The following is a 54964-nucleotide window of genomic DNA, read 5'->3' as shown; positions in this document are numbered from 1 at the left end:
ATCGAACGCCTGCTGCCACGCGGCATAGGGCATCGGTCCGAGATGTTCGCCACACGGCGGTCCGAAGCGCCGCACGGCCTCCACCGCGTTCGGCCCGTTTTCCGGCGGCCCCGAATAGCAGATCGCGAAGACGATGACGGGCTTGCCGTGAACCTCGGGCGGCAGGAAAGGCAGCGGCGGCGCGAGACGCGACACGCTCCATACGGTCAGGTCTTCGGGCATCGCTTCGGCCGCTTCGCGGTAGTGTGTCAGCGCTTCTTTCGCGGCGTCGAACGGCAGCACGACCAGTCCGCCGTAGATCTCGGGACCGACGGGGTGTAGCGCGAACTCGAACATCGTCACCACGCCGAAGTTGCCGCCGCCACCGCGCAGCGCCCAGAAGAGGTCGGCGTTTTCTTCGGCGCTCGCGCGCAGCAGGTTGCCGTCGGCGGTCACGACGTCGGCGGCGACGAGGTTGTCGACCGACATGCCGAAGCGCCGGCTCAGCCAGCCGAAGCCGCCGCCCAGCGTGAGACCCGCGACGCCCGTCGTCGAATTGATGCCAAGCGGCGTAGCGAGGCCGAACGCCTGCGCTTCGTGGTCGAAATCGTGCAGCGTGGCGCCGGGCTCCACATACGCGCGGCGTGTGGCGGGCTCGACTCTGACCGACTTCATCAGCGAGAGATCGATCACGATGCCGCCGTCGCATAGCGCGCTGCCTGCGATATTGTGGCCGCCGCCGCGCACGGCGAGCGGTAGGCCGTTTTCACGCGCGAGCGCCACGGTCTGGCGCACGTCGGCGCAACCCCGGCAGCGCACGATGAGCGCGGGGCGGCGCTCGATCATCGCGTTCCAGATTTGCCGGGCTTCTTCGTAGGCCGCGTCGCCGGGTTGCAGGGCTTCGCCGCGCAGCGCGCTTTTCAATGTGGCGATGGATTCGCTCGACAGGCTGGACATGGCACACCTCTCAATTCAACGGATCGGACAAACGCGCGCCAATAGCCGGACGTGCGTTTTCATGGACTGAACGGAACTGCAGGCGACCGCTTCAATTGTCGAATCAATGCGGCTGACGCACGCGCGTGACGCGGCGTGCGTCCGGTCGGGAAAGCGGGAAGGAAGGGCTTTCGCAAAGGGCGGCGGGGGCCGCCTCTGGCCGGACCGCGAGGGGCCGGGGGCGAGCGCTTTGTGACGATCTGGATTGCACCCAGGCAGCCACCGAGCCTCGTCGATTCATTAGATAACCTAAATTATGCAGCTTGATAAAAAACGTGCAATTAATTCAGATTATTGTCGCGTCTGGATTCGCTTTAATAGTTTAGCAAGCACAATGCATGGATTCTATAATTTTCACGCGCGCGGCCTGCATGCGTGCCTGTTTTTTACCCGCCCAGCGAGAGGTTCCACCATGACGCGAAAGTACATTGACTGCAGGGAGTTTCCCAGTGAGATGAACTGCACGGTTGCTATCTCGGCGGATTCGGATTCGGAGCTTCTGGAAGCTGCCGTGCAACACGCGGTGAGCGTGCATCGTCACGCCGATTCGCCCGAACTGCGCGCGCAACTCAGCCAGCTCTTTCATGAGGGCTCGCCGCCCGAAATATCGCCACGTTCATGACGAGAAACCGGCCCGGCATGCAATGTGCCGGCCGGTGCGCCTGCCCCCCGAGGCGCACGAGAAAACGCAGCGCCGCAACGTGGCTCGAACAGCGCACCGCCGCGCTGCTCACGGCGCAGGCGCGCGCCGCAAGACGGGGCAAAAGGCGTGAACGCCCTCGCTAAGCAGTGATTCCTTCGACATCCTGAACCGCAGCATTGCACCGCGCGTCACTCGTCGCGCACGCGCACCGGCAGCTCGGTTTTGTACTCCACGCGGCGCAGCGCCACGGAAGTGTGAATGTCACGCACGCCCTCGATCTTGGTGAGGCGCGTCATGACGAAACGCTCGATGCCCGCAATGTCGCTCGCCACCACGCGCAGCATGTAGTCGAACGCGCCCGTCATCAAATAACACTCCATCACCTCGTCGTAGTTCGAGATCGCGCGCTCGAACGCGGCTAGCCGTGTCTCGTTCTTCTTCTCGATTGCCACCGACACATAGGCGTTGACGGGAAAGCCCGCTTTCTCCTGATCGAGCAGCGTGACGTACTGCGTGATGACGCCGCGCTCTTCGAGCATACGGATGCGCCGGTAGAACGGTGAGAGCGAAAGCCCGAGCGATTCCGCGAGGTCGGCGGACTTCACGTGCGCGTCGCGCTGCAGGGCGTGCAGGATGGCCACATCCACGCGGTCGAATTTCATTGGCCAGCTTTCCCTGAAAAAGTTGAATTTGGGGCGAGTGTTGCTAATTGATGAACAAAACGTGGCTCAGTTTGGCACGAATCGCCGCTATTGGCTACCTAGAATCCGCTAATACCCACAAGTCGAACAGCGGAGACACCATGAACATGCGAGCCGTCGAGACCGATCGCCAGATCGATACGGACTATCGACTCGAAGACCGCTACCTGCGCGAGGACGGCGCGGTCTTTCTCACCGGCACCCAGGCGCTCGTGCGCATCCTGATCGAACAGGCGCGCGCGGACCGCCTTGCCGGGCTGAAAACCGCGGGTCTCGTCTCTGGCTACCGCGGCTCGCCGCTCGGCGGATTCGATCAGGAACTGTGGCGCCAGAAGGCACTGCTCGCGGACTTCGACGTGCGCTTCGAGCCGGGCCTGAACGAAGACCTCGGCGCGACCATGCTGTGGGGCGCGCAGCAACTCGACGCGTTTCCCGGCAAACGTGTGGAAGGCGTGTACTCGATGTGGTACGGCAAGGGGCCGGGCGTGGACCGCACCGGCGACGTGTTCCGCAACGCCAACATGCTCGGCACCGCGCGGCACGGCGGCGTGCTGGCGGTGGCCGGCGACGACCACGCGGCGCAGTCGTCGATGTTTCCGCACCAGACGGACCACGTCTTCGAAGGCGCGATGATGCCGATTCTCTTTCCGGCGTCGGTAGAGGAATACATCGAGTACGGGCTCACCGGCTATGCGCTGTCGCGTTTCAGCGGACTGTGGGTCGGTTTCAAGGCGATTACGGAGACGGTGGAAAGCGGCCGCTCGATGCGCGTGGGCCGCGGCGTGCCGTTGCGCTTGCCGGCGGACATCGCGGTGCCGCCGCAGCGCGGCTTCAACTACGACCCGCAATTGCGCTGGCCGGCGGAGCGCGCCGAACTGGAGCGCCGCGTGCTCGAAGAGCGCCTGCCCGCCGCGCTCGCCTTCATGCGGGCGAATCCGCTCGACCGCGCGTTGCTGCGCCCCGCGCAGGCGCGCGTGGGCATCGTGACGGTGGGCAAGGCGCATGCGGACGTGCTGGCCGCGTTCGAGGCGCTGGGGCTCACGGCCGAGCGCCTCGAACAACTCGGTATCGGGCTTTATAAGGTCGGCATGATCTGGCCGCTCGAAACGGAAGGGCTCAAGGCATTTGCGCGCGGCATGCAGGCGCTTTTCGTCGTAGAGGAAAAGCGCTCGTTCGTGGAGCGGCAGATCAAGGAAGCACTCTTCAACGTGCGGGCCGACGAGCGGCCGTCCGTGCACGGCAAGACGCTCGGCGAGCGCGAGCCGCTGCTGCCCGCCGCGATGGAGTTCGCACCCGAGCAGCTCGCGCACGCACTGCAGCGGTTTTTCCTGCACGTCGAGATCGATCTGCCGTTGGTCGCTACCGGCGCGACCCATGCGCGTTCGGGTGCGCAGCGCGTGGTCGCGCTCGCGCAAGCGCCGCAAGGCGAACCGCTCACCCGCAAGCCGTTCTTCTGCGCGGGCTGCCCGCACAATACGTCGACGCGTCTGCCCGACGGCTCGCATGCCGCGGCCGGTATCGGCTGCCACATCATGGCGCTCGGCGAGGCGGGCAACACGGCGACGTTTTGCCAGATGGGCGGCGAAGGCGTGCAGTGGGTCGGGATGTCGACCTTCACGGACATGCCGCATCTGTTCGTGAATCTCGGCGACGGCACCTATCAGCACTCGGGCAGCCTGGCGATCCGCCAGGCCGTGGCGGCGCGCGCGAACGTCACTTACAAGATCCTCTTCAACGATGCGGTGGCGATGACCGGCGGCCAGCCCGCCGAGGGCGGCCTCACCGTGCATCGCGTGGTGGCGCAGGTCCGGGCCGAAGGCGTGAACGAAGTCGTCGTGGTGACCGACCGGCCCGAGCAGTACGCGGGCTCGCAGGCGTTGCCTGCGGGCGTGACGCTCTTGCACCGCGACGCGCTCGATACGCTGCAACGCCGCCTGCGCGAGCAGAAGGGCGTTTCGGTGCTCGTCTACGACCAGACCTGCGCCGCCGAAAAGCGCCGCCGCCGCAAGCGCGGCAAGCTGATCGATCCGCCCACGCGTGTGGTGATCAATCCGGCCGTTTGCGAAGGCTGCGGCGACTGTTCCGTGCAGTCGAACTGCATCGCGATCGAGCCGCTCGAAACGGAGCTGGGCCGCAAGCGGGCCATCAATCAATCGAGCTGCAACAAGGACACCTCGTGCGTGAAGGGCTTTTGCCCGAGCTTCGTGACGGTGGAGGGCATGGAGCCGAAGCGCCCGGACGCCGCGCGCATTCAGCGCATCGAAGCGGAACTGCGCGCCACGCTCGCACCGCCCGCGCACGTACCGCAGGCGCTGGAGCAACACCTGCGCATGGTTGTGACGGGCGTGGGCGGCACGGGCGTCGTGACGATCGGTGCGATCCTCGCCATGGCCGCGCACCTCGAAGGGCGCGGCGCCTCGACGCTCGACTTCACGGGCCTCGCGCAAAAGAACGGCGCGGTGTTGAGCCACGTGCAGATCGCGCAGAGCCGCGGGCTCATCACCACCTCGCGTATCGGCGCGCATGCGGCCAACGTGCTGCTGGGCTGCGACGCCGTGGTGGCGGCATCGTCGGGCGCGCTCTCGCGCCTGCCGGGCAGCGGCGCGCGCGCGATCGTGAACGAGCGCATCAACGCGACCGCCGACTTCGTGCGCGACGGCGATCTGCCCGTGAGCAAAGCCGTGCATCAGGCGGCGATCGAGAGCGCGATGGGCGCGGACGGCACGGTGTTCTGGGACTGCACGGCGGCGGCAGAAGCGATTTTCGGCGACGCCATCGCTTCGAACATGATGATGGTGGGCTACGCGTATCAGTCGGGGCTCGTGCCGCTTAGCGAAGCATCGATCCTGCAGGCAATCGGGCTCAATGGCGCGGCCGTGAAGATGAATGAACGCGCGTTCCTTTGGGGTCGTTTGATCGCACAGGACGCTCGCGCGCTCGAACGCGTGACGGGAGCGGACATAGCGGTCGCTGACACGCCGTTCGATCTCGCTCGCTTCGTGGCCGAGCGCGAGCACGATCTCACGCTGTACCAGAACGCCGCCTATGCGAAGCGCTATCGCGCGCTGGTCGATGCCGTCGCGCAGGCAGAGCGCGCGATCGAAGGGGCGAGCGGTGCGCTTGCGCAAGCGGCGGCACGCCAATACTTCAAGGTGCTCGCCTACAAGGACGAGTACGAGGTTGCGCGCCTGCACACCGATGGCGGCTTCGGCGCGTACCTGTCCGCGTTGTTCGATGGCACGGCGGCCAGAAAGACGTTCCACATGGCGCCGCCGCTCCTCACGCGCCGCGATGCGCAAACCGGGCGCCGCAACAAGATCGCGCTGCGCGGCGTGTGGGCCGAGCCGCTGCTGCGCGTACTCAAGCACGGCAAGGCGCTGCGCGGCACGGCGCTCGATCCGTTCGCACGGCAGCGCGACCGCGTGATCGAGCGCGCGATGATCGGCGAATTCGAGGAAGACGTGCGCCTCGTGCTCGGCAAACTGACGCGGCAGACGCTGGCGGCAGCCGTCGGCCTGCTTGGCGTGCCGGGTGCGGTGCGAGGCTTCGGTATCGTCAAGGAGCGCAATTACGAGCGTTCGCGCGGCGTGCGCGAAAAGTATCGCGCGGAACTGGCTGGCGAGACGGTTTGAAAGATCGGATAACGAATCGATAACCAACGGAGAAGACTCAAATGGTTGTGCAGGACAAGACGTTTTTCATCACGGGCGGCGGTTCTGGACTCGGCGCGGCGGTGGGCCGACATCTGCTCGAACGCGGCGCGAATGTGGTGTTCGGCGATATCGACGTAGCCCGTGCGCGTGACGCGGCGGCGCTCGGCGGCGAGCATGCACTGGCCGTCGAGGTGGATGTGACGCTGGCGGCAAGCGTCGAGGCGGCGATCGCGCTTGCCACCCAGCGCTTCGGTGCGCTGCATGGCGTGGTCAACTGCGCGGGGATCGCGCCGGCGCAGCGCATCGTCGGAAAAGAAGGCGCGCATTCGCTCGATCTGTTCGCGAAGGTCGTGAGCGTCAACCTCATCGGCACCTTCAACGTGATGCGCCTCGCCGCCGTGGCGATGGCGAACAATACGCCGGATGCCGGCGGCGAGCGCGGCGTGATCGTCAATACGGCTTCGGTAGCCGCGTACGATGGCCAGATCGGGCAGTCGGCCTATGCGGCTTCGAAGGGTGGTGTCGTTTCACTTACGTTGCCGGCGGCGCGCGAACTGGCGCGCAACGGTATTCGCGTGGTGACCGTCGCCCCCGGCATCTTCGAAACGCCGATGCTGCTCGCCATGCCCGCCGAAGTGCAGCAGGCGCTGGGCGCGGGCGTGCCGTTTCCGCAGCGTCTTGGCCAGCCCGCGGAGTTCGCGGCGCTCGTCGAGCATATCGTCGGCAACCGCTATCTGAACGGCGAGGTGATCCGGCTCGATGGCGCGTTGCGGATGGCGCCGCGCTGATACCCGGTTTGTGTGGGGCCGGCCGCTGCGGGCACGTTTAAGACCACGTATCGTAGAATCGGAACCATCGACTCACGATATTCGAAAAGCACATGGCCAAGGACGTGACCTTGCGGCAGTTCCGCTACTTCGTGGCGGCGGCGCAGAACGGGCAGTTTTCGATGGCGGCGGCGTCCGAGCATGTCTCGCAGTCGGCGATCACCAACGCGGTGCTCGCGCTCGAGGAGGCGCTCGGCACGCGGCTCTTCGTGCGCTTGCCCCAGGGCGTGGAACTGACGCCAGACGGGCAGGACTTCCTCAATCACGCGCGCCACGTGCTGGAGTCGGTGCGCGACGCACTGCACAAGGCGCCGTTTCGCGCGCACAGCTTGCGCGGCACGGTGCGCATGGCCGCCTCCTATACGCTGCTCGGCTACTTCCTGCCAGAACTGCTCGCGCGGTTTCGGGCGACCTATCCCGAGATCGAGATCGATCTGCACGATCTGGACCGGCCGGCCATCGAGGAGGCGGTGCTCGCGGGCAAAGTCGACCTTGGCGTGGCGTTGCTCTCCAATGTGGAGCGGCGCGCGCGCTTCGGTCACCACTTGCTGATGCGTTCGCGCCGCCAGTTGTGGGCCGCGCCGACGCATCCGCTCGCGCAGATGGGCACCGTCACGCTGCGCGACATCGCGCGTTACCCCTATATCCAGCTCACGGTGGACGAGGGCGAGGCCTCGACGCTGCGCTACTGGAAAAAGCGCCGCGTTGCGCCGAATATCGCGTTTCGCACGAGTTCGATGGAGGCGCTGCGCGGGCTCGTGGCGCATGGCTTCGGCGTGACGATACTCTCGGACATGGTGTTCAGGCCGTGGTCGCTGGAGGGCAAGCGCATCGACGCTTGCGCCATCGAGGATGCCATTCCGCAGATGGAAGCGGGCATGTTGTGGCATCCTGGTGCCGTGCTCAGCGATCCGGCGCGAGCGATGCAGCAGTTTTTGATTCACGCTTGCGGGAATTGAAGGGGGCGGCCGCGCTCCTCCACTCACCGTACCTGGGTAAAAACAAGGAAGCGTCATGTCGGCTGTGTCGGCGTTCAAGCTCGTGCTCCTTTCGCTCATCGCCATCATCGCGCTCGAGTTGCTCGCCAAACGCCTGCGCCTGCCGCCCGCTGCCGCGCTGCTGGTCGGCGGCGCCGCCATGGCCTTCGCGCCCGGCCTGCCGCCGGTCGTGATAGACCCGGACCTCGTCCTCATCGTGTTTCTGCTGCCCTTGCTCATGGACGGCGCCTACTTCTTCGTCTGGTCCGACTTCAAGCGTCACCTCGCGCCCATCCTGCTCTTCGCCATCGGCGCGGTGGCATTCACGACGTGGGCCGTTGGCGTGGTCGCGCATTGGGCCGTTCCGTCACTGCCTTGGGCCGCATGTTTCGCACTGGGCGCGGTGGTCTCGCCGCCCGATGCGGTCGCCGCGAAAGCGGTGCTCGAGCGGCTCGCGCTGCCGCGCCGGCTGATGGTGCTGCTCGAAGGCGAGAGCCTGCTCAACGACGCCGCCGGTCTCGTGCTGTTTCGCTTCGCCGTCGCGGCGGCATTGACGGGCGTATTCAGCGAGCCGAATGCGGCGCTCAGTTTCGTCGGGCTCGCGCTGGGCGGCATTGTGGTCGGCGCTGTCGTCGGCTATGTCGTCGTGTGCCTGCTGCGTCAGCTCCAGGACGAGTATCTGATCATCACCGCCTCCGTGCTGGCAGGCTGGATCGCCTATATCGCGGGGGACATGCTGGGCGTTTCGAGTGTGATCGCCACGGTCACGTGCGGCATGCAGCTAGGCTGGCATCAGCACGAAATCTTTTCGGCCACGGTGCGCAGCCGCGGCACGGCGTTCTGGCAGGTCATGGTCTTCGTGCTCGAGGCGCTGGTATTCGTGCTGATCGGCCTCTCGCTGCGTGGGGTCATGCTGCGCCTCGGCGGGACGGGCAATGCTGTCGCGCTGCTCGGTCCCGCTGCAATGGCCGTTGTGCTCGCCGTTGTCGTCTCGCGCTGCGTGTGGACGTATGGCATCGAGATCGTCAGGACCGCGCTGCACCGGATGTTACCGACCCGCGTAAAAGCGGCGGACTTTCGAGGCGCAACGGTGGTGAGCTGGGCCGGCATGCGCGGCGTGGTCACGCTGGCCATTGCGCTTGCGCTGCCGGAAGCGATGCCGGGCCGCGATCTCATTCTCTTCGCCGCATTCGCCGTCATTCTGTTCACGGTGCTGTTGCAAGGCACGACCATCGGGCCGCTCATCAAGCTGATCAGGCCTGCGAACGATATGGAAGGGGAGGAACCCTACCTCAACGAGCCGCAGGCATGGGCGCGCCTCGAAGCCGCCCAGCTAGCGGCAATCACGCCGCTCGTCCATGGTCCGGACGGCAGCGTGATCCACCCGCGGCTGCTGGAGCAGTACACGTATCGTGCGAACCTCACGCGCAATTTTGCAAACGCCGAGAGCTATCCGCAGGAAATGCGCACCTCGCACTACGATGTCGTGCTGGCCGCCGTGGAGGCCGGACGCGCGGAGCTGTTGAAGCTGCACCGCGCCGGCCTGATCCACGACGAACTATTGCGCGTGCTCGAACGCGATCTCGATCTGGAGGAGCTTTCGGCGCGACACGGGAGGGGGTGATGCTTCCCCTCGCGTTCTTCAGGCGTGCACGACGAGTGGCGCAAACAGGTGCGAGAGGTCGCGCTGCTGGTCGAGACTCCAGAGAAAACCTAGCGCATCGTCGGCGCGCGCCTTGCCGATCACTGGCGCCGCGTTCTTGCGGAACTTCACCTCGAAGTCGCCGCGCTGCATCGGCCGCGTGGCGAAGCCCGGAATGTCGTCCACGCGTTTCGACACGGTTTGTCCGTCCGTGAGCGTGGCGCTTACGATGGTCGCGTAATATTTCGGATAGAGCCGGGTCAGTTCGGAATCCTCTACAACCTTGATCTTCTGCATGAAGGCGCGGATCTTCGGGTCATGGAGCGCTTCGGTGCGATAGCTCGCCAGGCTGATATCGCCGTCGAACATGGCGCGCGCGGTCACGTAGGGCAGGCTGTGATCGGCAGTCTCGCTCGTTTCGGGGGCCCATTTCTGCGGGTCCATGCCTGCCGAGAAGTAGCCTTCGTGCGAGGTGCGAATCTCCATGCTGACGATACGATCGAGGTCGCCCACCTGTTTCGCCACGTCGATGCCGGCAGCAATCGCCGTTTGCGTGAGCGCCTGCGCAGGGTAGAACTTCACGGCACAGTCGTTGATGCGAAACGGCCGGCCTTTGCCGCCGAAGCTCGCCGTGTCGATGCTGAATGGGCCGGATACCTGCTTGAACAGTCCTGCGTTGCCCTCGAAGATCGGCGCGGGGCCCGTGAGTCCGTCGCGCGCGAGGGCGGCCGAGAACACGGCGTTGCGTGCGGCGTCGGCATCGGCGAGACCCTTCCAGTTCGACATGGTCTGCACACGCGTCTGGTTCAGCGCGAGGTGGCCGTTGAGCGCGAGGTTGACCGCTTCGGCCAGTTGCCGCTCGTCGAGCTTCATGAGCTTGCCCGCCGCGAGCGCGGCCGCGGGCAGGCTGAAGATGGGGTGATCCCAGCCGCGCGAACTGATCGAAGCGGCGTCCATGAGGCGGCAATCGATCTCGTAGGCGAGAGCGATGGCGACGATCAGATCGCGGCCATTCGCACCTTCGGCCTCGGCCTGGGCGAGACATGCGGCGATGTTGTCGCTCGGGTGGCCGATTTCCTTGCCCGCATAGACGTCGTTGAGGTCGTAATAGCGGATGGCCGCACCGTTCGCGAAGGTCGCGAGGTCGGGCGACGTGCGCCGCTGCGTGCCGAGCACGGTTGCGCCCCGGCCGTCGCCGCTCGCGTAGTTGAGCGCAACCTGGCGCGCGATGCCCACGGGTTTCTCGCCGAGCGCGGCGATGCCGCAGCCCAGCGCGTCGGCGGAGTGGGTCTTGACCGCCTCGATCGTACCGGCATCGAGATCGTCGTAGTCAAGCGCGGCGGCGTAAGCCGCAAGCCGCTGCGCGATCGTGGCCGAAGCCGATGCGGAAGCGACCTTCTGAGCGCGCGCCGCGCCGATGCCGCCGAATGTGCCCGCGCCCGCGGCGAGCGCCGTGAGCGACGCCATGAATGCACGCCGTTGCATGCGGTGTCTCCTTGTTCTTTGTTCGTTTCAGGGAAGAATGCGCATCAAACGAGCAGCAGCAGCGCCGCGCCGAACACCACTGTGCCGAGCAGGAACGTCATGACCGTGAAGCCCAGCACGCGCTGCACGCCGATGCCCGCCATCGCGACCACGGGCGCGGCCCAGAAGGGCTGCATCATGTTCGAGACCTGCTCGCCCATGGCGACGGCCATGGTGGTTGCGGGCATCGAAGCATGCAGCGCGATCGCCGCGGGCACGACGAACGGGCCCTGCACGGCCCAGTGGCCGCCGCCGCTCGGAATGAAGAACGTGACGATGAGCGAGCACACATAGCTCCAGAACGGCAGCGTGTGCGTGTTCGAGATCGCGATGAAGAAGTGCGAGATCACGTTGGGCAGGCCCGTGGCGTCCATCATGCCCATCACGCCGCCGTAGAGCGGGTATTGCAGCATCATCGAGCCGGTTTGTTTGGCGGCGTTCTTGACCGCATCCGCGTAAGCGAGTGGATAGCCATGCAGGATCACGCCCGCGATGAACATCACGAAGATCACGGCGTTCACGCCGGAGAACGCTTCGATGTGCTCGATGTGCGCGAGCACGAGGAACGTCACGCCCACGAGGCCGATGAATGCGCTGCCGATCCACGAGTATTCGAGCCACTTCGCGAAGCTCAGCTTGCCTTCGGGGCGCTTGCGCGGTTCCGGGTCGGGGTTATTCTCGATGTCGAGCACGACGGCGTCTTCATCGCGCGGCTTGAGGAGCGCGAGCACGATGGGCGTGGCGACCAGCATCACGAGCACGGGCACGAGGTTGAACGCCGTGAACACGGTGTCGTTGAACGGCAGCACTTCGCCCGTGAGCTTTTGCACGACGTTCATCGCGCTGCCCGGCGTGGACTGCGCGAGCGCGATGGAGCTGGAAATGCCGCTCGCCCACACCACCCAGCCCGAAAAGCCCGCCGCGACGATCCACGCGAAGTCCACGCGCATGCGCTTGGCCACTTCGCGCGCGAGCAGCGCGCTCACCACGAGACCGAGGCCCCAGTTGAAGAACGAGGCCACGGCTACTAGCAGGAAGGTGAGCGCCGCTGCCTGCACCGGCGTGCGGGCGATGCCCACGAGCGCCTTGAACACGCGCTGCACGGGCGCGGCGTGAGCGAACGCGTGGCCGGTGACGAGGACGAGCGTGATCTGGAAGGCGAACGTGAGGATATTGAAGAAGCCCTTGTACCACCCGACCACGAGCGTGTTGAGCGTCGCATGCGGAGCGAACATCGCCGAGAGCGCGGCCACGACCGCGGTGATGAGAATCGCGAGCACGAACGGGTCGGGAATGGTGCGCTCGAACAGGCTGATCGTCGCGTCGGTAAAGCGTGTCTTGCGTACGGGTGCGGCGGTAGCGGTGGACTTCACGTATCGTCTCCTGGTGCTGAAAGGGGCCGCACGTACCTGGCGCGCGGCTGTTTGTATCGGGGGCGCAGTGGCGCTAGTTCATCGGGCGAAGCCGTAGAGTTCGGCGGGGTTGTCGACGAGAATCCGCTTGCGCGCCGCTTCGTCGCCGACCCACGCGCCGAGCAGATCGAAGATCGCGGCGGTGTCGGGCTTGTGCGTCTCCGTCACGTGCGGCCAGTCGCTGCCCCACACGGCGCGCTCCGGCAGCAGTGCAGCCCATGCGCGCGCGGTCTCGGCGAGGTCGGCGTAACCGCCGGCGAGGCCCACCTGCGAATCGAGGTAGGCGCCCGAGAGCTTGACCCATACGCGCCCCGAAGCGGCCAGGCGGCGCACCACGCCATACGCGGGATGCGAGGTGCCCGCGGGCAGGGGCAGGCGCGCGAGATGGTCGAACACCATCTTGCAGGGCAGGCGGGTGAGCAATGCTTCGTGCTCGACAATCTGGTCGGCGGTCCAGTGCAACTGCACATGCCAGCCGAGTTCGGCAATGCGCTGCGCAAGCGGCTCGACCATGTCGAAGGTCACGACCGCCTGATGCGGCGTGTACAACGTGAAGCGGATGCCGCGTATGCCGCCGCGGTCGAGCATGTCGAGTTCGGCGTCGCTCACCTCGGGGCGCAGGACCGCTACGCCGCGGGCATTGTCGATGCCCAGTTGGCGGATCGCGTCGAGCGTCACGCAGTTGTCGGTGCCGTAGGGGCGCGGCGTGACGATGACGGTGCGCTGCGTGCCGGTGCGTGCCTGTACGCGTCGATAGTCCTCGACCGTTGCGCGATCGACGATATGCGCACCGTTGCCGGGTGAGGCCGCAAAGCGGCGATCGTAGATGTGGATGTGCGAATCGCACGCGAAGGCGGGCGCCGCTATGCGCGCTCTGGGGGCGTCGATGGTATGGACATGCTGCTCACGCTCCATCGCGTTGTCTCCTTGTTTGCCGCGCGCACCCAAAGGCATGGATGCGCGCGGATGCAGCTTTGTGTGTTCAGAGCACGGCGTGCTCGTTTCTCAATCGTTCGATATCGGCATCGCTCCAGCCGGCCTCGCGCAGCACCACATCGGAGTGCTCGCCGAAGGCGGGCGCGGCGATCGGGTCCGGCGCAGGCGTCGCGCCGAAGCGAATCGGCTCGCGAAAGCCGCGATACGCGCCCACGCCGGGATAGTCGTAGCGCGTGACCATCTGCTCTGCGAGCACCTGGGGATCGTCGAACATGTCTTCGACGGTGCGCGCCGCCGCGCAGGGCACCGCCTCGCCAAAATGCGCTTCCCATTCGAGCGCGCTGCGCGCCTGCAACGCGGCGTGCAGTTGCGGCACGATCTCGTCGCGATGCTCGGCACGTTTGCGCACCGAATCGTAACGCTCGTTCTGCGCGAGTGCAGCGAGCCCGGTTTTTTCGCAGAGCGACTGCCAGAAATGCGGCGTGTTCGCGGAGATGTAGAGCCAGCCTTCGCGCGTCGGATGAATACCGGTGATGCCGCCCGAACGCATGTCGCGGCCAACGTCCTTCGGCTCGTCGTCGGCCCAGATCATGCGCGCGGACTGCATGGTGAGCGCGCTGCGCAGCAGCGAAACGCCCACGTACTGGCCCGCGCCGCTGCGCTCGCGCTCGAACAGCGCGGAGGATATGCCCGCTGCGACGAGCGCGGCGGCGTAGTAGTCGACCACCGAGCCGTAAAGAATCTCGGGCGGGCCATCGCTCTTGCCCTGCAGCGCGCACATGCCCGTCATGGTTTGCAGCACCTGGTCGTAGCCGGCCTTGTCCTTGTTCGGGCCCTGGTCGCCGTAGCCGGTGACTGCGCAGTAGATGAGCCGCGGGTTCACTTCGCGCAGCTGTTCCCAGGCAATACCGAGCCGTGCCGGCACGCCGGGTCGAAAGTTGTGCACGAGCACGTCAGCCTGTTCGACGAGGCGCAGCAGCACCTCCTGCGCGCGGGATTGCTTCAGGTCGAGCACGAGCCCGCGTTTGCCGCGATTGACGCCGAGAAAGGCGCGGCTCTCGGCCTGGAGCGTGGACGGATACTTGCGCAGGTTATCGCCCGTGGGCGGCTCGATCTTGATGACGTCCGCGCCCTGGTCTGCAAGCAGCGTGCAGCCATACGGGCCCGCGATATAGGCGCTCAGGTCGAGCACGCGCACGCCCGCGAGCGGGCCGCGCGGCGCTGCATTCGATTCGGCAGGCTGGCTCATTGGCGCACCTCGCTCGACGTTGCGGATGCAATGAGTCCAAGCCGTTCGGCGCTCTGCACGAGGGCACGGGCGCGCTCGACGAAAGGCGCGTCGATCATCTTGCCGTCCACGACATAAGCGCCCACGCCGTCGCGTTCGGCGTTGCGCGCCGCTTCCACCACGCGCAGCGCGTGGGCGATTTCTTCGTCGGAAGGGCGGAATACGTCGTTGGCGAGCGCGATCTGGCTCGGGTGGATGCAGCTCTTGCCGAGAAAGCCTAGCGAGCGGGCCAGTTCGGCTTCGGCGCGAAACCCTTCGGCATCCTTGATATTCGCGAAAGCCGAATCGTAGGCGAACACGCCTGCTTCGCCCGCGGCGAGTCGCAGACTGAACATGGCTTGCTGAATGGCCGCCGGGTCGCGCCGCGCGATGCCGAGCGGCTCGAACAGGTCGCCAAGACCCAGTTGAAGGCCCGCCACGCGTGCATGCGCGGAGGCGAGCGTCGCCGCTTCACGCAGCGCGCGCGGCGATTCGACGTTGAGCAACAGCTTCACGGGGCGGCTCACGCCATTGGCGCGCTCCGCGCGCTCGATCGCGGCAGCGGCGGCGCGCACGTCGTCGGTGGATTCGGGTTTCGGCAGATTCACGTAATCGAGGCCCGGTTGAACCACGGCGACGATATCGTCGGCGAACCACGGCGTGTCGAGCGCGTTCACGCGCACGATCAGCACCTTGCCGCGCTCGCGTACGGCGGGCGACACGAGTAGCGTGCGCAGCGCCTCACGCGCTTCGGGTTTACGCGCAGGGGCAACCGAGTCTTCCAGGTCGAACGACAACGCGTCCGCGGCGCTGCCGAGCGCCTTTTCGAACAGCTCCGGGCGCGATGCCGGCACGAACAACTTGCTTCTCATCTCCATGCGTTCCGTATAGATCACCACTGAAGGGCAGTCTACGATCGGCAACGATTTAGATAAACTATGCGAATCTATCTTTAAACCATAGAGAAGCTACGTTTATGGACACCGGTTTCCTGAGTAACCTGCTGCTGGTGGTGGAGAGCGGGTCGATGGCGGAGGCCGCGCGGCGCGTGGGCGTGACGCCCGCCGCGATCGCGCAGCAAATCCAGGCGCTGGAGCGCGAACTGGGCGTGGCGCTCGTCATGCGCGCGGGCCGCACGGTCATTCCCACGGAGGCGGGCCAGCGCGTGGTGGAGCGTGCCCGCTCGCTCGTGCGGGGTTTCGACGAGTTGAAAGCGCTGGCGCAGGAGCAGGAAATGGGCGGCGAACTGCGCGTGGGGACGATCACGTCGGCGTTGCTGAGCGTGCTGCCCGACGTGCTGGCGCGCTTCGCCGCGGCTTTCCCGCAGGTCAAGCTGCTGATACGCGCGGGCACGTCGATGGAACTCTTCGAAGCCTTGCAGCGCGGCGAGGTGGACGTGGCGATTTGCCTGCATCCCGCCTTCGCGCTGCCGAAGACGTATGACTGGCATCTGCTGCGCGAGGAGCCCATCGTCGTGCTCGCGCCGGCAAAGTTCGCGCGCGCCGATCCGCATGACCTGCTACGCCGCGAGCCGTTCATTCGCTACGATCGCGCGCTGGGCGGCGGCAAGCAGGCCGACCAATATTTGCGCCGTGCGAAGATCGCGCCGCGTGAACTGTTCGAACTGAACTCGCTGATGGCGATAGCGCTGATGGTGGATCGCGGTCTTGGCGTCTCGCTTGTGCCCGATATCGGCACGCCGCTTACGAAGGGCTTGCGGCTCGCGCGTCTGCCGTTGGCCGAGGCAACCGAGCCGCGCCGCTTCGGCATTCTGTGGTCGCGCGCTTCCGCACGCAGCCGCTTGATTCGCGGGATGATCGAATGTTCCGGCGAGGCGCTGCGCAGGTGAGGGCGCGCGGGCTCTATACGATAAGGATGGCGAAGCGTTGGCCATTCCATCGGCGAATCTTCGTAGTGAATCCGGGCTTCGTGAACGCCGAGATTCTTGAGCGCATCGTGCTGCATCCGCATGAAGGGAATGGGGCGGCAAATGTAGTAGTCGGCGTCGGGCTGCAGGATCGCCTGCTTGATCTGCCCGATGGCTCCCTCCTCCCTGGCGTCCGCTGCGATCAGCGCGCGCGAAGTGATCGAATGCGGGCGCGCCGTTGACAGATCCTGCTTGCGGCAAGCTCGAATTCAACGAGCTGCGGCGGCCGATTTATCCGTTGGATGCAATTTGACCGCCGCAATACGAATACTCAGTAGTCCCTGTTAAATCTCCTTGTTAGTAGCCCTGCACCCAATGCCCCGGAATCCACACCCACTGGTTGCCTTCCCAGCGGTAGTGTCCCTTGGACCAGGCATAGCCCTCGGCGGGTGCGGGCGGCGGCGTCTCGACGCGCGGCGACGGCTCCGGTGGGTGGGCCGGCTCCACGATACATGCGCAAAGCAGGGCGGCGCAGGCGACCAGGGTCACGGGGTGCAGTAGTCTTATCTTCATGGCGGGTGTCCTCCACTGACGGAAATTGTTTGGTTATCCGAACGGCTGGCTAGTCTCGTCGCGTAGCGGCATCCGGGTCCAAGTAAAGCGGTGCGCCGTCGTGTTTGTCTGTTCCAACCGTTCATGCCCTTATCAAACCCGTAGTCGCATTTTTTGTGCCCGAATCTCCGAATAACATCGACGCCGTGCGCTGTGGATCGAGCCCGAGGCTCTCCGCGGCCGCGCCCGCGATCAATGCATCGAGTGAGGCGGTGGGCTTGAGGTCGCGCGCCTCATAGAGATCCGCGCTGCGCAGCCCCGGCCAGTCGGCCTGTACGCGTCCGCCCGCCACGGCGCCGCCCACCAGCATCGCCACCGAAGCCTGACCGTGGTCGGTGCCGCCCGTGCCGTTCGCCGCGGCCGTGCGGCCGAACTCGGTCGCGACGAGCACCGTGGTCTTGTCCCACGCGGGGCCGAGTCCGTCGCGCAGCGAGGCGAGCATCGTGTCGAGCGCTTTTAGCTGATTCGCGAGCCGCGCGTTCTGCGCGCTGTGCGTGTCCCATCCGCCGGTTTCGATCATGGCGATGCGCGGGCCATCGGGGCGCGCGAGGAAGCTCGCCGCAAGCTTGCCGACGCTCGCGGGGTCCTGGCGGGCGCTTACGTCGCCCGCGAGCCCGCGTGCGTTCATCGCCGAAGTCCAGAGCGCGCGCAACTGCGGATCGCCGTCGTAAAGCGCGGAAACGCGCGTGAGCAGATCGTCGGATGCGCTGGGCAGCGCCGAGGGCGCGTACGAACTCACCTGCACCGTGCCGCGCAGCGCGAGCGGCACGGTAGGCGCGAACGCAATGGCATTTTCGCGCGAGGCAGGCAGCATGGCGGCGAGCCGGTTGAGCCAGCCGTCCTTGACCTGGTAGGGCGCGCGGCCGCCGGTTTCCAGCACGTTCTGTCCGTCGAAGTGGGAGCGGTCGCGATACGGCGAAGCGATCGCATGCACGAAGAGCGCCTGCTTCTCGCCATACATCTGCGCCATCTGCACGAGCGACGGATGCAGCGCGAACGTGCCGTCGAGTTTCGCGGCCTTGTCGATGTCGATGGCGAGCGGGCCGCGCAGCGTGGCGTAGGCCGGCTCCGCGTAGGGCACGACAATGTTCAGCCCATCGGCCGCGCCGCGCTGGATCACGAACACGAAGCGGCGCTCGGTTTCGACGCTGGCGAACACGATCTGCGGCGCGACGAGCATCGCGCCCGCGCCGGCGGCGGCGACGCGCAGGAAATGGCGGCGGGAAACCATGGCGGTTATCTCCTCAGGAAATCGGGCGAGACGAGCAGCAAGGCGATCGCAGTCGACGCGCTTTCGGCATGCGCGACCGCGGTGGCGGTGGGCGCGCTGAGCGTGGCGCCCATGAGCGTGTTGCCGAGCGTGCGCGGGTCGAGCCGGTCGCCCACGCGCGCCGAGAAGCGCTGCGCGACTTCCACGCGGCGCACGAGCGCATCGGGCGCGGCCCAGCTTGCCGCGATGTCGTCGTAGCCGGCGGGCGAGCCTGGCCGCCACACCGGCTGGCCGAGTTGCGTGAGCAGCGGCGCGGCGTTGATCTCGCCGGCGTCGCCGGGTTCGCGCCAGCCGAGACCGCGCATCGACGAAACGGTCCACTCCCACGGTGTCTTGAACTTCGCGTCGACGGGTGCCCACGCCTGCGGCGCTTCAACGAGCGCGCGATACACGGTGGGCAGATCGCCGCCGCTTTGCTCGAAGGCGAGTGCGAGACGCTCGGTAAGTGCGGGCGGCGGATTGTCGGCGACGAAGTGGCGGGCGAGCTGGAACGCAATATGGCGGCTCGTGGCGCTCGCGTGCGCGAGGTCGTTGAGGATGGCAAGCGCCTGCTGCTCGCCCGGTTGATCGTAGCGCTTGCCCATCACGGTGCGCGTGCCCGGCTCGTGCAGCGCGGGGCGAAACACGAAGCTGCCGGGCGCGGCATTGCCGGGCTGCGGCCCGCGTAAACCCGCCACGCTCCAGCCCGTCAGCGCACGTGCGAATTCGGTCACGTCGTCCTGCGTGTAGCCGGTGCGTACGCCGAGCGTGTGCAGCTCCATGATCTCGCGTGCGAGGTTCTCGTTGAGGCCGCGCTTGTGCGCGGGGTCGCGTTGATCGGCGCGCAGCGCGGCGCGGCTGTCGGGCCCAACGGAGCGCGTCTGATCGAGAAAGAGCTGCATGGCAGGGTGCTGCTCGACGGCGACCAGCATGTCCGCGAAATTGCCGAGCACGTGCGGCCGGATCGCTTCTATTTCGAATGCGCCCGCAATGCCTGCAATCAATGCCTTGTCCACCGATACGGCGAAGTGGTTCGACCAGAAGTGCACGAGCCGTTCGACGAACGGCGTGTCGCTCTGCAAGGCGCTCGTGAGGCGCGCGTTGACCGCGCTGCGGTAGATGCCCACACTCTCGCGGCGGATCGCCTGATTGACTGCGCGGCGTGCGGCTTGTTGCGCGTTCCCTTGTGCGTTCGTCTCCGAAGCCGCGCTTGCTGCGGCATTGCCCGCCATACCTTGCTGGCGTTCTTCCCCGAAGCGCGCAGCGAGCGCCAGCGCGCCGGGCTCGTTGCGCCATGCCGCGGGCAGCGGTTCGTATGCCTGGAACTGGCCGAGCAGCCAGCCTCGAGGGTTGGCGGGCGGCGTCTCGTCGGCGCGCGCGCCGAGGCCGAAGCGGTTCATGGCGATCGCGCCGGCGCGGGCATTCGAAAGGCTTTCCATGCGCGGTCCTTGTGCTCGATGGAGCGTTGCGTATTCCCGTTAAACGCTCATCGCACGCGGTATCCGTCGCTGGTCCGCCAAATACTTTACTGGGCGCCGCTCGCCTCGCTTACCGCCTTCTGCGGCTGCTTTTGCTGCTGCGCCGGTAGCCGCCACTGGCCGCGCTTTTCGAGCCCTTCGACGAACTTCACGCGTTCTTCGGGCGTGAGCGTCGCCGCGAAATCGACCACGCCGCGTTCGATTTGCGCGCGCAACGCGCTGTCGGCGGTGCGCGTGCGCGTGAGCGCGGCGTCGATGGCGTTGCGGTCGAGTTGCGGCGCGGCGAGCAGGTCGAGCACCTCGCGCCGACCGTCGCGTCCGTCGCGCGCGTACTGGCTGCCTTCGCGGCGCGAGGACTTGAGCGCCTGGGCGAACTGCTGCTGGCGTTCCGGCGAAAGCGCTTCGGCGGCGAAGCGCAACGCCACGCGCTGCGTCGCCTGCGCCTGCGGCTCACTGCGTACGGCGAACCAGCGCCACGCGCCGCCCGCAATTGCGCCGAGCAGAAAAACGTTCAGGACGACCGAGCCGACGAGCAGCGTTTTCCATGAGCAGCCGTTCATTCGTCACTCCCTTCGGCGCCAGGGTTGAGGTTCGATTCGCTCCAGTCCGAACTGGTCCCCCCGAAGCTCGTGCTGAGATACGTCTCGTGGGGGGCGGCGGGCGCCGTGCCGCCGAGCACGACGAACGATATCGTCAGCGCGCCTGCAAGCGCGCCCGCGAGGCCCACGCCCGCGAACGCCGCGCCGGACCACCAGAAGCTGCGGCGCTTCGCGGCGGCAACGGGCTTCACCGGTGCGCCCGCAACGATCTGCTCGAAGAGCGCGCGCCCCGGCGGCGCCACCATGTCGCGGGAGAGCCAGCTGTCGAGCGCCATGGCTTCGTCGAGCGCCGCGTTGGCTTCGGTGCGATGCGCGCGGGCCCATTCGAGCGCGTCTTCGCGCTCGTGCTGGGGCCAGCGTTGCGGGTCGGCGCCATAAGCCGCGACGAGCATGTGGAATCGTTCGGGTGTCATACGGAGTCCTTACCGGCGGCTTCGCCGGCCAGTTGTGCGCGAAGGGCGCGCCGGGCGCGCGCCAGCAGGCTTTCGAGCGCGTCCACCGAAATCTCCATCAGGCTGGCTGCTTCGAGGTTCGAAAGCTCCTGATAGTAAGTGAGTACGAGCGCTTCGCGCTGGCGCACGGGCAACGCCGCGAGTGCGGTGCGCACGCGCTCGTCGCGCGTGCGCGCTTCGATCTGCTGGTCGGGCGAGCCCGCGGGATCGGGTGCCGGCTCGCTCACGGCGTGCACGTCTTCTACGGTCTCTTCGCGCCGTCCGCGCAAGCGGTCGTAGCAGAGGTTGAGCGCCACGCGATGCAGCCATGTATCGAATTTCGCTTCGCCCGTGCGCCAGGTGGGCGCCTGCTTCCAGATCCGCACGAACGCTTCCTGAGCGACGTCTTCGGCTTCGCTGTGGTCGCCGAGCATGCGTGTGGCGAGTGCGATGAGGCGCGGCAGCTTGCTCGCGACGAGCGCGCGCACGGCAAGCGGATCACGCGCGCCGACACGCGCGACGAGTTCCGCGTCCGGATCGCGTTCGTTCAAGGCCTTCCCGGCCTTGTCGGTCTGCAACGATGGAACCGCAGGCGAACCCGCTGCCGCGCCGTCATAGTTGTTTCCCAGTTTGAAGTCGGGCACTCAGGCCTGATGCCGCTCGAGCGGCATTATGCCCAGTGGCCCGGAATCCATCGCCAGTTCGGGCCGTCCTCGACCCAGTGCCCCGGCACCCAGTTGTACCCCGAGCGGGCTTCTTCCCAGTGGCCCGGTTCCCAGACGTACACGCCCCGGTCCCAGCGCCAGTGGCCGGACTGCCACACGTAACCCTGGCGCGGCGGGGGAGCCGCTTCTTCCCGCGGCGGAGGCGGCGGCGACGTCGGCGCGACCATCACGGGCTGCTGCGGCGGCTCATTCGGCTCGACGACCATGGGCTGCCGTGGCGCCTCATTCGGCTCGACGACCACGGGCTGTGCGAGCGCGGCCGTTGCGGTGGAGGCGAGCAGAGCGGCGGCAAGTGACGAACGCAGTGGTTTGCGGGTCATGATTTCTCTCCCTTGATGCAGAGGGGCCAACAGCCCCTATAAGGACTTAAACGGCGCCGCGGGGAAAATCCGTCGCGGACCATTTATTCACCATGCAATTTCCGCGCTCAGCGGCGAATTTACCGGTCTCGAGAGGGGTTGCTTGACAACTGCAATTTCCGAACCCGAAAGACTTACATTAAGGGTTTCTACCTAATATGAATCGCCACAAAATTGTTAAATTTCTGTCTTAGAATGGACACTCGAGATCGACTGCGGCGATGCAACATTAGTTTTCAAACCATAGGAATACAGCCGCAAGTCAGGCCATCGGGGGTTGGCGCTTTAATTAGTAAGACTAACCAAGGAGTATGAGCTGATGTCCGTTTCCGCACCCGAACAATTCCGCGCGAACTACCAGGCTGGCGTCGCAGCGTTCTTTGCGCTCACGAAGCCCGTTGTCGAGGGCGTGCAGGCCGTGATCGACCTCAACGTCCAGGCAAGCAAGGCTGCCATTGCAGAAAGCGAAGCGACGCTCAAGGGCGCCCTCGAAAGCGGCAATCCCGCCGAGTTCCTGACGCAGCAAATTGGTGCGTCGCAGCAAGCCGCCGCCAAGGCCCTGTCGTACGGCCGCCATCTCGTCGACATCGCGACGACGACCCAAAACGAGTTGATTCAAGCCGCCCAGGCGCAATCGGGCGAAAACGAGCAGCGTTTCAAGGACTTCTCCGAAGGCCTGACGCAAAACGCGCCCGTGGGCGTGGAGCCGTTCGTCGCGGCCATGAACTCGACCTTCGCCGCCGTCAACAACGCCGCCGAAACGCTGCGCGGCGTGACCCGCCAGGCCATCGAAACGGCCCAGAGCGGTTTCCAGAACGTCGTGGCTTCCGCCCAGGAAGCCGCGCCGGTCGCGGTCCAGCCGGCTGCCGCCAAGGCCAGCCCGGCCAAGGCCTGATTCGCGTTCCTGCCCGCCGGCAATACGCCACTGCGCGTCGAACACGCGTCTTCGTCGTGAATGAACGACGAAGACGCGGCATTTGCCGGCTCAGCTTTCCAGACATCGATTTTTCAGCGCATTTGCAGAGCAGGAGCTCAACATGACTGACATTGTGATCGTTTCGGCCGCACGTACGGCAGTAGGCAAATTCGGCGGCTCGCTCGCGAAGGTGGCGGCGCCCGACCTGGGCGCGATCGTCATCAAGGCCGCGCTCGAGCGCGCGGGTGTGAAGCCCGAGCAGGTGAGCGACGTGATCATGGGTCAGGTGCTGACGGCCGGTTCGGGCCAGAACGTGGCGCGCCAGGCATCGATCAAGGCGGGCCTGCCCGCGGCCGTTCCCGCCATGACGATCAACAAGGTGTGCGGCTCGGGCCTGAAGGCGGTGATGCTCGCGGCCAACGCGATCATCGCGGGCGATTCGGACATCGTCGTGGCCGGCGGCCAGGAGAACATGAGCGCCGCGCCGCACGTGCTGCCGGGCTCGCGCGACGGCTTCCGCATGGGCGACGCAAAGCTCATCGACAGCATGATCGTCGACGGCCTGTGGGACGTGTACAACCAGTACCACATGGGCGTGACGGCGGAGAACGTCGCGAAGGAATACGGCATCACGCGCGAAGAACAGGACGCGTTTGCGGCCCTGTCGCAGAACAAGGCGGAAGCCGCGCAGAAGGCGGGCCGTTTCGACGAAGAGATCGTCTCGGTGGAAATTCCGCAGCGCAAGGGTGAGCCGCTGCAGTTCAGGACCGACGAATTCGTGCGCCACGGCGTGACGGCCGAATCGCTCGCGGGCCTGAAGCCGGCGTTCAACAAGGAAGGCACGGTGACGGCGGCGAACGCGTCGGGCATCAACGACGGCGCAGCCGCGGTCGTGGTGATGTCGGCGAAGAAGGCCGAGGCGCTGGGCCTCACGCCGCTCGCGCGCATCAAGGCGTACGCCAGCGGCGGCGTCGATCCGAAGGTGATGGGCATGGGCCCGGTGCCGGCGTCGAAGCGGGCGCTGGAGCGCGCGGGCTGGTCGGTGAACGACCTCGATCTCATGGAGATCAACGAGGCGTTCGCGGCGCAGGCGCTGGCCGTGAACAAGCAGATGGGCTGGGACACGTCGAAGATCAACGTGAACGGCGGGGCGATTGCAATCGGTCACCCGATCGGCGCGTCGGGCTGCCGGATTCTCGTGACGCTGCTGCACGAAATGCAGCGCCGCGACGCGAAGCGCGGCCTGGCCTCGCTGTGCATCGGCGGCGGCATGGGCGTGGCGCTCGCGCTCGAGCGCGCTTGATTCCAGCTTGATCCCGCTTTCAAGGCGGGAAGCCGGGTAGCAACCAGGCAGCAAGCGGCTCGTCGCGCGAGAAGCAGCGGCGAGCCGCCAGTAGCAGCAACCACGCGCAATACTAGAAATTGATCAGAAGCCGCGCGGCATTCGCCTGTCTTTTTCCTGGGTGGAAGGATGAAGCCGGGCAACGGTGTATGTGGCGCCTGCGCGCGTAGCGCGTAACGCCACGGTTTTAATGACGCTCAACTCTCGCGGATATATAGGATGACTAATCGTATTGCATTGGTGACAGGTGGCATGGGCGGCCTTGGCGAGGCCATCAGCGTGAAACTGCACGACGCGGGTTATCGCGTCGTGGTGACGCACTCGCCCGATAACGCAGGCGCGAAGGACTGGCTGGCGCGCATGAAGGAGACCGACCGCGAATTCCACGCCTACGGCATGGACGTCGCGGACTATGATTCGTGCCAGCGCGGCGCGAAGAAGATCCAGAGCGAGATCGGCCCTGTCGATATTCTCGTGAACAACGCGGGCATCACGCGCGACATGACCTTCCGCAAGCTCGACAAGGTCAATTGGGACGCCGTGCTGCGCACGAATCTCGACTCGATCTTCAATATTTCGAAGCCGTTGTGCGACAGCATGGTCGAGCGCGCGTGGGGCCGCATCATCAACATTTCGTCGGTGAACGGTTCGAAGGGTTCGGTCGGCCAGACCAACTACGCCGCGGCGAAGGCCGGCATGCACGGCTTCACGAAGTCGCTCGCGCTGGAAGTGGCCCGCAAGGGCGTGACCGTGAACACCATTTCGCCGGGCTACCTCGCCACGAAGATGGTGACCGCCATTCCTCAGGACATTCTCGACTCGAAGATTCTGCCGCAGATCCCGATGGGCCGCCTCGGCAACCCGGGTGAAGTCGCGGCGCTCGTGCTGTTCCTGTGTTCGGACGAAGCGGGCTTCGTGACGGGCGCAAATATTCCTATCAACGGCGGACAGCATATGCAATAAAGCTATGCTAAACATGTATCTCGCATGAATGATGTCAGGCGACTTTCGCCTGGGCGATGCGCGATGCATGCGGCAGCGGTAATCCATACCGACCGCCGCATTGCAAGGCACGTGTAAAGCGTGCCCTGCAATGCGGCGGTTTTGCATGGTGCCGCCGGGTTTGCGGGGCACGAACGCAGTGAAGCGTGCCGCTATAATTGGCCACCCCACGCGTGACCGGAGACCGGCCTTTGTCGAGCATTGCGAAACTGCTGTCCATCCTCGAACTCTTTTCCGAGGCGCGGCCTTTTCTTTCCGCCGAACAGGTGGCGGCCGAACTGCAATGCTCGGTGCCGACCGCTTACCGCTATCTGCGCGAACTCGTCGATACGGGCATGCTGCTGCGCTTCGTGGGCGGCGAATACGGCCTCGGCCCGCGCATCATCACGCTCGACTACCATTTGCGCATTTCCGATCCGCTGTTGAAAGCGGGGCAGCCGATCATGCGCGAGCTGGCGGAGCAATCGGGCTTCGACGCCGTCATGTCGCGCTGGTACGGCAACGAGCTCGTCGATACGCACCGCGAATCGCACGACGCCGCATTCGACCTGCGCTATGGACGTGGCCGTCCGCGTCCGCTCTTTCTTGGCGCCGCGCCCAAGGCGATCCTTTCGACCTTTCCCAAGGCGAAGCTCGCCGCGTTGTTCGAGCAGTACCCCGAAGACATCGCGGCCAGCGGACTCGGCGGCTCGCTCGAAGAATTCCGCGCGAGCCTGCTCAAGATCCGCCGCGCGGGCTTCTATCTCTCGAAGGGCGAACTCGAAGCGGGCATGTCCGCCGTCGCTTCGCCGCTCTTCACCGACGCATCGGGCGAAGCCGTGGCCGCGCTCGCGCTCGTCGTGCCCGAGCAGCGCCTCGCGTTCTTCAACCTCGAGCGCGTGGTCGAGGCCGTGAAGGAAGCCGCCGCACGCATTTCCACGCGCGTGCGTGCATTGATCGAGGCATAAGACGGCGCGGCGTCACGCTACGCCCATACGCGCCGCCATCTCCCGCTCCCACACCGCGCGCGGCCGGAAGCCCGGCAACGTGCTCGCATGGCGCTCGACCTCGGCGAGCAACGCGTCGTCGGGCAGCGTAAAGTCCACGGCGACACGCATGGGCTGATCCACGTACCACGGCGTGTCGATGAAGATCTCCAGCCGGTTGCCCTCCGGGTCGCGCGCGTAGAACGAAATCGCATTGCCGTGCGTGACCGGAACGATCTCCTCCATCCCTTCCTCCACGAAGCGCCGGTGAAAGTGCTTGAGCGTGGCGAGGCTGTCCGCCTCCAGTGAAATCTGGTTGATCGGATTGAATGCCAACCGCTCGGGCCTGCCGCTCGCCAGCACGATCTGGTGATGCACACGGGGATCGCGGCTGAGAAAGACGAGGCTGACCGTGCCGCGCGGCGAGGGCAGCGTGCCGCGGTCCGTGACCGTGAATTCGAGCACCCGCGTATAGAAGTCTTCGACCTTCGCCATGTCGCTCACGTAAAAACCCATGTGGCTGAGCGTGAGGCCGGTTCGTCTGGTGGTTGGTTCGGTGTTCGGCAGAGTCATGCTGTCTCCAGTGATAGTGATAAACCCTGATACAAATCACGTTGTACTGTGCGTTTTACGTAGTGTATTCTCAAAATACGATAAAAGCACAAGAAATGCGCGCCCCCATTTTTCACCGAATACCCTCTTTCTCATTGGAGCATCATGAAACTCGCCAGCTTTTCCACCCATGAAGGTTCGTCGTTCGGCGTCGTGCGCGATGGCGCGGTGTACGACCTCAAGAAGCGCCTGGGCGGCCGCTATGCCGACCTCAAGTCGTTGATCGCCGCCGGTGCATTCGCCGAAGCGGAACGGGCCGCGAACGAAGGCCAGGGCGACTATCCGCTCGCCGAAGTCACGCTCGAGCCCGTCATTGCCAATCCGCAGCAGATCTTCTGTGTTGGCCTGAACTACGCGGAGCACGTGAAGGAGACCAACCGCGAGACCACCGAGCAGCCCGTGATCTTCATGCGCCTGCCGGCTTCGCAGGTGGGCGCCGGCGAGCCCATGCTGCGTCCGCGCGAGTCCACGCAGTTCGACTATGAAGGCGAGATCGCCGTGATCATCGGCGAGGGCGGCCGGCGTATCGCCGAGGCCGACGCGTGGCGTCATATCGCGGGCTACAGCTGCTACAACGACGGCTCGGTGCGCGACTGGCAGCGCCACACGGGCCAATGGGGACCTGGCAAGAACTTCTACCGCACGGGTGCGTTCGGCCCGTGGATGGTCACGAGCGACGAGATCGAGCCGAACGCGCTGATGACGCTGGTTACGCGTCTGAACGGCCAGGAAGTGCAGCGCGCGACCACGCAGATGCTGATTCACGGCATTGCGAAGCAGATCGCGTATCTCTCCACCTTCACGCCGCTGTTCCCCGGCGATGTGATCGTGACCGGCACGCCCGGCGGCGTGGGCGCGAAGCGCAATCCGCCGCTTTTCATGAAGCATGGCGACGTGGTGGAAGTCGAGGTGGATCGCATCGGCACGCTCAGGAACCCCGTCGCGGACGAAGCGTAAGCCGCAGGACGCCGCCCGCGCGATGCGGGCGGCGCAGTCATCCACGTAGTTTTCACTCAGTTAGCCACGGATCAGGTGAATGGGATGAAGGATGTCGTAGACAATTCGGTGTGCAAATCAAATTCGAAGCCAGACTATGACGTCGCGATCGTCGGCTTCGGGCCGACCGGCGCGACGCTCGCCAATCTGCTCACGCTGCGCGGCCTGAAAGTCGTGGTGTTCGAGCGCGACAAGGACGTGTTCCAGCTGCCGCGCGCCGTGCACTTCGACGGCGAATGCATGCGCGTGTTTCAGGCGGCGGGTATCGCGCAGACACTGCTGCCCAATTTGTTCGTCGGCCCCGGCATGAAGTTCGTGAATGCGCGCGGTGAGCTGATGATCGACTGGACACGGCCGGGCGGCATCGGCCCGCAAGGCTGGTGCGCAAGCTACAAATTCCATCAGCCGGATCTCGAACGGGCGTTGCGTGCGCAACTATCTGCGCGCAGCGGCGCCGACGTGCACCTGCGTCACGAAGTGTTCGCGCTCGACGAATGCGACGACCACGTGCGCATCCGTTTCGAAGATACGGCGCAAGGGCGGCTTGCGCACACCACGGCGCGCTACGTGGTGGGTTGCGACGGCGCGCGCTCGACCGTGCGCCGCTTCATCGGCACCGAGCTGGCCGACCTGAAATCACATGAGCGCTGGGTCGTGGTGGACGTGCTGCTGGAGGGCGAGCGCGCCGATCTCGGCGACTACTCGATCCAGTACTGCGACCCCGCGCGGCCGACCACATACACGCGTGGGCCGCACAACCGCCGCCGCTGGGAAATCATGGTGATGCCGGGCGACGACGAGCGCCGCATCGGCACGCCGCAATGGATCTGGGAGCGGCTCGCGCGTTGGATCACGCCGGCGCACGCGCAACTCGAACGCTCGGCGATCTACACGTTCCATTCGGTGATCGCGCAGGGCTGGCGGCGCGGCAGGCTGCTGATCGCGGGCGACGCCGCGCACCAGACGCCGCCGTTCATGGGGCAGGGCATGGCCGCGGGCATACGCGACGCCTCGAACCTCGCATGGAAGCTCGCCGACGTGATCGACGGCGCGCTGCCCGACGCGCTGCTCGACACCTACGAGAGCGAGCGCGAGCCGCACGTGCGCACGTTCATCGAAACGGCGGTGCAGCTAGGCGGCGTGATCCAGGCCACCGACAGCGACGCCGTTGCCGCGCGCGACCGCGAGATGACGGCGGCGATTCGCGAATTTCGCACGCCCCAGCCGCGTCTGGGTCCGGGCTGGCACGCCGGTGCGGCGGGCGGCGATATCGGGCCGCAACCCGTGTTCGAAGACGGCTCGCGCCTCGACGACGCCGTCGGTTATCGCTTCGCGCTGATCGTCGACGAAGCGCTTGCGCAACACGCGCAGAACGCGCTGACGAACGCAGCCCAACGTGAGCGCGTGGCGATCGTGCCGGCCACGCGGGAGCCGCTGCGCGTTTGGCTCGCGGACACCGGCGTGCGCGCCGTGCTGCTGCGGCCCGATCGCTACGTCGGCGGCGTCGCGCACGACGCGAGCGACGTGGAAGCGCTGCTCGCACGTGCAGGCGTTGCGTGCGCGCTGCAGCGACGCGAGGCCGCTTGACCCAAGGCCCGGGCAGTCCGCAATGCAACGCGGCTGCCCGGGCCGATGATTTTGAAGAAGTGGCGCAGGACGAAGATCCGCTAGCAGAAACACAAGCGCCGCCAGGTCCATCAACAAGGAGAGCATATGGAGACGACACCCTCCCTGCCAGCGTCGCACGCCGCGGCGCCTGGCCTGACCCGCGCCCAATGGAAGATGATCCTCATTGCGAGTCTGGGCGGCTCGCTGGAGTTCTACGATTTCGTGATTTACGGCTTTTTCGCGCATTCGATCGCCGCGCAATTCTTCAAGGCGAGCGACCCGCTCGTGAGCATGCTGCTCACGTTTTCGGTGCTCGCGATCGGCTATATCATCCGGCCGCTCGGCGGCATCGTGCTCAGCAGCCTGGGCGACCGCATCGGGCGGCGGCCCGTGTTCGTGGGCTCGATCGTCGTCGTGACTCTCGCGACGATCTGCATCGGCCTCTTGCCCAATTACGCGCACTGGGGCGTTGCCGCGCCCGTTGCGCTGATCGGCCTGCGCGTGCTGCAAGGCTTTTGCGTGGGCGGCGAAATGCCCGGCGCGATCACCTACGCAGTGGAAGCGGCGCCGCGCCGCGCGGGCCTCGCGGCCGGCGTGATCGTCTGCGCGATCAATACGGGCGTGATGCTCGCGACGATCGTCAATCTCGTCGTGCAGTCCGCGCTCACCCCCGCCGACGCAGCGAGCTACGGTTGGCGCATCGCGTTCCTCGTGGGCGGGCTGTGCGGGATCGTTTCGTATCTGCTGCGCCGCAATCTCGACGAGTCGCCCGAATTCCGACAAATGCAGGGCGCCGTGGTGAGGCAGCCGTTTCGCGATACGCTGCGCCACCATCGCGGCGCGGTGGTGGGCGGCGCGCTTTCGATTGCGGTGATGGCGGGCTTCAACGGCGTGCTCTACGGCCACATGCCCGCGTATCTGATCGAAACGTTGAAATACGCGCCGCGTGAGGCCGCGCTCGCCCAGAATGCGTACTTGCTCGTGAGTTCGGTGGGGCTGCTCGCAGCGGCCTGGGCTGGCGACTTCGTGCCGCGCCGGTACCTGCTGCGTGTGTCTTGCGTGCTGCTCGCCGCGCTCGCCTGGCCGTTCTATACGGCGCTCGCGGCGCACAGCGTGAACGCGGTCGTCCTGTTCGTGTTCGCCGCGCTGGTGTTCTCGCTCGCAAGCGGCACGTGGGCCGCGGTTCTCGCCGACCTCTTTCCGGTGCAGGTGCGCTTTAGCGGCATCGCACTCGCCTACAACGTTTCGGTGGTCGTGTTCAGCGGGTTTGCTCCGTTGCTCTGCGCGGCGTTCGTGCGCATGAGCGGGTCGCCGGCCGCGCCAGCGTGGTACGTGATCGGCTCGGCGCTGGTCGCGCTGCTGGCGAACCTCGGGCTGCACGCTTCGTCGCGCTCGCGGGTCGAGCGCCCGGCGGCAGCCGCAGGTTAGGCGTGCGCGTGGCTCAAAGAAAGCCTTCGGGCGTTTCGAACTCGGAATCGTCGACGTCGATTTCGATCGAGCACGCGCCCTCGGTGGCCGGCTGCGTCTGCCGTGCCTCGAAGCGTTCGCGCACGCGCTCGCGAAAGCGCTGCTGGATCATGCGCCGGCGCGCCGTGTCCATCTCGGCGTAGCGGTCGAGTTGCGTGCGCGAGAAGCGCAGCGTGGCGGCGCAGCGCGCGTCGAGCGTGGTGTCGCGGTGCGAGTCCACGACCCACGAAAGCTGGATAACGATCGTCTCGCCCTCGTCGATGAGGCTGACCGCCGGCCGCTTGGGCGATTCGAAAATACTTGCGACAGCGATCTGGATCTCCTCCAGACGCTGGTCGAAATCGAAGGTGTTCATAGGGGCTCCCGTCTCGATGGCCGTTTTTGCGCGCGTTTTTGCGCGCGCTTTTGCGTGCGCTTTCGCGTGACTTCACAGCGCGCATCGGGCGTTCCAGCCGCCCCTGGGCACGGCCGATGCGCTACGCGGCAAGCGGCAGGCGAAGGCGCGCATCGGATCGAGCGCAGGCGAATGGCACGACGCGTGCGCGCTCGGTCAGGAACTTCCACTCATCGAAGCCTGCAAGGAGAGAGCCATGTCTATGATCGTTGCGAGCCGCTTCACGACCCTGCACGAAGCGGAAGTGGCCGTCGACAAGCTGCATTCGAACGGCTTTGTCGGCGAGGATGTCGCCTCGTTCTTCGTGAACCCGAGTGGCCAGCACGCGCGCTTTCCGGTGGGCGGCGACGAGTTCGTCGACCCGGGCGCGCGCGGCACGTCGCTGGGCGCGGCGACGGGGGCTGCGGGAGGCGCGGTGATTGGGCTCGTGCTCGGCGTGCTGATCTCGTACGTCGTATTCCACTCGCTGGTGGTGCTGGCGGTGGCCGCCGGCGTCGGCGCCTATGTGGGCACGCTCGCGGGCGCGCTATGGCAGACGAGGGGTGGCGGCAAGGCGCGCCAGCCCGACATCGGCCACGAGCCCGACGGCACGCCGAAGGCCCGCGAGTCCGGCGTGCTGGTGGCCGTGCATGTGAGCTCCGGCACCCAGCACACGGCGGCGCAGGTACTGAGCGCGGCGGGCGGCGTGGAGATCGAGCGCGCCGACGGACGTTGGCAGCAAGGTCATTGGGCCGACTTCGACCCCACCCGCAGCGTCGAGCCGCTGCGCGAATGAGCGGAGGCGCGTTGCGCTGACAAGGAGGCAATCATGAAGCATCACGAGACGCCGGACGACGACGGTACGAACGTCAAGAGCCCGCAGCACGAAGGCAGCGAGCCGCTCGCGCGGCGTCATCCGCACGAGCCGCGCTCGGTGGGCCGCCAGGGGCATAGCGACGTGGAGAGCGGCCAGGAGGACACGGACCGCCGGGGCGGCGATGCGTACCAGGAGCGCACGCAGAACGACGAGCCCGTGAACCGCAATTCGCGCGAGGGGCGGCGCTGAGCTCGTTCATGCCATACGGCCGCCCCTGAGTGCTGCGTTTTACTTCGGCGAAACGTCGATGTCGCCGAAGTATTTGTGCGCGAGCGAGGTGACTGTGCCGTCGGACTCGAGCTTTGCAATGGCCGCGTTCAGGCGCTCGCGCAAGGCTGTATCGCCCTTGCGGATGCCGAACGCCACGCCGCTGCCGAGAATCTTGTCGTCGCGTACGGCTTCGCCCACGAACGCGAAACCCTTTCCTTCGGGTTGCGAAAGAAAGCCCTTCTGGCCCGCTGGCGCGAGCACGAGCGTTGCATCGAGACGCCCCGCGCCGAGATCCGCGTAAATCTGGTTCTGGTCCTGATAGGGCACGACGCTCACGCCGGCCGGCTCCCAGTGCACCTTGGCATAGGTTTCCTGAATCGACGATTGCAGCACGCCGACACGTTTGCCCTTGAGCGACGCGGCAGTCGCGACGAGTCCGCTGTCACTGCGCGCAATCAGGCGGCTCGGCACGCGGTAGATCACCGTGGTGAAGTCGATGGCCTCGCGGCGCTTTTCGGTGGCGTTCATCGCCGAGTTGATGGCGTCGAACTTGCGGCCCTGAAGCGCGGGAATCAGGCCGTCGAACGAGGTTTCGACCCATTTGCAGGTCATGCCCGCCTTGGCGCACACGGCATTGCCGATGTCGATGTCAAAGCCTTGCAGCGTGCCGTCCGCGGCTTTGGTTTCGAACGGCGGATACTGCGCCTCGACGCCGAAGCGCAACAGGTTCGTATCGGCGAATGTCGATGCGGGGCCGAGTACGCCGCACACGCATGCCAGCGCGAGGAGCGCGTTGAGTCGCTTCATGGTGATCTCCTTGCCGATCAGGTTCGTTGTGTTTCGAATGGGGTGCGCTAGATCGCGCAAAGGCGGCGGGCGCCTTCGAGCAATGTTTCGTCATCCTTGGCGAAGCTCAGGCGGATGATGCCTTCGTCGGTGCCGTCGGTGTAGAACGCCGAGAGCGGAATCGTCGCCACGCGGGCGTCGCGGATGAGTCGCAGCACGAAGTCGCTGTCGCGCTCGTCGGAGAAAGACCGGAAGCGCGCGAGCATGAAAAAGCTGCCTTCGCTCGGCAGCAGTTCGAAGCGCGAGGCTGCCAGCGCGCGCGCGAGCAGGTCGCGCTTGTGCTGGTAGAAGGCCGCCAGACCCAGATAGGTCTTCGGCTCGGCAAGCGCCTGCGCGAACGCATACTGCATGGGCGTGTCGGCGGAAAAGACCATGAACTGGTGGACCTTGCGGATCTCGTCCATCAGTTCGGCGGGGGCAAGGCAATAGCCCACGCGCCAGCCCGTGACGTGATAAGACTTGCCGAACGACGAAACGATCACGCTGCGCTCGGCCAGCTCGCGATAGCGAGCCATGCTCCGGTGCGGCGCGCCGTCGAAGACCACGTGCTCGTACACCTCGTCGGAGAGAATCACGATGTCGGTATTGCGCGTGAGCGCCGTGAGCCGCGCGATGTCGTCCTCGCCGAAGATCGTGGCCGTGGGATTGTGCGGCGTGTTCACGATGATCATGCGCGTGCGCGGCGTGATGGCCGCGCTCACGGCGTCCCAGTCCACGCGGAAATGCGGCTGCGCGAGCTTGATCGCCACGGGCTGCGCGCCCTGCAGGCGCACGATGGGCGCATAGCTGTCGAACGCGGGCTCGAAGTAGATGACTTCGTCGCCGGGATGCACGAGCGCACTGATCGTCGAGTAGAGGCCTTCGCTCGCGCTCGCGAGCACGGTCACCTCGCTCGACGGCTCGTAGTGTGCGCCATGGAGCGTCTCGAACTTCGCGGCGAGCGCTTCGCGCAAGTCGGCCAGGCCCGCCATCGGCGCGTACTGGTTGTGGCCCGCGCGCATGGCGGCGGCCACGTCATCCACGAGTTTCGCGCTCGGGTCGAAATTCGGTGCGCCTTGCGAGAGGTTCAGCGCCTGATGCTCGGCGGCAAGCTGGCCAATTACCGTGAAGATCGTCGTGCCTACATCGGGCAGCTTCGAGCGGGCCTGCGCGGCGCTCTGCATGGTCGGTCTCCCTTCGGGCGGCGCGCGGCCGCATGGTGTGTCAAATGCGAGGTTGCCGGAAGATCGGGCCTTGCGCGGAGCGCTTCATTACGCCGAAAGAGCAGCCCGCATGCAATCGATTAATTCTCATGGCCGCCATGCGCCGCCCTCATGGCGCGCTACGGCGTCGAGCGGTCCCGGCCCATCCAGTCGCTGAACAGCTGCACCTTGTTCTGCTGGGCCACACATTCGGGGTACACGAAATAGTAGCGCGAGCCCGTGGGTACGGCGAGGTCGAAGGGCATGACGAGGCGGCGTGTCTCGACATCCTCGCGGACGAGCGTGCGATCGGTGATGGCGACGCCGAACCCCTGCATGGCGGCAGTGGCCGCGAGATCGAGCGATTCGAACGTGGGACCGAGATCGGCATCGACTTTCTTCGCGCCCGCGCGCGCGAGCCACAGGCGCCAGTCGGCGTGGTCGCGCGTGGGGTGCAGCAGGGTCTGGTGCGCGAGATCGTCGGGCTTGACGAGCGGGCGGCGCGAGAGCACCTCGGGCGTGCAGACGGGCGTGAGGTATTCGTCGAAGAGCGGCACCGCATGCACGTCGGCGCCGGGCGACGAACCGTAGATGATCGCCGCGTCGAACGGCTCGGCCTGGAAGTCGACTTCGTGTCCCCAGGTGGTCGTGATCTGGATCTGCAGGTCGGGGTGCTCGTTCTGGAAGCGCATGATGCGCGGCAGCATCCAGCGCATCACGCAGGTCGGGACCTTGAGCGCAAGCTCGGTGCGCTGGCGCGTGAGGCGCTGCGAGGCTTCTTCGATACGCCCGAAGCCGTCGCGCACGGCCGGCAGCAGTTGCTCGCCTTCGGCGGTGAGCGTGAGACCTTTGGACGAGCGGCGAAAGAGCGGCAGGCCGTAGTACTGCTCGAGCGCGAGGATCTGCCGGCTGACTGCGCCCTGTGTGAGGCAAAGGTGCTCGGCCGCGCGCGTAAAGCTGCCGTAGCGGGCGACCGTTTCGAAAATCTGCAGGGCGTTGAGCGGGGGAAGGCGTCTCATGGCGGTCGTTGGGCGGCCGGGCGAGTGCGCGCAGCCGGCGGGAATCGAGCCGCTATGATACGACGGCCGCCCGCTTCAATCGTCTGCGCCGTCTGCGCTCTGTGCCTGGCTCGCCGCGCGTGCCGTGTCGATCGTGGCACGTGCGCCGAACAAAGCGCGTATGCCGGGCCCGGAGAGGAACATGGCCTCGGCGTTGTGGCCCGCACCCCGCACCTCGAACCACGTATGGCGCAACTGCGGGTGCCGCGCGCGCAGGTAGGCGTAACAGGTTAGGGCTCGCGCGAGCCGGTGAGGCCCCTGCGCGCTGGCCGCGCACGAGCGGTCGAGCGCCGCGTGCGCGGGGTCGCAATCGCGCTCGCCTGCCAGATACACCACTTCCCGCCCGATGTAGCGGCGCTCGAGCGTGGCGGCATCGTGCGTGGCTGCCGCATAGCGCGGGAGCTTGCACATGCCGTACTTCCAGTCGTCGACGTCGGGGCATGCGGTGCGATCCGCAGGGGCGAAGCTGCCATCCGGTTGCGGTCGCAACGAATCGAAATACACCCAGGAAGAGGGATTCGCGATCACGAAGCGCAGCGGCACGCCGCGTTGGGCGCATTGCTCGGGCGCGGTGCTCAGGATGGCATAGCGATGCGCGACCTGGGCGCCGCCCGAGTGAAGCTGCCATAGAACATCTTGCGGCCGGGCGGCGCGTACTCGGTGAGCATCGAGGCGGCGGTGGCGAACTCGCCGCCCACCGACAGCCCTTGCAGGATGCGCGCGAGCAGCACGATGAGCGGCGCGGCGATGCCGATCGATGCATAGCCGGGCATGTACGCCGATTTCGTGCGCGCCTGCGAAGCCCATGGCGTGCAGTTGCGCGTGGTCGACGAGGTGCCGCGCATGGTCACCGCGATCAACCTCGTGGCGCGTGACGCTCGTGCCGGCCTCCATGCGGCGCTACCAGCAGGAGAGCGTGCGCTACTGCCGCGTGGCCGGGGACGAGGCGTTTCGCGCGCCGCTGCATCTCGTGACGAAACCCGCGGTGCGCAATCCGGCGGTGGAGCGGTTCCGCGAAACCGTGTTCGCGCTTGCGGAGTGCTCGCGCGAGGACCGCTGAGGCTTTCAAATATTTTCGTTGCACCCCTTTCGGATTGCGCCGACCTGCCGTTAACCCGTATGCCTCGATACGGGCGTGAGGCGCAATCACAAGAGCAAAACGAATAAACAGTGGCAACGAGAATCATCGAAGGAGCGGCAGTGCGTGCCGCCGCCGGGCGCGAGGCGCCCAACGCTGGCCGGCCGGCGGCGCTGCGCCTGCTCATCAAGCTGCGCGAGCACAAGGCGCGGGTCATGCTGCTCGCTGTCGCGGCGGGCTGTGTCGTCGCGTTCGCGTCGTGGCTGGGCGACCAGTTGCGGCCCGCGCTCGAAGCGCGCGAGCGCAACGAACTGAGCGAGGAAGCGGCCGATGAGCTGCGCGCAGCCGTTGCGCCCTGCGTGCCCAGCGCGGGGCACAGCCATACCTCGTGGTGCGGCGCCGTGAGGATTGTGCCGCCACCGCCAGGACCCGTCACGCCGCTTCCGCTCATCGCGGGTGCGCCCGCGGCGTTCTGCACGGCCAACGGCAGCCCGTCCTGCTGATCGCCTTTACGCGCGCCGACGTGACGGCATCACCCCGGCGCGTCGCTCGCCAACGCCTCACACGTCTCGAACAACAACGCGCGCGCCCACTGATGCCCTGGCGAGCGATGCGTGCGCTCGTGCCACGCGAGCGTCTTGGTGAACCCCGGTATCGCCAGCGGCGGCTCGACCACGGCGAGCCCCGGTGCGTTCTTCACGAGCCGTGACGGCACGACCGCGATCAGATCGCTCGTCAGCAAGAGATCGGGCAGCACGAGAAAGCTGTTCACCGACACCGTCACGCGACGTGTGTGACCCACGCGCGCCAGCGCCTCGTCCGTGACGCCGCTCAGGCTTCCACCCTCATACGACACCAGCGCATGATCGAGCGCGCAAAAGCGCTCCAGCGTGAGCCGCCGCTGGGCGGCGGGGTGATCCGCGCGCATCACGCATACGTAACGCTCGTCGAAGAGGCGCCGCGCATGCAGATCGGCGGGCGCGGTCTCCGGTGTGATCAGGGCCAGATCCACGTCGCCGCTTTCCAGTTGCGCCTGCAGACGCTCGTGCTGTACCTGCACGATCACGGCGCGCACGCCGGGCGCCGTTTCCCGCAGCCGCTCGAGATACGGCACGACGACTGCGCGCAGCGCGTAGTCGGTCGAAGCGAGGGTGAGGGTCATCTCGGCCTCGGCTGGCACGAAAGCTTGCGGCTGCAGCATCTGCTCGATTTCGCTCAACACCTGTTTGAGCGGCGCGGCCAGTTGTAGTGCGCGTTCGGTCGGCACGATGCCACGTTGCGAGCGCACGAACAGCGGATCGCCGAAACTCTCACGCAGACGCGTCAGCATCGCGCTCACGGCTGGCTGCGTGAGTGACAGACGCTGCGCGGCGCGCGTGACGTTGCGTTCGTCGAGCAGGGCGTCAAGCGCCCGCAAGAGATTCAGATCGAGCATTCTGATATCAACACGGTTTATGGCCGAAATAATGAGTTGCGATTGGATTTATTTCAGCATAGCCCGCATGATTTCTCGTGTCCACCGCACCGAAACCGACAGCATCGAAAGGTAACGAACATGAACGAGATTTTCTGGCCCGAAGACTACTTGCCCGGCACGACCGATAACTTCTGTTCCAACGAAGTGATCGTGGCGGGCCTCTCCACCGCCGACGTCTGGCCGTTACTCAACAACGCGACCGTGTGGCCCAGCTATTACAGCAATTCCGCGGATGTCGGCTTCCACGACGGCCTCGGGCCCGAGTTGAGCGCGGGCGCGCGTTTTCAATTCAAGACCTTCGGCTTCCCGGTGCAGGCCAAAGTGACCGAGCACGTGCCGCCGGCCGCAGGCCAGCCCGCACGCGTGGCGTGGCACGGCTGGGCCGAGGGCGACGCACAAACGCGTCTGGATGTGATTCACGCCTGGCTGATCGAAGACCTTTCCGGCGGCCGCGTGCGCGTGCTCACGCAGGAATCGCAGAAGGGCAAACCGGCTGTGACGCTGGCTAAAACGCGCCCGAATCCGATGATCAACGGGCACCAGGACTGGCTCGACGGCCTCGTCGACGCCGCGCGCAAGGCGAAGGGAGCACGGCCATGAAGGCCGCCGTGGTGCGTGCGCCGGGCGGGCTCGATCGCATCGAGCTGCGCGATATCGCCGAGCCCGGCGCGCCGGGCGCCGGCGAGATCCGCGTGGAGCTTCACGCTACGTCGCTCAATTTTCACGACCTGCTGGTCGCCAACGGCGCGATCCCTACAGCAGATGGACGCGTGCTGATGTCCGATGGCGCAGGCGTGGTGTCGGCGGTCGGCGCGGGCGTGACGGAATTCAAGCGCGGCGACCACGTCGTGTCGTGCTTCTTTCCGCAATGGGCGGACGGGTTGCCGTGGCAGGCCGTGGGCAACTTCGCGCAGACGCCCGGCGACGGCGCGGATGGCTTCGCGACTTTGCACGCCGTGCGGCCCGCGAGCGCCTTCACGCTCGCGCCGCGCGGCTGGACCTACGCCGAGGCGGCCACGATTACGACGGCTGGACTCACCGCATGGCGGGCGCTGGTGGTCGACGGCGGCCTGAAGGCCGGCGACACCGTGCTGACGCTCGGCACCGGCGGCGTGTCGATCGCGGCGTTGCAGATCGCGCGGATGATGGGCGCTTCGGTCATCGTCACGTCATCGTCGGACGAGAAGCTGGCGCGTGCGAAAGCGCTGGGCGCCGACCAGGTGGTCAACTACCGGCAACACGAAAAGTGGGGCGCGCTCGTGCGCGACATGACGGGCGGCAAGGGCGTGGATCACGTGATCGAAGTCGGCGGTCCGGGTACGCTCGCCCAGTCGATCGACGCGGTGCGCGTGGGCGGCCACATCGCGCTGATCGGCGTGTTGACCGGACGCGAAGGCACGGTGCCGACCTCCTTGCTGATGGCGAAGCAGGCGCGCCTGCAGGGCTTGATCGTGGGCAGCCGGCGCCAGCAGCAAGAGTACGTCGCGGCGCTCGACCAGGCTGGCATTCGCCCGGTGCTCGACCGGACGTTCGGGCTGGACGAACTGGCCGATGCGTTTCGTCATCAGCAGGCCGGGGCGCATTTCGGCAAGGTCTGCGCGGCATGGTGAAGTCAATGCGGCGCCGCTGTGATGCCGGGTTTTCGGTCGCCATGAAAATTGATTTGCATAACGAAGTAAATAAGGAAGCATCCGATGCACAATGTTTCGGTTCTTTACAAGACATCGCGAAGTGTTATAAATAAATAGCACACGAAAGAAACACGAACGAATCGGCCAGCCGATCAGCAACCACGAGAGCCGGGTACGTTCCATGCTCAGGAGCCCCACCATGCCGCTTTCCCGTCGTCGCTTCATGATCCTTGCCGCCTCCGTGGCTTCCACGGCGGCGCTTTCCAGCGAATCCCGCGCCGACGCTCCGGTGCTCTCCGAGAGCGATCCGACCGCCATGGCGCTCGGCTACAAAACCGACGCGAGCAAAGTCGACAAGACGAAGTTCCCGCGCTTTCAGGCGGGGCAGACCTGCGCGAACTGCCAGCTGTTTCAGGGCAAGCCGGGCGCGCCGAATGGTCCGTGCGCGACCTATGGCGGCAAGATCGTCGACGCCAAAGGCTGGTGCAATGCCTACGTGAAGAAGGCTTGAGTCATGCCCCGAGAGGGGTATGCTACAAGCCATCGAGCAATGCGATTCGGGAGGCGCCATGAAGGCGGTGTGCCCGCTGCACGGGCCAACGACCATCGTCGGGACGAACGCATACGGGTTTCCGGTATATGCGTGTTGCCGCGACGACATTCCCTTTGTCATGCCGCCGGACGCCTGTACGCGCGAGCCGGTGGGCTCCGGAAATGAGCCGGCGCCGAAACGCCGGCAACCTCCGGCAGACAAGGAACCACGCTGAAGAAACCGATCGCCGCGCACACGGAACGCGCTTCCCACGCGTTCCGTGTGCGTTGCGTCGATATCAGGTCGCCGGTGCGGTCAGCGACGTGTTGTACGTGGTGCCCGCGATCACCACATTGGTCAGCGTGATGCCGCTCACGTTGCTCGCGAAGACCGGCCCCGGCGCGGCCGTCGCCGATGTCGAAGGCGTGGTCGGTACCGCCCCCGCGCACACCGGGTTGCCGAGGTTGCAGTTCGAGATCGTGACGCCGCTGATCGGACTCACGCTCGGCAGCGGCAGCGGACCGTTGTAATCGACCGCCTCGGGTCCCTGCATGACGATCGCCTGGAAGCACGAGTTCGACCCGGCGACGAAGCCCGAGGGCATCGAGTAGGACACCGCCCCCGACACGTTGCTCGCGTTCACGTTCGTGATGTTGATGTTGCTGATCACGGACGGACTCCAGCGCACCGCGTCGCCGGACGGGCTGTAATCGCAGTCGAACGTGATCAGGCCGCCCTGGCCCGTCGACGGGTTCGTCGCGAGACCGGTCGTGCCCGTGCCCGTGATCTTGCTGATCGCAGCCCCCAGCGAGCCGCCGCCGTATTTCCCCGCGAGGTTCACGCCATTGGAGAGCGTCACGCCGTTGATCCAGACGTTGTTGATGAAGCCGCCGCGATTCATGTTGCTCTTGAAGCGCAGCGCGATATTGAGCGGGTTGCTCGCCCAGTTCTCGTTTTGCATCGTCAGGTTGCGGGCGTAGACGTTGCGCACGCCCGCGCTCATTTCGCTGCCGATCGTCAGGCCGCCGTGGCCGCTTTGCATCGTGCAGTTCTGCACGACGATGTTCTGCATCGGGCCGTACCCGGTGTCGAGATACTTGCCGGACTTGATCGCGATGCAGTCGTCGCCGGTGTTGAACTGAACGTTTTGCACCAGGACGTGATTGCACGCGTCCGGATCGAAGCCGTCGTTGTTCGGTCCGACGCTATCGGCAAACACGCCGTCGATGACCACGTTCGTGCAATCGGTGGGATGGTGCTGCCAGAAGGGCGTGTTCTGCGTGTGGTAGTTCTGCAGATAGACGTTGGTGCAGCCGATGAACTCGATCATGCACGGACGCAGATAGTGACCGTTGCCGAATATGCGGTTCTCGACGGGCACCCGCAGCTCGGACAGCGCGGGCAGGTAGTTCTGGTCCTGGTTCCAGCCCGTGCCCGTGAGGAGGGTCATCAGCGACGTCGTCACGCCGTACGGGTTCGTAAAGGAGACATTCGCCTGCGGGTTCTGGATCTGGCCAGCGGGGAGGCTCGTTAGCGCGACGTTGTTCGGATTCACATAGGCCTGAGAAGGCGTCGATGAACCGGCGCAGCCGTAGGTGTTGCTGCTTCCCTTGTAGGTCCACCAGCACGAGGTCGGCGGCTGGGTGCTCAACTGCATCGGTGTCATCGCCTGACCGTTCAGCACGCAGGTGTTGTCGTCGGCGGTCACGGCGATGTTGGTCTGGCGGAAGGCATAAATCGGCGAGCCGAAATTCAGGCAGTCGTTCGCCTGCCAGCGCGTGTGGTACAGATTGCCGTTGGCCGTCTTGTACGGGCCGTTTTTCGCATAGTCCGCAGGATTCGGGCTGAAATAGATCGTGCAGCCCGATTCCAGGTGGAGGTTCACATGGCTCAGCAACACGATCGGACCGCCGCAGTACCAGTTGCCGGCCGGCACCACCACGCGGCCGCCACCGGCGCGGCTCGCGTCGACAATCGCGGCATTGATCGCCGTGCATGAGTCGTATTGCGTGCCCGTGTAGTCGCACGGCACCATCACGCCCGAGCCGGGGCTCTGCAGATCGCTGGTCGGATGCGCGGTCTGTTCCGTGCCGCCCGTCACCCATGGAATCTTGCCGCCCGGCCACGCGGTCGACGTAATCAGCGCGGTGGGCGGCAGTGTGCGCGCACCGTAGCTCGTCACGTGAAAGTCGGCGCGCGAGAACAGCGACCGATCGACATGGGCAAGTCTCCTGATGATCGCCGTGGCCTGGCCGTCCGGGCCCCAGATCGGGTCGCCGGCGGCGTGGCCGGGCGGCTGCGGAATCGTGCCTCCGAATGCGGCAGGCGTGGGAAACACGGAATCGGCTGCTGCCGCTGCGCGGCTGGCGGCGAGGAGGCTTGCGCCTGCGGACGCGCCGGCGAAGGCCATGAACGCGCGCCGTTTGGGCGAGGCGGGCGCATGGTTGCGGGCTGTTGAGGGCAGGGGATCGTCCTGGTCATATATTGCCATTTGATTCGTTCTCCTATGTTGTCTCGCTGGATTGTTTTGCTGAAGAAAGCGTGGCTCGACTACGGCGGCGATTGGGCGGCGATTGGGCCGCGTGGCGACGCTAATGCGAACGGGAGAGGCACGGTTACAGCGGCGAGATCGAACAGGAGCGGCTGACTCGATCACCATGGATATTGTTGTCAGACGACATGGAAATCGTCAATCAGATTTATCCAGGGAGTGTACCTGGGTCTATGAGATATGCCTTGTGCCTGCGGATAGCTTACGGTTTCGTAAATTTGTCAGACGAGTGGGGCGTCGCCGGTGGGAACATTAAACGCTTCTGTGGAACCGCGCCCTCTTTGTATAGGCGTGTATCTACGGGGCGCATGCGTACATGCGCATACAAAACCGCCGTTCAAGGAAACGAGCGAGACACATCGGCGCGTTCCAATACGCCTGCGGAACATCGGGCGATACGCCGGGTCGGGCCGCAAGGTTCATTCATTCGTCGCAAGCGACGCGCGCGACGGCAAAGAGAGGATTTTCAGTTATGGGTTCGTTGAGCATCTGGCATTGGATGATCGTCCTGCTGATCGTGGCACTGGTTTTCGGTACGAACAAGCTACGGAACATCGGAGGCGATCTGGGCGTCGCGGTGAAGGGATTCAAGGAAGGCATGGCGCAAGGCGAAACGCCTGAGCGGCAGCATGCATTGCAGCAAAGCGATGCCGTCGATACGGAAGCAAAGGACGTGACCCGCTCGAGCAACGCACGCTAGTCACGCGCGATGGCGGCCTCGAGCAGACAACCAAACTCCGATGCGAATTCGACCGAGACGCGTGCATGCACGGCGCCTTGTTTGTCGAAGAATCGCTGAGTCCCGTCGAGCGTGAACACGCCTTCGTGCCAGATGTTGGGGTGGATATAGAGACCCTGGCGTCCGTCGAAGCGGAAGCACACGAACTTCTCCGGCGTAATATCGTCGCCCGGCAATGCCAGCGGAACATAGAACGGGCGACGATCGAGCGGAAAGAACAGTTGCCCGCCGTCGGGGTGATAGTTCGCATGCCATAACAACATGCGTTCCGGTACGGTAGCGCTGTCTTCGCGTGCGTCGTCTGGCTGCGTTGCGTACGCGAGAACATAATTGCCGCCTACCGCTTCGTTGCGCCCGTAGAGAATGTCGCCGCGCCATTCGCTGACGAACGTGCCTTCGGTCGTGCCCGCTTCATCGCCGGTTCCCGGGTCGATCGGTCTAGACCCCAGGGCGGGCCACTGGACGATTTCCACCTGGCAGGCGTGCGGGTCGTCCACCAGCTTGCCATAGCCGTTCAGCGTTGCCGGAGTCGCGTCGACCACGGGCATCGCCACTCGCCGCAGGCCTCGCGAGAGGGCGGGATTGAGGTAGTCGATCTCTATGCTCATTTCGAATCTCCCCAGACTCATAAGAGGGCGGCTAGCCACGACCGCAACGGCACCGAGCTTAGAGTGCGTACCTGTGGCAGTCAAATTAATGCCGGTGCTATATTTTCACATTGAGATTGATGGGGCGAGGTTCAAGGTGGCGATGCGCTATTTCCAGCTCAGGGCGTTCGATGCGGTCGTGCGCGAGGGCGGTTTTTCGAAGGCGGCGAATCTTCTCGGTCTGACGCAGCCGGCCATCACGGCGCAGATCCGCAATCTCGAAGAGGATTGCAAGCAGGCGCTCTTTATCCGCACGAATGAGGGCGTTCAACCCACCGATGCCGCTAAGCCGCTCTTTGAATTGACCCGCCAGATGTTTGCGGCGGAAGAGCAGATCGAGGACATGGTGAGCCGGGCGACGAGGTTCCAGCACGGCAGCCTCAAACTCGCCGCCGACGGGCCACAGGTGGTGCTTCAGGTGGTGGCCGCCTTTCGTGCGCAATACCCCGATATCGAAATTTCGGTGTCGTTCGGAAGTCAGCGCGAGGTCTGGGATGATCTGCTCGCGTATCGGGTCGACGCGGTGGTCATCGGCAATGCCAGGAGCGATGGGCGTGTGGCGTCGATCCCCGTCGCGCGTCAGGGCATGCGGGTGGTCGTACCGGGGCATCATCCGCTCGCCGCGGCCAAAAGCGTGTCGCTCGGCGATCTCGCGGCGTATGCCGTGATTCGCCGGGAGGCGGGTTCCAACACCCAGCGTCTGGTCGACGAAGCCTTGCGAGGCGCAGGGATTTCGCTCCCGACGGCGATGAAACTCGGTAGCCGCGAGGCCGTTCTGGAAGCGGTCCGGAAAGGCCTCGGCATCGGATTCGTGCTCGAGCGCGAGATTCCCGAGGGCGCGCATTGCGTCGCCATCCCGGTGGAGGAGCTGCGCGACTGCAATATCGATTCGGTGGCCTGCCTTCACAGCCAACGCAAGCGAGGCATCGTGCAGACCTTCCTGGGCGTGGCGGCGGCATCAGCGGTCGTATAGTGCGACGGCGCGATGCGAGCGCCTTCGGAGCGGGTGTTTGCGTGGAGGTGCAATATGGACGGCGGCCGGCGCGTCCCTGCGCGGCAATGTCAGGAGTAGGTCATGAAATCGAATCTGCGATGCGCCGTGTTTGCGTCTTTTCTGTTGACCGCCGCTGGCGTGGCGCATGCCCAAACGGAAAATGCGCCAACGGACGCGTCGATGGCGCCGGGCACGACCCAGGCGGCGCCCAGCGAGAAGAAGGCGGACCGCGCACTTGCCCGTGCCGTGCGGCGCGCGTTGTCGAGGGCGCAGGGATTCAACGTGTCCGGCGTTTTCGTTCGCGCGCGCAGCGGCGCTGTGACACTGAGCGGCACGGTTCGCACCGGCGACCAGATTCGCCAGGCGGAAGAGGTTGCGCGTTCGGTGCAAGGCGTGAATTCGGTGTCGAACAAGCTAACGCTCTTTCACGGCGGCAACGGCTGAGTCCCCCGCGTTGGCATTCGCGCGCTGATTGTGCCGGATGTGCAGATCAGCGCTCGGCCCTTTCAAGCCGGGATTCCTGCGAGCGCGATCACGACGACAAAGACACCAAGCGGCACGAGGTGCGAGAAGTCGCGATGACGCAGAACGGTCAAAACCGCTGCCGCAATGATTAGCGCCCCGAGCGCCAGCCCAATCATGCGAGTTGCCGGTAGCGCAATCAGAACGGCGGATAGCATTTCCAGTGCGCCGGTCAAACGGCCCCACCAGCGCGGGTAACCCCACCGGGCGTAATCGCTTTGCGATGCGGACGTGCCAATCGCGTTGAATAGACCGGCGCCAAAGAAGCCGGCGGCGAGAAGCCAGATCGAAACCGTGTGGATCATTTCAGCGCCCTCCCATCATCATCGAAATTGCGGTGAGGACCATCAGCACGGCCGTTGCGCCATGCATGCCGAAGGCGCTTTTGGTGGAGCCTTTCGCGGCAAGAATCAGCAGCATGTCGCCAATGGGGATGACGGCTTCCACGAGCAGGACGATGCCGATCCCAAGTGGCGTGCCCAACACCATGAACGCGAGGACCGCCAGTCCCGACGCAATGTCGCGCACGCCCTTGAGGCGAAGCCACCAGGCGGTATTGGCGCCGTTTTCTGGAAGCGGCAGACCGAAACTGCGAGTCGCAGACATTGGCCTGACAAGATATTGGGTGCCGATCGCGATAATCGCGAGGGCGAGGAACAGCGCCAGTCCGAACGAAAGCCAATGCATTGCAGTGTCCTGTGCTTCGTGGTGTAGTGACGGAATATAATCTAGCAATGCTAGATTTTCAAGCTTCCGTATCATCACGGGCATGTGGACTATTCGGGGCAGGAGGGTGAAAAATTGAGTATCGCCGAGCGCAAGGGCAGGCAACGGGCCGAGCGCGAGTCCCGCATTGTCGCGGCAGCGCGCCTGATTGCGGAGCGCGACGGATGGGATGCCGTCACGGTTCGCCGCCTCGCTGAAGAGATCGAATATAGCCAGCCGGTCCTGTACTCGCATTTCGAGAACAGGGATGCGATCGTTTCAGCCGTTGCACTCGAGGGTTTTCAGGAACTCACGGTGGCACTTCGGGAAGCGGCGCATGGAGCGGCGGGGCAAGAAAACGCCCTCGAGCGTGTCGCCATGGCCTATCTTGGCTTTGCCGTGCGGTGTCCCGCGCTCTACGAGGCGATGTTCACGCTCCCGACCGATCTGCGGTTTGCAGATGCTGAGACCCGACCGGAACTGCGGGCCGGTTTCGAAGCGATCGCGTCGGTCGTCGCGCCGTTCAGTGCCGATGTCGAAAACGTGACCGAGACCTTTTGGGCAGCCCTGCATGGGCTCGCCGAACTCGAACGTTCAGGCCGAATCCGGCCCGGTGCGCGGGTCGAACGCATCATGCTGGTCGTCCGGGCGGTCATTGCTGCCCGAAACAGCTCGCTCGACTCCCACTCATAAGCCAGCACCTCGGCGAACCAAATAAAAATGGCGCCGCAGGCATTCAGCCTGCGGCGCCATTGTCCGGCGCTACGGCGCAGATCTGGAACAACAGTCCCGCGCCGTACTCCAGCATCACACTTACATCGTCACCGTATCGGCCACTTCCTTGAAGTCGGCGATCTGGTCGAAGTTCATGTATTGGTAGATCTTGTCGCCGTTGGCGTTGAGCACGCCCATATCGGCCATGTACTCTTCCTTGGTCGGGATCTTGCCCAGACGCGAGCAGATCGCCGCGAGTTCCGCCGAGCCGAGGTACACGTTCGTGTTCTTGCCCAGACGGTTCGGGAAGTTACGCGTCGAGGTCGACATGACCGTTGCACCTTCGCGCACCTGTGCCTGGTTACCCATGCACAGCGAGCAGCCCGGCATTTCGGTACGCGCGCCAGCCGTGCCGAACACGCCGTAGTGGCCTTCTTCGGTCAGCTGCTTCTGGTCCATCTTGGTCGGCGGCGCGACCCACAGCTTGACCGGAATGTCGCGCTTGCCTTCGAGCAGCTTCGACGCGGCACGGAAGTGACCGATGTTGGTCATGCACGAGCCGATGAACACTTCGTCGATCTTGGCGCCGGCAACGTCCGACAGCGTCTTCACGTCGTCCGGATCGTTCGGGCAGGCCACGATCGGCTCATGCACGTCGGCCAGGTCGATTTCGATGACGGCGGCGTACTCGGCGTCCGCATCCGGTTGCAGCAGTTGCGGGTCGGCCAGCCACGCTTCCATCGCCTTGATGCGGCGCTGCAGGCTGCGCGGGTCCTGGTAGCCCTGGGCGATCATCCACTTCAGCAGCGTGATGTTGCTGTTGAGGTATTCGATGATCGGTTCCTTGTTCAGATGCACCGTGCAACCGGCGGCCGAACGTTCAGCGGAAGCATCCGACAGTTCGAACGCTTGCTCGACCTTCAGGTCGGGCAGACCTTCGATTTCGAGAATGCGGCCCGAGAAGATGTTCTTCTTGCCTTGCTTGGCAACCGTCAGCGAGCCTTGCTTGATCGCCCACAGCGGGATGGCGTTCACGAGGTCACGCAGCGTGACGCCCGGCTGCATCTTGCCCTTGAAGCGCACGAGCACCGATTCCGGCATGTCCAGCGGCATCGTGCCGGTGGCGGCCGCGAAGGCGACCAGACCCGAGCCCGCCGGGAAGCTGATGCCGATCGGGAAGCGCGTGTGCGAGTCGCCGCCGGTGCCGACGGTGTCGGGCAGCAGCATGCGGTTCAGCCACGAGTGGATCACACCGTCGCCCGGACGCAGCGCGATACCGCCGCGGTTGCTGATGAAGTTCGGCAGCGTCTGGTGCGTTTTCACGTCCACCGGCTTCGGATAAGCGGCGGTGTGGCAGAACGACTGCATGACGAGGTCGGCCGAGAAGCCGAGGCACGCCAGGTCCTTCAGTTCGTCGCGGGTCATCGGACCGGTCGTATCTTGCGAGCCGACCGAGGTCATCTTCGGTTCGCAGTACGTGCCCGGGCGCACGCCCTGGCCTTCCGGCAGACCGCATGCGCGGCCAACCATCTTCTGCGCGAGCGAGAAGCCCTTGCCGGTATCGGCCGGGTTTTGCGGCAGGCGGAACAGCGTCGACGGGGCGAGGCCCAGCGCTTCACGCGCCTTGGCCGTCAGGCCGCGGCCGATGATCAGCGGAATGCGGCCGCCGGCGCGCACTTCGTCGAACAGAACGTCGGACTTGACCTGGAATTCGGCGATGACTGCGCCGTTCTTGAGCGCACGGCCTTCGTACGGGCGCAGTTCGACCACGTCGCCCATTTCCATTTGCGACACGTCGAGTTCGATCGGCAGGGCGCCGGCGTCTTCCATCGTGTTGTAGAAGATCGGGGCGATCTTGCCGCCGAGGCACACGCCGCCGAAGCGCTTGTTCGGGATGAAGGGGATGTCTTCGCCCGTGAACCACAGCACCGAGTTGGTGGCCGACTTGCGCGAGGAGCCCGTGCCGACCACGTCGCCCACGTAGGCGACCAGGTGGCCCTTTTCCTTCAGCGATTCGATGAACTTGACCGGGCCGCGCTTGCCGTCTTCTTCCGGCGTGATGCCGGGACGCGCGTTCTTCAGCATCGCCAGCGCGTGCAGCGGGATGTCCGGGCGGGTGGTCGCGTCCGGGGCCGGCGAGAGGTCGTCGGTGTTGGTTTCGCCCGTCACCTTGAACACGGTGATGGTCAGGCTTTGCGGCACTTCCGGGCGGCTCGTGAACCATTCGGCGTCGGCCCAGCTTTGCAGCACTGCCTTGGCGTTGGCGTTGCCGTTGTCGGCCAGTTCCTTGACGTCATGGAACTGGTCGAACATCAGCAGGGTTTTCTTCAGCGCTTCAGCAGCCACGGTGCCCACTTCGGCGTCGGAGAGCAGCGCGATCAGCGGGGCGATGTTGTAGCCGCCCAGCATCGTGCCGAGCAGTTCGGTCGCGCGAGCGCGCGAGATCAGTGCGCAGGCGGTTTCGCCCTTGGCCACGGCGGCCAGGAACCCGGCCTTCACACGGGCGGCTTCGTCGACGCCTGCCGGCACGCGGTTGGTGATCAGGTCGAGCAGCGTCTGCTCTTCGCCAGCGGGAGGATTCGTCAGCAGTTCCACCAGTTCGGCGGTCTGCTGAGCCGTGAGCGGCAGGGGGGGAATGCCGAGCGCGGCGCGTGCGGCTACGTGAGCGCGAAAGTTTTCAAGCATTGGGGGACCTACTGGTATTGCGTTTGAAGGCGAAGGCTTTTCAGGCACTCCGAGGCTTTTCCAGGCACTGCTTTGACCGGGATTTTAAGCGCAATACGATATAACGTCAAATGTCTTATGTCTTATATAAGAGTTGGCCGCAAAGCCGATGCCACCGTGAAAAAGCCTGAAATTTTCGCTCAGGGCTTGCGGCCAAACGCTTCCCGAAGCTTTCCCTTGGCTTTCGCGAGCGTGTCGCGCCGCGACTTGGGCAGGTTTCTGCCTGCGCGGTTGATGTAGAAGTTCAGCATCGACATGGCCGACTGAAATGGCGTGCCCTTGCGCCGCCGGCTGTGCAGCGACGACTCCTTGAGCGAGCGGGCGATCGCTTCGGCGCTGCCGGACTTGAATACGCCGGACTCGATGTCCATGGCGTCGCTCGTCTCGTTCACGTGTTTCGACCATTTTTTCGGGGCGCCGCTCGTAGCGCGTTTCGTGTGCGCTTTCGCGGCGCTCGCGTGGGCATGACGCTGCCGCGCGGGGCGCCCGCCCTTGCGTCGCGTAGCAGGATGCTGGCTCGTGCTCATGACTTCTCCCTCTCCATCAGACGACTCACCCGCTGCGCAAATGCAATACCGCCCGCATGGGAAGTCAGGCCCGGCACGCCCTATGCGGCGCCGCGGGTGTGGACGCGCGCGGCGTGAGGTAAGCGGCAGGTGCGCGTCGAACCGGCAAGGGAGGCAGTCGATCATGAAGTCAACTCCACGCTACCAGGTGAACGTCTGCGGAGGCGATTTCCAGCATGTCCGGGAATGTTTTCGCGAATGGAAAACCGAAACGCTTATCTACCGCAAGGACCAGAAGATGTTCGAGGGACGCAACGAAGTGCGTCCGCTGGAAAAGCGCGACTACGACAACACGGAACAGGCGCGCAAGGCGCTGCAGAACGCCTGCAGTCCGCATGACCGCTATGCGCTGGCTGCCGAAGTGAGCAATGGCGAGCGCGATATGTGGATCGTAATGGCGGCTTATCGGGAATGAAGCCTTTCGGGAATGCAGGATGAGCGCAGGACCGGCGCAATACGGGGCGCGCCAGCGAAAAAGTGGGAATGGTCGGACAAACGGGGAGCGGGGTAGAAGAATTACAAGCGTGGCGCGCGGAATTGCAATTGGCGCGCACAAGGGAGGGATCGGATGAAAAGCACTGCGAAATCGGGTGCCAATCTGGACAGGCCGCGCGCCCGTTTGTGGCTCCATTCGTGGCCGCGTGTTTGGCTGCTCGGCGCGGCCGCACTGGCGCTCGGCTGTACGGCTTGCAAACGTGCAGACGAAGGGGCGCGCCCCCAAACCCAGGATTCTTCGAGTAGCCAGATGTCGGCGCCAGCCGGCGCGCAACCGACGCCGGCGAGCGGTCCGAAATCATGAACAGGATGCCTCGCATCCACACCCTTTAAGGAGCGGATGATGGGTCTTTCAACCCAAAACCCCAGGCCGGACGAGGCCAGCGCAACCGACGACGAACTCGCCGCCGGCAAGCAGCCGACGCAGGAGAAACCCCCACGGGGTGCGCCGGGCAGCTTCGATCAACCGGAACCACGGCCTGAGTTCATGCCGCGCGAGGGCGGGCCGCATCCGGAGCAGACGGCCGAGGTGCCGCTCGGCCATCACGGCCGGGCGGAGCCGCCGGGGTCGTTCGGACACAACAGCGCGCCCGTGAAAAGAAAGGGCGGTTAGAGGTGCAAGCAGAGGTGGGATGCCCGGCGCGGAAAGCCCGCTAAGGCGCCAGCATCCAGGCCGTGATGCCGTGCGCGACTTCGCTTTCGATGCCGTTGAAGCCGTGATACGCGTACGCCCCGCACGGGTCGCCCCGCGAAGTTCCGCCGGAGACGAGCATCAGTTTCGTTCCCGGTGATTGCGTGAGCTTCTGCATGAGCGTGTCCGTTTCGGACACCGGACACACCTTGCAGGCGTCGTCCTTGTTGTGCACCACGAGCACGGGAATTTCGAGCGCCGAGAGCTTCATGCCCGTGACCGGGTCGCCGCCCCGATTTTCGCGCAGGATGGTCGAGGTGAGCACGATGCCGTCCGGGCCAGCGCTAGGGTTGCTGTCATTCGCAAGAGCAATCGCGATGGCCGCGACCGACTGCGTGCCGCGGCTCGTGCCGACGAGCCAGACCGGCACGTGTAATTGTTCGCGCAACCATGCGATCACGGCGCGAGCGTCCTCGGCATGTTCCGGCGTGAGGCGAAAACCGTCCAGGTAGGGCGGTGATTGCCGGTCGCTCGGTGCGTCGATGACTGCCACAGCAACGCCGTCGTCCACGAACAGCATGCGGCTGCGCACGAGAAAATTGTTGGCGCCCCAGCCGAAGTTTCCCTGCGGGTCCAGTTGCAGGCCGCCATGCCCGCCCGCGTAAAGTATCGCGGCCGCCTTCGGCGCTGCGGGCGCAATGAAAAGGAAGCGTTGGGTGACGCCGGGCCTCGTGGGTATGTCGACGACCTTGGGCGCGCTTTGCGCGTGGGCCAGAAAGGACGACGCCGCGAGCACGAACGCCAGCGTCAATGCCGACGCCAGCGGCGCGGCGCGCAGCCATCGCGAAGCCATGCGCCCGCTCATGGCCGCGTGACCCGGCTCAGCGCCCCGCGAGCATGCGCCCGCCGAGCCCGATCAGCACGACGCCCACCACCGAGTCGAGCGCGGCTTTGCGCCGGACGAGGAAGTGGCGCACCGTGGGATGCGAGGCGAGCAGGGCCATCGAGCAATACCAGGCGCACGAGATGAGGATCGCGATCACGACGACCGCCACTTCGAGCCAGCGCGGCGCGGCAGCGGGCACCATCAACGCGAAAATGCTGCCGTAGAACGCAATGGCCTTGGGATTCGTCATGCTGACGACGTAGCCCTTCTTCGCGGCGGCCCAACCCGAAGCGCCCGCCTGCGCGGCAACCTGCAAGGGCTGTCGTGCGGTGAGGAGCATCTTCGCGCCGAGCCAGATCAGGTAGGCCGCGCCTGCGATGCGCAGCCCGGTGCCGATCCAGGCCACATGGGAGACGATCAGGCTTAGGCCCGCGATGGCGATCCATGCCCATGTGCCGGAGGCGGCGGCGAGACCGAGGCCGGTCGCGAGGCCCGCGCGCCGCGAGGCCACCGCCGTGGAGGTGACGATGACGAAGTTCGGCCCCGGGCTGGCGACGCTCAGCAGCAGGACGCCAGAAAGCGCGAGCAGGACATTGAAATAGTTCACGAAGGCAGGTTCCCCGGCAGGTTCGATGCGCCCTCAATCGGCGCATCGTGGAGGTTGTCATGATACTCCGTGCGCTCACGCGCCCTTCATCAAGCGCCAAAGCGTCGTGCGGCCTATGCCGAGCGCGCGGCTGGCGGCTGCGCGATTGCCGCCGTGCGCGGTGAGTGCGCGCTCGACGTCTTCCCGCGTGACCGGCCTGGCGGCGTCGCGCCGCGCGCCGTTCGAGGCAATCGCCGCGCGCCGCGGCGCATCGTTCGCTTCGTCGTTCTGCGCGAATTCCGGGAATACATCGTATAACGAACTATCCGCGGACGCGTCGCCGGTTTCGTCGGCGAGGAAGATGGCCGCGCGCGCGAGCAGATTCTCGAGCTCGCGCACATTCCCGGGCCACGCATAGCTCGCGAAGTACGGTGCGAACAGCGTGAGCACGCGCTCGATCGCGGCGGCACGCAAGGCGTAGCGATCGGCCATACGTTCGAGCAGATGCCGCGCGAGCGCGGCAATGTCCTCCCGGCGTTCGCGCAAGGGCGGCAACGGAATATGCAGCAGATTGAGTCGGAAATACAGATCGGCGCGGAAGGCGCCTTCCTGCACCAGCGCGCGCAAGTCGCGGTGCGTGGCGGCAATCACGCGCACGTCAACGGGCGTGGCGCGGCTGGCGCCCAGTTTCATCACCTCGCGCTCCTGGAGCACGCGCAGCAGGCGGCTTTGCAGCGCGGGCGGCATCTCGCCAATTTCGTCGAGAAAGATCGTGCCCGTATGCGCGATTTCGACGAGGCCCGGTTTGCCGCCGCGCCGCGCGCCCGTGAACGCGCCTTCCTCGTGGCCGAACAGCTCGCTTTCGATCAGCCCCTCGGGCAGCGCCGCGCAGTTGAAGGCAACGAATGGATTGCCGCGCCGGCGGCTCGCGTTGTGGATGCCCTGCGCGACGAGTTCCTTGCCGGTGCCGCTTTCGCCCGTGAGGAGCACGGTGGCGTCGTGCGCGGCGCTCATGGCCGCGAGGCGCCGCACGCGCGCCATGGCGGGCGCAACGCCGACCAGGTCGTCCAGTTCGTAGCGCGCCACGAGGTGCCGCGGCCGCTGGGTCGTGCGCAGCGACCGGTCGATGCGCTGCGCGACGAGCGCATCCTGCGCCGTGACCACCGCGCCCGAGCGCGCACCTTGCTCGACGATCGGCACGCAGCTCACGATCAGCGAGCGGCCGCCGATCTGCTCGATGCGTTCATCGACCGCCGCATCGCCGCCGGCCACTTCGTGCAGTAGCGGGCCCACCGAGCGGACCAGTTGCGCGCTCACATCGCGCGCGCGGTCGAGACCGAGCAGATCGAGCATGGCTGGATTGACCGCTTCGAGCTGACCGGCTTCGTCGAAAGCGGCCACGCCGTCGCGCAGGTGCGCGACGATCGTGTTCAGGCGCACGCGCTTGGACTCCTTCTGGCGGCTCACGCGGGCCAGTTCCACGGAGCGCTCGAATGCCTCGTGCACCGCGCCCAGCGAGTACAGGAACACGCTTTCGAGCCCCGCCGCCTGGGCGAGATCGCAAGCCATGCCGGGGCCGATGATGACGCGGCAGCCCTCGGCGGCGAGCGCCGTGACGGCGTCGTGCACTTCGTCCACCGTGCGATAGGCGCACTGCGTGAGCCGCAGGTTGAGCCACGCGCCGAGGTCGGCGAGTTCGTGCGAGACGCTCTCGTGCAGGATCAGCCCGATGGGCGCGCCGGGCCAGGTGGCGTTCGCGTGCGTGATGCCGGCCAGCACATCGAAGCCGTTCACCTTCACCATGACCACGGGCACGCTCAGGTTGTCGCGCAGGTACGCGCCGTTGGACCCGGCCGCGAGCACCACGTCGACGGTGCCGGCTTCGATATAGGGCTGCAGCGCCGTGACGGCGTCGCCATAGCCTTCGCGCACGTTGAAGAAGCGCGCCTCGCTGGCATAGCGCGGCGCAACGGTTTCGCAGAGATTGCGCAACCGGCTGATGCTCACGAGCGCGATGCTCGGACGGCTGGCGGCCTGGGACGGGCTGGAGGGAGGCACGGCGCAATCCTTGGTACGGAAATGGGTGTTCCGAAACGTTTCATGAAACGTTCCATAGATTGTGGCATGAAACACCGGTCGTACGCTGGGGTTGCCTA

The 54964-nt window shown here is 65.7% G+C and carries 56 protein-coding genes and 2 pseudogenes (1 of these 58 running past the window's edge); 26 read left to right on the top strand and 32 right to left on the bottom strand.

Features of this window, described 5'->3' with window-relative positions; genetic code table 11:
- Positions 1-936, bottom strand: the 5' portion of a protein-coding gene (locus tag AB4Y36_RS27305; protein ID WP_368684643.1) for an FAD-binding oxidoreductase. Its footprint begins 471 nt before the window's first position; the window shows 936 of its 1407 coding nt (coding positions 1-936); the start codon lies at positions 934-936; the stop codon falls past the left edge of the window.
- Between the two features lie 451 nt (positions 937-1387).
- Between AB4Y36_RS27305 and AB4Y36_RS27300 the strand changes: the two genes are divergently transcribed.
- Positions 1388-1597, top strand: a complete 210-nt coding sequence (locus AB4Y36_RS27300; protein WP_069263432.1) for a DUF1059 domain-containing protein — start codon at positions 1388-1390, stop codon at positions 1595-1597.
- Positions 1598-1806: 209 nt separating this feature from the next.
- Here the strand turns inward: AB4Y36_RS27300 and AB4Y36_RS27295 are convergent, their stop codons facing one another.
- A complete protein-coding gene (locus AB4Y36_RS27295) occupies positions 1807-2280 on the bottom strand; it encodes an Lrp/AsnC family transcriptional regulator (protein ID WP_069263434.1) in 474 nt (157 codons plus the stop codon).
- A 140-nt stretch (positions 2281-2420) separates the two neighbouring features.
- Here AB4Y36_RS27295 and AB4Y36_RS27290 point away from each other — a divergent pair, with 140 nt between their 5' ends.
- The 4 genes from AB4Y36_RS27290 (at position 2421) to AB4Y36_RS27275 (ending at position 9400) form a co-directional block, all read left to right on the top strand.
- Complete coding sequence (locus AB4Y36_RS27290) at positions 2421-5951, top strand: indolepyruvate ferredoxin oxidoreductase family protein (RefSeq protein ID WP_368684642.1); 3531 nt, start codon at positions 2421-2423, stop codon at positions 5949-5951.
- A gap of 41 nt (positions 5952-5992) precedes the next feature.
- Positions 5993-6760, top strand: coding sequence for an SDR family NAD(P)-dependent oxidoreductase (locus tag AB4Y36_RS27285; RefSeq protein WP_368618197.1), 768 nt, complete (start codon positions 5993-5995; stop codon positions 6758-6760).
- Between the two features lie 92 nt (positions 6761-6852).
- Positions 6853-7758 carry a LysR family transcriptional regulator gene (locus AB4Y36_RS27280; protein ID WP_069263440.1) on the top strand — a complete coding sequence of 302 codons (906 nt, stop codon included), beginning with the start codon at positions 6853-6855 and terminating at the stop codon, positions 7756-7758.
- A gap of 55 nt (positions 7759-7813) precedes the next feature.
- Positions 7814-9400, top strand: a complete 1587-nt coding sequence (locus AB4Y36_RS27275) for a Na+/H+ antiporter (RefSeq protein WP_368684641.1) — start codon at positions 7814-7816, stop codon at positions 9398-9400.
- 18 nt (positions 9401-9418) lie between these two features.
- Here AB4Y36_RS27275 and AB4Y36_RS27270 read toward each other — a convergent pair whose 3' ends face one another.
- The 5 genes from AB4Y36_RS27270 to AB4Y36_RS27250 all read right to left on the bottom strand — a co-directional run bounded on the left by AB4Y36_RS27270 (position 9419) and on the right by AB4Y36_RS27250 (position 15429).
- The gene (locus tag AB4Y36_RS27270) at positions 9419-10903 is read right to left on the bottom strand and encodes an MmgE/PrpD family protein (RefSeq protein ID WP_368684640.1); all 1485 of its coding nucleotides are present in this window, start codon (positions 10901-10903) and stop codon (positions 9419-9421) included.
- Positions 10904-10947: 44 nt separating this feature from the next.
- Positions 10948-12315 carry a short-chain fatty acid transporter gene (locus AB4Y36_RS27265; protein WP_368684639.1) on the bottom strand — a complete coding sequence of 456 codons (1368 nt, stop codon included), beginning with the start codon at positions 12313-12315 and terminating at the stop codon, positions 10948-10950.
- Positions 12316-12393: 78 nt separating this feature from the next.
- A complete protein-coding gene (locus AB4Y36_RS27260; protein ID WP_368684638.1) occupies positions 12394-13269 on the bottom strand; it encodes an amidohydrolase in 876 nt (291 codons plus the stop codon).
- A 67-nt stretch (positions 13270-13336) separates the two neighbouring features.
- Complete coding sequence (locus AB4Y36_RS27255; protein ID WP_368684637.1) at positions 13337-14539, bottom strand: CaiB/BaiF CoA transferase family protein; 1203 nt, start codon at positions 14537-14539, stop codon at positions 13337-13339.
- Positions 14536-15429 (bottom strand): CoA ester lyase, encoded by an 894-nt coding sequence (locus tag AB4Y36_RS27250; RefSeq protein WP_368684636.1) that lies wholly within the window; start codon positions 15427-15429, stop codon positions 14536-14538. The genes AB4Y36_RS27255 and AB4Y36_RS27250 overlap by 4 nt, the downstream gene beginning before the upstream one ends.
- A 104-nt stretch (positions 15430-15533) precedes the next feature.
- On the opposite strand from AB4Y36_RS27250, the gene AB4Y36_RS27245 reads away from it, so the two are divergent.
- Positions 15534-16406, top strand: coding sequence for a LysR family transcriptional regulator (locus tag AB4Y36_RS27245; RefSeq protein WP_069263452.1), 873 nt, complete (start codon positions 15534-15536; stop codon positions 16404-16406).
- Between the two features lie 59 nt (positions 16407-16465).
- On the opposite strand, the pseudogene AB4Y36_RS27240 reads toward AB4Y36_RS27245, so the two are convergent.
- The 8 genes and pseudogenes from AB4Y36_RS27240 to AB4Y36_RS27205 all read right to left on the bottom strand — a co-directional run.
- Positions 16466-16588, bottom strand: a pseudogene (locus tag AB4Y36_RS27240) (nitric oxide dioxygenase); the annotation flags it as partial.
- Between the two features lie 193 nt (positions 16589-16781).
- Positions 16782-16997 (bottom strand): YXWGXW repeat-containing protein, encoded by a 216-nt coding sequence (locus AB4Y36_RS27235; protein WP_368618192.1) that lies wholly within the window; start codon positions 16995-16997, stop codon positions 16782-16784.
- Between the two features lie 121 nt (positions 16998-17118).
- Positions 17119-18276 (bottom strand): DUF1501 domain-containing protein, encoded by a 1158-nt coding sequence (locus AB4Y36_RS27230; RefSeq protein WP_368684669.1) that lies wholly within the window; start codon positions 18274-18276, stop codon positions 17119-17121.
- Positions 18273-19724 (bottom strand): DUF1800 family protein, encoded by a 1452-nt coding sequence (locus tag AB4Y36_RS27225; RefSeq protein WP_368684635.1) that lies wholly within the window; start codon positions 19722-19724, stop codon positions 18273-18275. Before AB4Y36_RS27225 ends, AB4Y36_RS27230 begins: the two co-directional genes overlap by 4 nt.
- Before the next feature lie 86 nt (positions 19725-19810).
- Positions 19811-20323: a periplasmic heavy metal sensor gene (locus AB4Y36_RS27220; RefSeq protein ID WP_069263466.1), complete on the bottom strand. Its 513-nt coding sequence runs from the start codon at positions 20321-20323 to the stop codon at positions 19811-19813.
- The gene (locus AB4Y36_RS27215; RefSeq protein ID WP_368602604.1) at positions 20320-20775 is read right to left on the bottom strand and encodes a hypothetical protein; all 456 of its coding nucleotides are present in this window, start codon (positions 20773-20775) and stop codon (positions 20320-20322) included. The genes AB4Y36_RS27220 and AB4Y36_RS27215 overlap by 4 nt, the downstream gene beginning before the upstream one ends.
- Positions 20772-21371, bottom strand: a complete 600-nt coding sequence (locus tag AB4Y36_RS27210; protein ID WP_342948874.1) for an RNA polymerase sigma factor — start codon at positions 21369-21371, stop codon at positions 20772-20774. The genes AB4Y36_RS27215 and AB4Y36_RS27210 overlap by 4 nt, the downstream gene beginning before the upstream one ends.
- A gap of 92 nt (positions 21372-21463) precedes the next feature.
- On the bottom strand, positions 21464-21724 hold the full coding sequence (locus AB4Y36_RS27205) for a YXWGXW repeat-containing protein (RefSeq protein WP_176732864.1): 261 nt from the start codon (positions 21722-21724) through the stop codon (positions 21464-21466).
- A 472-nt stretch (positions 21725-22196) separates the two neighbouring features.
- Between AB4Y36_RS27205 and phaP the strand changes: the two genes are divergently transcribed.
- The 4 genes from phaP (at position 22197) to AB4Y36_RS27185 (ending at position 26084) form a co-directional block, all read left to right on the top strand.
- The gene (gene phaP / locus AB4Y36_RS27200; RefSeq protein ID WP_368684634.1) at positions 22197-22772 is read left to right on the top strand and encodes a TIGR01841 family phasin; all 576 of its coding nucleotides are present in this window, start codon (positions 22197-22199) and stop codon (positions 22770-22772) included.
- A 142-nt stretch (positions 22773-22914) separates the two neighbouring features.
- A complete protein-coding gene (locus AB4Y36_RS27195) occupies positions 22915-24096 on the top strand; it encodes an acetyl-CoA C-acetyltransferase (RefSeq protein WP_342945703.1) in 1182 nt (393 codons plus the stop codon).
- A 258-nt stretch (positions 24097-24354) separates the two neighbouring features.
- Positions 24355-25098, top strand: coding sequence for an acetoacetyl-CoA reductase (gene phbB, locus AB4Y36_RS27190; protein WP_069266706.1), 744 nt, complete (start codon positions 24355-24357; stop codon positions 25096-25098).
- Positions 25099-25328: 230 nt separating this feature from the next.
- Positions 25329-26084 (top strand): IclR family transcriptional regulator, encoded by a 756-nt coding sequence (locus tag AB4Y36_RS27185; RefSeq protein ID WP_368684633.1) that lies wholly within the window; start codon positions 25329-25331, stop codon positions 26082-26084.
- 12 nt (positions 26085-26096) lie between these two features.
- On the opposite strand, the gene AB4Y36_RS27180 is transcribed toward AB4Y36_RS27185, so the two are convergent.
- Positions 26097-26675: a VOC family protein gene (locus AB4Y36_RS27180; RefSeq protein ID WP_069266704.1), complete on the bottom strand. Its 579-nt coding sequence runs from the start codon at positions 26673-26675 to the stop codon at positions 26097-26099.
- Between the two features lie 144 nt (positions 26676-26819).
- Between AB4Y36_RS27180 and AB4Y36_RS27175 the strand changes: the two genes are divergently transcribed.
- The 3 genes from AB4Y36_RS27175 to AB4Y36_RS27165 all read left to right on the top strand — a co-directional run bounded on the left by AB4Y36_RS27175 (position 26820) and on the right by AB4Y36_RS27165 (position 30746).
- On the top strand, positions 26820-27671 hold the full coding sequence (locus AB4Y36_RS27175) for a fumarylacetoacetate hydrolase family protein (RefSeq protein WP_069266703.1): 852 nt from the start codon (positions 26820-26822) through the stop codon (positions 27669-27671).
- A gap of 84 nt (positions 27672-27755) precedes the next feature.
- Positions 27756-29297, top strand: a complete 1542-nt coding sequence (locus AB4Y36_RS27170; RefSeq protein ID WP_368684632.1) for a bifunctional 3-(3-hydroxy-phenyl)propionate/3-hydroxycinnamic acid hydroxylase — start codon at positions 27756-27758, stop codon at positions 29295-29297.
- A gap of 126 nt (positions 29298-29423) precedes the next feature.
- Positions 29424-30746: an MFS transporter gene (locus AB4Y36_RS27165; RefSeq protein WP_368684631.1), complete on the top strand. Its 1323-nt coding sequence runs from the start codon at positions 29424-29426 to the stop codon at positions 30744-30746.
- Positions 30747-30759: 13 nt separating this feature from the next.
- On the opposite strand, the gene AB4Y36_RS27160 is transcribed toward AB4Y36_RS27165, so the two are convergent.
- Entirely contained in the window at positions 30760-31140 is a 381-nt protein-coding gene (locus AB4Y36_RS27160; RefSeq protein WP_368684630.1) for a hypothetical protein, read from the bottom strand.
- Between the two features lie 235 nt (positions 31141-31375).
- On the opposite strand from AB4Y36_RS27160, the gene AB4Y36_RS27155 reads away from it, so the two are divergent.
- Positions 31376-31954, top strand: coding sequence for a hypothetical protein (locus AB4Y36_RS27155; protein WP_368684629.1), 579 nt, complete (start codon positions 31376-31378; stop codon positions 31952-31954).
- Between the two features lie 33 nt (positions 31955-31987).
- Complete coding sequence (locus tag AB4Y36_RS27150; protein ID WP_342948743.1) at positions 31988-32224, top strand: hypothetical protein; 237 nt, start codon at positions 31988-31990, stop codon at positions 32222-32224.
- A 39-nt stretch (positions 32225-32263) separates the two neighbouring features.
- Here AB4Y36_RS27150 and AB4Y36_RS27145 read toward each other — a convergent pair whose 3' ends face one another.
- The 5 genes and pseudogenes from AB4Y36_RS27145 to AB4Y36_RS27125 form a co-directional block, all read right to left on the bottom strand.
- Positions 32264-33052: an ABC transporter substrate-binding protein gene (locus AB4Y36_RS27145; protein ID WP_069266726.1), complete on the bottom strand. Its 789-nt coding sequence runs from the start codon at positions 33050-33052 to the stop codon at positions 32264-32266.
- Positions 33053-33099: 47 nt separating this feature from the next.
- Positions 33100-34254 carry a methionine aminotransferase gene (locus tag AB4Y36_RS27140; RefSeq protein WP_368684628.1) on the bottom strand — a complete coding sequence of 385 codons (1155 nt, stop codon included), beginning with the start codon at positions 34252-34254 and terminating at the stop codon, positions 33100-33102.
- Positions 34255-34412: 158 nt separating this feature from the next.
- Positions 34413-35291 (bottom strand): LysR substrate-binding domain-containing protein, encoded by an 879-nt coding sequence (locus AB4Y36_RS27135; RefSeq protein ID WP_069266696.1) that lies wholly within the window; start codon positions 35289-35291, stop codon positions 34413-34415.
- A gap of 75 nt (positions 35292-35366) precedes the next feature.
- Positions 35367-35873: a hypothetical protein gene (locus AB4Y36_RS27130; RefSeq protein WP_368684627.1), complete on the bottom strand. Its 507-nt coding sequence runs from the start codon at positions 35871-35873 to the stop codon at positions 35367-35369.
- 74 nt (positions 35874-35947) lie between these two features.
- Positions 35948-36100, bottom strand: a pseudogene (locus AB4Y36_RS27125) (MFS transporter); the annotation flags it as partial.
- A gap of 110 nt (positions 36101-36210) precedes the next feature.
- Between AB4Y36_RS27125 and AB4Y36_RS27120 the strand changes: the two are divergent.
- Complete coding sequence (locus tag AB4Y36_RS27120; protein WP_368684626.1) at positions 36211-36390, top strand: hypothetical protein; 180 nt, start codon at positions 36211-36213, stop codon at positions 36388-36390.
- 110 nt (positions 36391-36500) lie between these two features.
- Complete coding sequence (locus AB4Y36_RS27115) at positions 36501-36911, top strand: hypothetical protein (protein WP_069266693.1); 411 nt, start codon at positions 36501-36503, stop codon at positions 36909-36911.
- A 29-nt stretch (positions 36912-36940) separates the two neighbouring features.
- Here AB4Y36_RS27115 and AB4Y36_RS27110 read toward each other — a convergent pair whose 3' ends face one another.
- The gene (locus tag AB4Y36_RS27110; RefSeq protein ID WP_368684625.1) at positions 36941-37843 is read right to left on the bottom strand and encodes a LysR family transcriptional regulator; all 903 of its coding nucleotides are present in this window, start codon (positions 37841-37843) and stop codon (positions 36941-36943) included.
- A gap of 120 nt (positions 37844-37963) precedes the next feature.
- Between AB4Y36_RS27110 and AB4Y36_RS27105 the strand changes: the two genes are divergently transcribed.
- The 3 genes from AB4Y36_RS27105 to AB4Y36_RS27095 all read left to right on the top strand — a co-directional run bounded on the left by AB4Y36_RS27105 (position 37964) and on the right by AB4Y36_RS27095 (position 40027).
- Positions 37964-38485, top strand: coding sequence for an SRPBCC domain-containing protein (locus AB4Y36_RS27105; protein ID WP_368684624.1), 522 nt, complete (start codon positions 37964-37966; stop codon positions 38483-38485).
- Complete coding sequence (locus AB4Y36_RS27100) at positions 38482-39495, top strand: NAD(P)-dependent alcohol dehydrogenase (RefSeq protein WP_342948749.1); 1014 nt, start codon at positions 38482-38484, stop codon at positions 39493-39495. Before AB4Y36_RS27105 ends, AB4Y36_RS27100 begins: the two co-directional genes overlap by 4 nt.
- 220 nt (positions 39496-39715) lie before the next feature.
- Positions 39716-40027, top strand: a complete 312-nt coding sequence (locus AB4Y36_RS27095) for a high-potential iron-sulfur protein (protein WP_028206842.1) — start codon at positions 39716-39718, stop codon at positions 40025-40027.
- A gap of 319 nt (positions 40028-40346) precedes the next feature.
- Here the strand turns inward: AB4Y36_RS27095 and AB4Y36_RS27090 are convergent, their stop codons facing one another.
- Positions 40347-42539 (bottom strand): glycoside hydrolase family 28 protein, encoded by a 2193-nt coding sequence (locus AB4Y36_RS27090; protein ID WP_368618830.1) that lies wholly within the window; start codon positions 42537-42539, stop codon positions 40347-40349.
- A gap of 532 nt (positions 42540-43071) precedes the next feature.
- Here AB4Y36_RS27090 and tatA point away from each other — a divergent pair.
- Positions 43072-43299, top strand: coding sequence for a Sec-independent protein translocase subunit TatA (gene tatA / locus AB4Y36_RS27085; RefSeq protein ID WP_069266688.1), 228 nt, complete (start codon positions 43072-43074; stop codon positions 43297-43299).
- Here tatA and AB4Y36_RS27080 read toward each other — a convergent pair.
- Complete coding sequence (locus AB4Y36_RS27080; RefSeq protein WP_368684623.1) at positions 43296-43946, bottom strand: ureidoglycolate lyase; 651 nt, start codon at positions 43944-43946, stop codon at positions 43296-43298. The two genes, tatA and AB4Y36_RS27080, sit on opposite strands and share 4 nt — an antisense overlap.
- A 73-nt stretch (positions 43947-44019) precedes the next feature.
- Here AB4Y36_RS27080 and AB4Y36_RS27075 point away from each other — a divergent pair, with 73 nt between their 5' ends.
- Positions 44020-44958, top strand: a complete 939-nt coding sequence (locus AB4Y36_RS27075; RefSeq protein ID WP_368684622.1) for a LysR substrate-binding domain-containing protein — start codon at positions 44020-44022, stop codon at positions 44956-44958.
- A gap of 102 nt (positions 44959-45060) precedes the next feature.
- Positions 45061-45423, top strand: coding sequence for a BON domain-containing protein (locus AB4Y36_RS27070; protein ID WP_069266685.1), 363 nt, complete (start codon positions 45061-45063; stop codon positions 45421-45423).
- 62 nt (positions 45424-45485) lie between these two features.
- Here AB4Y36_RS27070 and AB4Y36_RS27065 read toward each other — a convergent pair whose 3' ends face one another.
- Complete coding sequence (locus AB4Y36_RS27065) at positions 45486-45806, bottom strand: DoxX family protein (protein WP_342948754.1); 321 nt, start codon at positions 45804-45806, stop codon at positions 45486-45488.
- 1 nt (position 45807) lies between these two features.
- A complete protein-coding gene (locus tag AB4Y36_RS27060; protein ID WP_069266683.1) occupies positions 45808-46188 on the bottom strand; it encodes a DUF4267 domain-containing protein in 381 nt (126 codons plus the stop codon).
- A 114-nt stretch (positions 46189-46302) separates the two neighbouring features.
- Between AB4Y36_RS27060 and AB4Y36_RS27055 the strand changes: the two genes are divergently transcribed.
- Positions 46303-46899, top strand: coding sequence for a TetR/AcrR family transcriptional regulator (locus AB4Y36_RS27055; protein WP_368684621.1), 597 nt, complete (start codon positions 46303-46305; stop codon positions 46897-46899).
- A 120-nt stretch (positions 46900-47019) separates the two neighbouring features.
- Here the strand turns inward: AB4Y36_RS27055 and acnB are convergent, their stop codons facing one another.
- Positions 47020-49605, bottom strand: a complete 2586-nt coding sequence (acnB, locus tag AB4Y36_RS27050) for a bifunctional aconitate hydratase 2/2-methylisocitrate dehydratase (protein WP_069266681.1) — start codon at positions 49603-49605, stop codon at positions 47020-47022.
- Between the two features lie 179 nt (positions 49606-49784).
- Complete coding sequence (locus tag AB4Y36_RS27045; protein WP_342948756.1) at positions 49785-50171, bottom strand: DUF3175 domain-containing protein; 387 nt, start codon at positions 50169-50171, stop codon at positions 49785-49787.
- Between the two features lie 163 nt (positions 50172-50334).
- Here AB4Y36_RS27045 and AB4Y36_RS27040 point away from each other — a divergent pair, with 163 nt between their 5' ends.
- Positions 50335-50625 carry a hypothetical protein gene (locus AB4Y36_RS27040; RefSeq protein WP_069266679.1) on the top strand — a complete coding sequence of 97 codons (291 nt, stop codon included), beginning with the start codon at positions 50335-50337 and terminating at the stop codon, positions 50623-50625.
- Between the two features lie 423 nt (positions 50626-51048).
- A complete protein-coding gene (locus AB4Y36_RS27035; RefSeq protein ID WP_069266678.1) occupies positions 51049-51318 on the top strand; it encodes a hypothetical protein in 270 nt (89 codons plus the stop codon).
- Positions 51319-51358: 40 nt separating this feature from the next.
- Here the strand turns inward: AB4Y36_RS27035 and AB4Y36_RS27030 are convergent, their stop codons facing one another.
- From AB4Y36_RS27030 to prpR, 3 genes are all read right to left on the bottom strand, one after another.
- Positions 51359-52189, bottom strand: a complete 831-nt coding sequence (locus AB4Y36_RS27030; protein ID WP_368684620.1) for an alpha/beta hydrolase — start codon at positions 52187-52189, stop codon at positions 51359-51361.
- A gap of 28 nt (positions 52190-52217) precedes the next feature.
- Positions 52218-52829: a LysE family transporter gene (locus AB4Y36_RS27025; protein WP_342948758.1), complete on the bottom strand. Its 612-nt coding sequence runs from the start codon at positions 52827-52829 to the stop codon at positions 52218-52220.
- A gap of 75 nt (positions 52830-52904) precedes the next feature.
- Entirely contained in the window at positions 52905-54866 is a 1962-nt protein-coding gene (gene prpR, locus AB4Y36_RS27020; protein WP_069266675.1) for a propionate catabolism operon regulatory protein PrpR, read from the bottom strand.
- Positions 54867-54964 lie beyond the last annotated feature (98 nt).

The sequence above is a fragment of the Paraburkholderia sp. BR10936 genome, from assembly GCF_040965735.1.
GTDB classification, from domain to species: Bacteria; Pseudomonadota; Gammaproteobacteria; order Burkholderiales; family Burkholderiaceae; genus Paraburkholderia; species Paraburkholderia nodosa_A.
The sequence above is the reverse complement of the archived record's forward strand: the minus strand, read 5'-3'. Positions and strand labels throughout refer to the sequence as shown.

Coding starts and splice junctions, on each gene's coding strand:
- AB4Y36_RS27225 (WP_368684635.1), bottom strand. CDS start 19,724: ATGGAAAGCCTTTCGAATGCCCGCGCCGGCGCGATCGCCATGAACCGC.
- AB4Y36_RS27235 (WP_368618192.1), bottom strand. CDS start 16,997: ATGAAGATAAGACTACTGCACCCCGTGACCCTGGTCGCCTGCGCCGCC.
- AB4Y36_RS27270 (WP_368684640.1), bottom strand. CDS start 10,903: ATGCAACGGCGTGCATTCATGGCGTCGCTCACGGCGCTCGCCGCGGGC.
- AB4Y36_RS27095 (WP_028206842.1), top strand. CDS start 39,716: ATGCCGCTTTCCCGTCGTCGCTTCATGATCCTTGCCGCCTCCGTGGCT.
- AB4Y36_RS27165 (WP_368684631.1), top strand. CDS start 29,424: ATGGAGACGACACCCTCCCTGCCAGCGTCGCACGCCGCGGCGCCTGGC.
- AB4Y36_RS27060 (WP_069266683.1), bottom strand. CDS start 46,188: ATGCATTGGCTTTCGTTCGGACTGGCGCTGTTCCTCGCCCTCGCGATT.
- AB4Y36_RS27110 (WP_368684625.1), bottom strand. CDS start 37,843: ATGCTCGATCTGAATCTCTTGCGGGCGCTTGACGCCCTGCTCGACGAA.
- AB4Y36_RS27065 (WP_342948754.1), bottom strand. CDS start 45,806: ATGATCCACACGGTTTCGATCTGGCTTCTCGCCGCCGGCTTCTTTGGC.
- phaP (WP_368684634.1), top strand. CDS start 22,197: ATGTCCGTTTCCGCACCCGAACAATTCCGCGCGAACTACCAGGCTGGC.
- AB4Y36_RS27250 (WP_368684636.1), bottom strand. CDS start 15,429: ATGAGAAGCAAGTTGTTCGTGCCGGCATCGCGCCCGGAGCTGTTCGAA.
- AB4Y36_RS27275 (WP_368684641.1), top strand. CDS start 7,814: ATGTCGGCTGTGTCGGCGTTCAAGCTCGTGCTCCTTTCGCTCATCGCC.
- AB4Y36_RS27220 (WP_069263466.1), bottom strand. CDS start 20,323: ATGAACGGCTGCTCATGGAAAACGCTGCTCGTCGGCTCGGTCGTCCTG.
- AB4Y36_RS27155 (WP_368684629.1), top strand. CDS start 31,376: ATGTCTATGATCGTTGCGAGCCGCTTCACGACCCTGCACGAAGCGGAA.
- AB4Y36_RS27280 (WP_069263440.1), top strand. CDS start 6,853: ATGGCCAAGGACGTGACCTTGCGGCAGTTCCGCTACTTCGTGGCGGCG.
- AB4Y36_RS27260 (WP_368684638.1), bottom strand. CDS start 13,269: ATGGAGCGTGAGCAGCATGTCCATACCATCGACGCCCCCAGAGCGCGC.
- AB4Y36_RS27180 (WP_069266704.1), bottom strand. CDS start 26,675: ATGACTCTGCCGAACACCGAACCAACCACCAGACGAACCGGCCTCACG.
- AB4Y36_RS27090 (WP_368618830.1), bottom strand. CDS start 42,539: ATGGCAATATATGACCAGGACGATCCCCTGCCCTCAACAGCCCGCAAC.
- phbB (WP_069266706.1), top strand. CDS start 24,355: ATGACTAATCGTATTGCATTGGTGACAGGTGGCATGGGCGGCCTTGGC.
- AB4Y36_RS27140 (WP_368684628.1), bottom strand. CDS start 34,254: ATGCAGAGCGCCGCGCAGGCCCGCTCGAAGCTGCCCGATGTAGGCACG.
- AB4Y36_RS27300 (WP_069263432.1), top strand. CDS start 1,388: ATGACGCGAAAGTACATTGACTGCAGGGAGTTTCCCAGTGAGATGAAC.
- acnB (WP_069266681.1), bottom strand. CDS start 49,605: ATGCTTGAAAACTTTCGCGCTCACGTAGCCGCACGCGCCGCGCTCGGC.
- AB4Y36_RS27205 (WP_176732864.1), bottom strand. CDS start 21,724: ATGGTCGTCGAGCCGAATGAGCCGCCGCAGCAGCCCGTGATGGTCGCG.
- AB4Y36_RS27045 (WP_342948756.1), bottom strand. CDS start 50,171: ATGAGCACGAGCCAGCATCCTGCTACGCGACGCAAGGGCGGGCGCCCC.
- AB4Y36_RS27030 (WP_368684620.1), bottom strand. CDS start 52,189: ATGGCTTCGCGATGGCTGCGCGCCGCGCCGCTGGCGTCGGCATTGACG.
- AB4Y36_RS27295 (WP_069263434.1), bottom strand. CDS start 2,280: ATGAAATTCGACCGCGTGGATGTGGCCATCCTGCACGCCCTGCAGCGC.
- AB4Y36_RS27150 (WP_342948743.1), top strand. CDS start 31,988: ATGAAGCATCACGAGACGCCGGACGACGACGGTACGAACGTCAAGAGC.
- AB4Y36_RS27100 (WP_342948749.1), top strand. CDS start 38,482: ATGAAGGCCGCCGTGGTGCGTGCGCCGGGCGGGCTCGATCGCATCGAG.
- AB4Y36_RS27040 (WP_069266679.1), top strand. CDS start 50,335: ATGAAGTCAACTCCACGCTACCAGGTGAACGTCTGCGGAGGCGATTTC.
- AB4Y36_RS27105 (WP_368684624.1), top strand. CDS start 37,964: ATGAACGAGATTTTCTGGCCCGAAGACTACTTGCCCGGCACGACCGAT.
- AB4Y36_RS27135 (WP_069266696.1), bottom strand. CDS start 35,291: ATGAGACGCCTTCCCCCGCTCAACGCCCTGCAGATTTTCGAAACGGTC.
- AB4Y36_RS27245 (WP_069263452.1), top strand. CDS start 15,534: ATGGACACCGGTTTCCTGAGTAACCTGCTGCTGGTGGTGGAGAGCGGG.
- AB4Y36_RS27080 (WP_368684623.1), bottom strand. CDS start 43,946: ATGAGCATAGAGATCGACTACCTCAATCCCGCCCTCTCGCGAGGCCTG.
- AB4Y36_RS27215 (WP_368602604.1), bottom strand. CDS start 20,775: ATGACACCCGAACGATTCCACATGCTCGTCGCGGCTTATGGCGCCGAC.
- AB4Y36_RS27290 (WP_368684642.1), top strand. CDS start 2,421: ATGAACATGCGAGCCGTCGAGACCGATCGCCAGATCGATACGGACTAT.
- AB4Y36_RS27175 (WP_069266703.1), top strand. CDS start 26,820: ATGAAACTCGCCAGCTTTTCCACCCATGAAGGTTCGTCGTTCGGCGTC.
- AB4Y36_RS27195 (WP_342945703.1), top strand. CDS start 22,915: ATGACTGACATTGTGATCGTTTCGGCCGCACGTACGGCAGTAGGCAAA.
- AB4Y36_RS27070 (WP_069266685.1), top strand. CDS start 45,061: ATGAAATCGAATCTGCGATGCGCCGTGTTTGCGTCTTTTCTGTTGACC.
- AB4Y36_RS27170 (WP_368684632.1), top strand. CDS start 27,756: ATGAAGGATGTCGTAGACAATTCGGTGTGCAAATCAAATTCGAAGCCA.
- AB4Y36_RS27285 (WP_368618197.1), top strand. CDS start 5,993: ATGGTTGTGCAGGACAAGACGTTTTTCATCACGGGCGGCGGTTCTGGA.
- tatA (WP_069266688.1), top strand. CDS start 43,072: ATGGGTTCGTTGAGCATCTGGCATTGGATGATCGTCCTGCTGATCGTG.
- AB4Y36_RS27145 (WP_069266726.1), bottom strand. CDS start 33,052: ATGAAGCGACTCAACGCGCTCCTCGCGCTGGCATGCGTGTGCGGCGTA.
- AB4Y36_RS27255 (WP_368684637.1), bottom strand. CDS start 14,539: ATGAGCCAGCCTGCCGAATCGAATGCAGCGCCGCGCGGCCCGCTCGCG.
- AB4Y36_RS27160 (WP_368684630.1), bottom strand. CDS start 31,140: ATGAACACCTTCGATTTCGACCAGCGTCTGGAGGAGATCCAGATCGCT.
- AB4Y36_RS27035 (WP_069266678.1), top strand. CDS start 51,049: ATGGGTCTTTCAACCCAAAACCCCAGGCCGGACGAGGCCAGCGCAACC.